The following is a 57671-nucleotide window of genomic DNA, read 5'->3' on the forward strand; positions in this document are numbered from 1 at the left end:
GCGCGAATAGCCCATTATGGTTCTTGCCCGAAAGCGGGCAATGCAGTTAGAGACCGAATATACGTGAGCAGTCGTACCTGAAAGTCAAAGACGGAATGTTTGCAAACGAGGAGGAGTCCATATACGGTCTTTCAACGTGTGAGGATTAAGAGCCACATGAAGAACATCATCCTTGAAAAAACGAGTCAAGTTCGCTGGTACACGAACATGCGCGACGTGTTCGAGGCCGCGAACATTGCGCCGCAAGACTATGACTGGTACGTCAGCGACATCGAAACGAACTGGAGACCACCAGGTTTCTCGCCGGATGATCAATGGTTCACTGGCGACGAGCTTGAAGCCTTCCTGCATGCCTATGAGGTCCAGTTTATCTGGGCAGTATTCAGCGCGGTACCTAAGGGGCTTCGTCCGATACCTGCTCCCGCGCCATACGTCGAGGACAATCCGCAGTATTGGGATGGTACGGAACCGAAACCGCAACTAGAGGGTGCGTTGTTCGAGATCGCGTGTTGGGACAGCAGTGGAACGATTCTGATCAACCTGCCTGAACAAGCCATCCATTCGTTCTTGATACGATACCCAGACGCAAAGCCGTTGGCGACCGCGCGTTCCTGAGGAGTGCTGAGACGTCTGTTTTAGGACATAATCCGCCAACGACGGCAACCGGCCAAGAGCGGACGGCCCTTGGCACGAAATGCATCTGTACTGATGATGGAATCGTTGAAATGCAACATAAAATTCGAATTGCAGCCGCTGGAAACACGCTTGCTCCTGCGTTGGGCGTCTTGCACAAACTTGGCTATGCGGTAACTCGAGACAAGACGGCTGAACAACAATATCAAGCGGAAGATGACACGTGTATTTTTGTCGCTGATGACCCATTGACTCTACTGGGGCTTGTAAAGATTTACGAGGAACGTGGTGCTGACTGGCAGCCGAGCGATGAAGAAGTGCAGCGTTTGCTTTTGCTCGACGAATGTGAGGAATAACGGCCGAGTTCGGCCATCTGCCGCCGTTCGCCAATGTAAGAACTGAAGCATCACCTCCTTTATTTTTGGAGCATCGATTTGGAAAATCTAGTTGTATTGCGAATTTCCGACAATGACGGCGTAGACTTGAATGGTGTCAAACTACGCTCAACAAGTGAGGTCGCGGAAGCTCTTGAGAAAATCGGCGCCGAAAACTCGGACATGACCGTTTCAGTCGAGGCCACCGATTCCAAATGGTATGAGTCTATCGGAAAGGCCATTTACGGTAGCCACCGGGCGGGGTTTTCAGGTGAACGATTTCGCGTACTCATCGACGGCAAGCCTCTGGAAGCCTGACCTACACCGCCTGCTGCCGGCCAGAGGCGGACGTTTAACGAAGAGCAGCTCCCCCCATAGCGGGCCTTCGCACCAGCATGTGACAATGTGTGAGTTTTTCCGATTGGCAACTTGTTATGCTCTTGGGCGCAAAACGGCTAGAAACAGCCCTTCGCAACATCGGTTTTGATATTTCTAGGATACAGAAAAGGAATGATGGAGACTTTGGATAATACTTTAAGCATTCTCGATGAAGAGGACGGCATGGAGCGTTGGCGCCCCGCCTGTTTATAGGGGCGCGCGATCAAGCTTGCGTCAACGCGAGCCATGCCGCGGCTCCCGCTTCCAGGAGCCACCAGTAACCATAACGAACGCGGTATCGTTCGCACCAGGAAAAGAATGAGTATTAACACCAAACTGAAAAAACTCGAAGACAAGGCCATGGCCAAAGGCGAGTATGCGGTCGCCGCAGCCGCAGCCCATCTGTTGCAAGATATTGGCTGCGTGGACAAGCAGATTAACCTGGTCGGTGCGCTGCACGAAGTTGGCTACCTGCAAAATTCGTTTTCTCCATACTGGAAAGAATTCAGAACTGATGAATCGGCATGGATAGAACGCTGTTTGGCCAGGCTTGTCACGGCTGATCATGATTATTGGGCGCTTGCCTCGCTTCTGGGGTGCAATGGCCCAACGACCATCAGCATCGCCATTGGCCAGGGTTTCAAATCCGCTGCAACAAGGCTTTACGAACGTTTTGACAAACCCAAGGTCCATGTCGATACTTTATATTTGACAGCTAATGGAGAAGTGCTGCATCCCGTATTGGAAGTCGGCTATGACATCAAAGACATGAAAACTGTCGACATGGGAAGAGCACGGGCACTTAGTCTGAAGAATAAACAATGGAAGCCAGGCGATCGTATGGGTGACGGCGGACTGTCACTTTCCATGCAGGCCAAACTTCCGCATGGCGCATGGCGCTCGGTATGGACGGCTTTTAAAACATGGGATGCATGACGACATGATGAATTGCAGGACAGTCAATGCATGACTGGAAATGGCGCAAGACGATGAGGTGTTAATTGATGCCGACGACATCAATCGCGAAGCAATGGGAAACATGTGGAGCTTTTCACCCACGGCCGAGGAAACGGCGGAGATTCATGCGGCCGATACCGGCCAGAAGCGGACCTCTGAAGTGTTCAGCTAATCCCAGAAAGCGACGGAAAATGCGTACCGTTTTGAGAAATAACTTCGCTGCAGAGTTTGACGACGATGGTGCTCTTCTGCGCGTTTTCAGTCCTGACGGCGAGCCAGCCTTTTCAGTCTTGCCGCCAGAGTTCAGTGCCTTCTATACCTTCGCAACACACGCGGTACATGGCAACTGTCCAGTCGTATCCTTTGAGCCAGGGCATCAGCGCAATGGATGGCCAGATTGGTATTGCAAGGTCGATGTCGACGCGAAGTCAGTTCAACTATTGAACCCTTGGCGATAGCTCGGGACAACGTCAACGAGCGTCTGCTGTGGGGCGAAAGCGGACGTACACGGCAGTCAGTGACATGATTACGAACGTGCTTTCAGCAAGGTTGGCGCTTTGGCTACGGTAGTGCCAACCGATATGCTCGGGTCCATTGTCGCGGCTCACCTTCTTATACATCTAGCATTGTCAAAGAAGGGCGCCTGTTTATCGGTGATCGAGCCGTGTGTCGATGAATGATCGCAGTGGAGGGCGGGCTTTCACCTGGATGTAAGTCGATCTGCATAGCCATAATGTTCACCTAGCCAAGTGAGTGATCCTTATGGCCGGTGTGAATATCCTCAAGTACCTGGGTTGGCTTGGCCACGATCGCCAATGTGATCGCGGCCGGCAGGCCGCGCCCATCTGTCCGCAACGTTTACTGCCCCAACCCGCTCAAACGCGTGACGGCGGGATGCGTCCCCGTAGTGTCGATGCGATCTTGGACGACAATCGGGATATCCTGGGGCGCATTAAATTGGCTTATGGCGGCGATGCGAATGCCTTTGCCAAGGAAATGCTTCCACTCATCAGGAAGTACATCGCGTACGTGAACGTATTGCCTGCGACGCAGGACAGTTTTTTTGCTCGCCCAGGAGGTTTAGCACGCCTGGGACTGGAGACGGCGTTCTTTGCATTACAAGCGACCGATTCGCAGATTTTTGCTGGCAGAGCGACGATTTCTACTCGGCGACAGTTGGAGCCACGCTGGCGCTTCGGCACCTTCGCCGCAGGCCTATGCGCATACCTCTACCGCGCATTGGACACTGTTGTCGTGAGTGACGCGCACGGAACCGTGTGGCAACCATACCTGACACCCCTCGAAGACTGGATCCACAAACACGAGGTTGGCCGTCTGTTCGTCAGGTGGAGTGAGGCCAGGCAGGCGTGCCGCTCCCTATCGCTGTTTGCGTTGCCGATGATCCTGCCTATCGACGCGTTGGCCTACCTGACACACGACGGCTCGACGATCGTCGCCCACATGCTTGCGGCGATCAGTGGTGAGGTGAGGTATCACGATCATAACGTCATTGACCATCTCGTCAATCGAGCATCGACTTTGGTGATACACCGCGACTTGCGCGACGCAGATGCGCCGGCAGGTAGAGCGCGGGCGAGAGCCTACCTTGCGAGGTTTCTCCTGAACGCGATGCGCGAGTTGGTGCAATCTCATCAGGGATGGGTGCCCAATGCGGATCGGTCCCGCATGTGGCTCGGGCGGGATGGTTTGTTTTTGGTGTGGCCAAACGGTATCAGCGACGTACTCACCTTGCTGCAAGACGAGGGATTGTATGGCTTGCCGGCCTCACCAGCAGACGCGATGGAAATTCTGAGCGATACCGGGATCATCCTGCCAATGAGTTCGGACGAGAGTGTTTGGTCTATCCGGCCACCAGGTGCCCCCGAACCCTTGGAGGCGTTGAAGTTAGTGACGCCAGGTTGTGTCCTTGCTGTCTTACACCCGTCACCAGTGGCGCTGGACATGAACATTGCTCTCAATGGATCGCATGAGGAGGAGCGAACCACGGAGAGTGATACCAAGCTGCGGCAGGCGAGCGCGACACCACCCCAGGCTCAGGAAGAATGCCCTGCGCCAGAGACCCCTCCGGATGCTAGTGATCGTCAGTTGTCGCTGCCAACCATCCCACCCATCCCTGCAGTTGCGGGGAGTGCCGGTATCGAACCACGTACAGATGGCCGCCAAGGAAAGGCAAAGAAGGTCAAACATACTGAACCAATTCAGTCGGCAATCGGGCACTACTCGTTACGCGCACCGATTCGATTGAATCCAGGTGTTGCCAAGATACTGCAAGCGATCGTGCAGACTCTCAATGATACGAGCTTGCCTCCGGCATGCTATCCCATGGCGTCAGGCCTGTTTGTCCCCTTGGATGTCTTCGCGGCGCGACAGGCGGATGGGAAGATGGCGCTACGCGCCCTTGCCGATGCCAACATGCTGGTCACAGGGCCAGCAGGAACCGAGCCTGTTGAGTATCACAAGCTGCATGGCAAGCAACTGGTAGGAATGGTTATCGCTCGCCAATTCATCGAGGGCTTGGATGGAGCAGGGGAGACCTCAATCAATTCGAACGCAGGTTGATCATGTTGCTGCGACAGTATGAAATGCCATGGCGTAGTCCCGTTGAGGGGGCCGCCGCCCTGGCATGGATTCTTGCCGCCGCCATTTTTTACTGTCTAATACCTGAGCATTTACCACCGCGTGCGGGCGTTCCGCTCATTGTTGTTTCAATTCTCATTGCCTTGATTCGCTGCCAGCAAGCCCTGCGTGTTGTGCGTATTCGTGCGGCGTTGTCTGGCCGCGCCATGGAAATGGTTCCAATTTCCCGGCTCGCCAAATGGACAGGCGATCCTGAACAGGTCGTATTTGGCCTGGGCTTTATCTGGCTGCCGCTACACTCTCAGCGCCTCTACGAGCTGATCAAGATCGATTACCGCGCAATGACTATTTCTCCCTGGCTCATACGGGCTCTGGGATATCAGCCCAATCCACAATCCGACGCAGAGATTGGCCTACCCTGGATTCATGGTGTCGAGGCGGAAGAGCGCTTGTTGATGCGGCCCTTGCAGAACTTTGAAGGTGGAACCTTGGTGGTCGGAACCACTCAGTCGGGCAAAGGGGTATGCCTCGGCTGGTTGATTTTTCAAGCCATCCGACGTGGCGACGTCGTCATTATTATTGATCCGAAAAATTCACGCCGTCTCAAGCGACTGGTCATGAAGGCCTGTCAACTGTATCGCGAGCCAGACAGATTTCTTTGGTTTCATCCGGCCTTTCCGGAAACGGGTGTTCGTCTCGACTTCACGTTCAATTGGCAAAAACCTACCGAAGTCGCTTCCCGTATTCAGTCAATCATGCCGCCGGACACAGCCGGAACGTTCAGCGCATTTGGTTGGGATGCGGTGAATGTGGTCGTGCAAGGGATGGTGCAACTGGAGAGGCGCCCGAATTTGGCAAAGCTGAAGCAATATATTGAAGGAGGCGTCGAACCCATCCTGGAACAAGCGCTCGAGCGTTTCTATGAAGAGCTCCTAGGCATGCAGTGGCGTAGCACACCTGAGATGGTGCGCTTGCTGGATAAAGCACGGCGAGGGCAGATCAAATCGCCGACGCCGGCCGCGAGTCATGAACTGTTGGCGTATGTGACGTACTACGATCACCACGTGCATGAGGCTCGGCGTGATCCGGTGGTCAGTTCGCAAGTCCGGGTATTTCAGCATAACCGCGAACATTATCAAAAAATAACCGCCAATCTCTTACCGATCTTGTCCATGCTGACATCCGGCGATCTCGGGAAAAGCTTGTCTCCGGATCCTTTTGATGCGGACGATCAGCGTCCGATCATGAATCTGGAAAAGATCGAGCGCGCCGGACACGTCCTGCTGCTATGTCTGGACTCGTTGCCAGATCCTTCCGTTGCAACGGCCATCGGCGCCATGGCGCTCGCCGACCTGGCGGCCCGCTCAGGAATTCGCTACAACCTGGGAGGAGAGCGGCGCATTTCCCTGTTTGTGGATGAGCTGTCGAACGTGATCAATCAGCCGTTGATCGAGATACTGAACAAGGGGGCAGAGGGAGGGTTGTATACCACGGCCGCGATGCAGACGATTGCTGACCTGGCAAAACGCCTTGGCAGCCAGGAGGCGGCACGCATGGCATTGGGGAACTTGAATAACCTCATCGCCTTCCGAACAAAAGATCAGCCCACTCAGGAGTTCATCAATGAAACACTGGGGCAGACCACTATCCATAACATGAAAGTGGGGCATAACACGGCCAGAGATGGCCATTTCACGGATTATACGGCGGTCGATTCAACGCAGTTGAGCGAGGAAGTCAACGAGTTGGTGCCGCCATCGATCCTGGGTAAACTGCCCAATTTGCAGTTTTTCGCCTCAGTTTCCGGCGGCCACGTCTACAAGGGACGGTTTACGCTGATCGACCCTGGCGTGGACGATGCTAGCCTTGAAGAGAAGGAAAAGGGGGAGACATGCTGATTCGGTTGACGGCCATTGTTTCGCTGAGCGTGCTCCTGATTCTGGTGCTGTACCTGCCGTCAGCCTTTCCGCCGCAGCGATTTGTCGCCCAGATCCGTGCAGAGCATATCGCCAGTGCGGATTACTGGGGTAATCCATATGCAGGAAGCGTGTTGAGTCGATTGTTTGAGTATCAAGCTGCATTGGACGCTCAACCGGCATCGATTCACGTCCACGACGTGCCGGTGGATCCGGTAGCACAACCTGTCGCCAATAGCCTTGGGCGGGTACGCTCACAGCTGTTCCAGAGCAGCTATTTTCGATCACTCGATACGCTGACCATGCTGGCGCTGTACAGACTAGCAGGCATCGTGGAGTGGTGGCCGACGTTTGTGGTACTCATGACGGCCTGCATCGTGGATGCGGCGGTGCGCCGGCGAACTAAACGCCTGGAATTTGCCAGGCCGCACCCAGAGTGGTTTGTTGCAGCAATGGGAGTAGCAATCATGCTGATTTGTCTCTTGGCAGTAGCGTGTGTGCTGCCTGTTCAACTGTCTCCGCTTCTGTTGCCCGCGATGTTAAGTGGGGTGGCGTGGCTGGCAGGGCAAATAGTGATGCACTATGCGTGAGCGGATATGTAACGGCCCCGCAGCTCTCGCTATTCACCGACAGGGGCGCGAGTTAATCCAAATAGTCCTTAAAAAGCGCGACTTTTTGGACAAACATTGGTGTTGCGATGCGCTAGCATGATGTCGTACGCAGTCATTTCTGATTTCGAGTCGCCATGAATACTGAATTTCGTTCGATGCCGTCCTCATCTTCCGCTCACAAGGCCGCTACGCATCGTTCTGCTGCCTCGTCCTCGCGGTGTGACGAAACGATCGGTACGCTGGTCTGGATGGAGGAATTTCATCAGCTCGACCAGCTGTTCAACCATCAGCATAATTGTTCGCCAAAATTGCGGTATCCCGATCTGATTAGTGCTTGTATTGCAAGAGTGTTTGCGCAGCCGGAACCCGCGAAGCATATTTTTTCGTTTTTGCATACAAGGCTGGTGTTGCGCGACCAATGCATGCCGCGTCGACAAGAGGAAATCTGGCGCGCACAGTATGTATTGTTGCTGACGCTGCAGAAGTCCGAAATGAACCGGCATCCCCATCCCCGATTCGACCTGGGACAGTTTACGACCGCGTGCATCGCCCTGGCCCTGCAGGAAGAGGGGGCGCAAGAGAAAATATTTGAACAGGCCCGGCGCAATATCGCCGAGCGGGCAGTATCGCACCTGCCATAAGAGGCAGATCGCAAGGCATATCGCAAACGGATATGCGACCCGAAGTGACCTTGCCAGGCTGATGCCAGGCTTACCCGATGTACACCTTTGATGGTCTGGCGCCTGCGCGCGCCGGGTGGATCAACGCTTTCGGGGTTATGCCTGCTCCTTGCCATGGAACGACACCTTTCATGCTTCATCGCGATCCTCGTTGCTTGTCCGGGTTCGGCCTGGGCTTGCTGGGAACAAGCCGCCGTGCGCCACCATGTGCCGGCACCGCTGCTGTATGCGATTGCGCAAGCGGAATCGTCACTGGATCCGAACGCAGTCAATCGCCGCCATCTGCGCCAGACCGGTACCGTGGATATCGGTTATATGGGCGTCAATTCCAATCCACGGGTCCTACGCAATTTGGGGGTGACCGAGCAAGAACTGCATGAGCCCTGTAAAAACATTCATGCTGGTTCCCGCATTCTCGTGGAAAAGCTGCAAAGGTACGGCAATACCTGGGAGGCGATCGGTGCATACAACGCCTCGTGTACCAAACTGAATGCGGCCCAATGCCAGGCTACGCGCACCCGCTATGCCTGGCGCGTATACGGCTTTCTCACCAATACCAAGCCGCCGGCAATGCGCCGCGCTACGCCACAGGGTAAGTACCGGACGCAGAAAAATGTGCGCGCTGAATCGGTTGTCCCGACGCAGCCTGCGCTGGTGGCAGTGGGGCTGACATGAGACGCGCTATTGCTCAGGCCACACTAGCCGCCACAGGAATGGCTGCAGCCAGCTTGCTGATGGCCTCCTGCGAAAATGTGCATACCCAGCCACAACCCGCAGGCCTGTCTTCCCGCGCAGCCGCGCCTGGGTCGCACATGCAGCACATCACCCAGCTTCACTACGGCAGACATGCACGCTACGGCCTGTGTATCGATCCAGCTTGTCCTACGCGCACACCCAAGACGCAGGCAAGACGGGATGCGCACATTGAAGAGGTGCCGCACACCACGACCGCGGCAGCCAGCACCCAGCAAACACAGGCTGAGACACCCGTGGGAACCGGTGCAGCGAACGAACATGATTTATCCGATGTCACCGAGCTTGCGGTGTACTTTGCGCCGGGCTCTTCCCGTCTCGATAGAACAGCGCAACACGTTCTGCAGCAATTTCTCACGCTGGTGCAGCCAGCGTCCCATATTCGTATCGCTGGCAGAACAGACAACACCGGAACGCCGGCCCTGAACGATGCCATCGCCCACCAGCGCGCAGCCAGGGTCGAGCGCTATCTGCGCCGCCATTTGCACGTGCCTGCAGTGCAGCTGGAGGTGGAAAGCAGCGGCGCCTGCTGTTACGCCGCCGCCAATGCGACCGAAACGGGCCGCCAGAACAACCGGAGGGTAGAGCTCAGCCTCACCGCCGACGCACCTCGGCAGGTGCAGAGATGAGAACCCCAACTCACCTGATCAACCTGACTTCGGCATGGGGAGCGTGCCGACCGGGCACGATCGCGTGGCAATGTCCCGTCCGTGGTCCTCCTAGGCTGCCATGCCGCATCACCTAGCCGCCCGCACAGACAGTTTTAGGCAATTTTCTTCACGATCACGATTGGAATGCACATGAACACCCTGCAATACGTCACAGTTCTCCCTTTCAAACAACACGGCAAGCGGCCGCTTGGCCTGCGCGTCTCCACTACGGCCAAGGTCCTGGCACTTCTGACCCTGATCACCCTGGGCCTGCTCGCTGCGATCCCCGTCACCGCCATCGACCTTGTCGCGTTCACCGGCATCACCGGCCCGTTGACGTCCGCACTGACGCAATTGGCCGCACTGGCACCCGGCGTTAAAGCACTGGTCGGCTTCATCGGCTTCGTGGTGGCCCTGATCTCGCTGTCCGCCCTGCGTAATTTCAGTCCGGTGCTGTTCTTCATCGGCTTGGCGATTTTTGGCTCGGTCGGGTTGGTCATTGGCGGCGCCATCATGGGCGCCACGATCTGAACCAGGCTGGCGCAGACACCGCACATAGAGAAAAGGAGGACGCCATGCAAGCCGACACCTATATTCCGCGGCGGCTAGACGACCAATGGAAGATTGGCCTATGGGACTTTGATGTCGCCTTTCCCGTCCTCCTTTCGATCTTTGTCGGCTATCTGGCCAGCAGCAAACTCGGATTTTTCCTCGCGGTCTGCGCCGGCGTCGCTGTGTCGCGCTGGCTCAGCCGTAAAAAAGCGGACAAGCATCCGGCCTTTGTACTGCACTGGGCGTACTGGTACCTGCCTGTCAGCCCGTTGACGTCCATGCGCTCGACCCCGCCTTCGCATATCCGCAAGATGGTTGGGTAGGACCTAGGAGAGCAGCGTGAAACTGGAAACCTATCAGGATGACCTGGGCGCTCTGCGGCGCCGCGTATTTGACCAGCGCCTGGCCATTGGCATCCTTTCCGTTTGCCTGATGCTGGCGTTGACCATCATTGTCCGCATCGCGGGCACGGAACGCACTGTCATTGTGCCGCCGGCTATCAATAAAACGTTCTGGATCGAGGACGGCAAGGCCAGCAACGACTATCTGGTGCAGATGTCCGGCTATATCGCCTACCTGATGCTGGACGTCACGCCGAAGTCCATCGAATGGAAGAAGGACATGCTGCTCAGCTGGTGCCTGCCGGAGAACGCCGGCAGCATCAAGACGCGCCAGGATCTGGAGGCGGCAAGACTGAAGAAGCTCAATGCGAGCACCTACTTCCAGATGCAGCAGCTGGTGCCGGACGAAGAAACGCAATCGGTGACGATGACCGGCTACCTCAAAACCCAGGTGAACGGGGCCAATACCTCTGACAGCCTCAAGACCTACCGTGCGGACTTCGTCTTCCGTGGCGCGCGCGTGCATTTGAAAGATTTTAAGGAGTTGAAAGATGGAAAACCGGATACTGCCACTGGCGTGGCTGCTGCTGGGGCTCGTTGAGCTGCCCGCCTGGGCCGACCAGATCAGAGAGGTCAGGGACGGCGCCGCCATCGAGGCGGTCATCGCCGCACATGAACCGACGCGCATCCGCATCGAGGGCGGCAAGATCATCGACGTCGTCGGCAACATTTATTCAAGCAGCAACTGTGCGTCCAAACCTGCCGACGCCAGCCTGCCCGTGGCGCCAGGTGCCGGCACGACCGTCAATCCCGGCGGCCAGCTGTCGCTTGCCTGCGACCTGGCCAAAGGCGAAATCTATATTCAGCCGGTGGGCACTGCTGCCAAGCCGATCAACCTGTTTATTTCGTCCACCACGGCCACCTATACCTTGCGCCTGAACCGCGCGGAGGTTCCTGCAGACACCATCGTGATCTCAGACAAGTCGGCCAGACGCCAGGTCAAGGCAGCCAATGCCGGCGGGGCGGCGCCGGGGAGGTCCGCCACATTCATCCGCTCCCTGAAATCGATGCTGTTGTTCATGGCTTCCGAGCAGGTGCCCGACGACGTCCGGATGGAAGAGCGCGACGAAGCGCGCCTGCTGTGGGCGGAAGCGGAAATGAAGCTCATCCGCCAGTTTGAAGGCCGTGGCCTCATCGGCGAGACCTATGCACTGAGCAATATCAGCGGTGCGCCGCTGGTGCTCGCAGAACAGGAATTTGACCGCGACGATGGCGATGTCCTGGCCGTCGCCATCGACAACCTCAACTTGCGTCCGAACGAGAGCACGCGAGTCTATGTCATCAGGGCAGGGGAGTGAGCCGCCATGCGCATCATGCAAACATTGAAATCCTGCACGGCACGGTTGACGCCCAGGCAGCAGCAGTACCTGGCCGCCGCCAGTATCGTGACAGCCTGCATTGGCGTCCTGTGGGCGGTATTGGCCTATTCCGAGTCCGGCAGCCCGGCCAAGCAGCTCCCCAAAGCGACCGACAAGCGCGCCACCGTCAATGTGGATGGCACCAGCATGATGGTGCCGGGCCAGATCTCGCCGGAAGACCAATGGGTCGGCAACGCCGGCAAGAAGCTGGCGCAATATGACAGCGACAAGGAAGCGCAAGACAAAATCAACAACGATCACAAGGTCGTCGAAGCAGCCTTGCTCAAGCGCCTGGCCGATCTGGAAGCAAAAACGGCCGCCACGGCAGAACAAGGGCCGCCACCAGCGCCGCCCGCGCCCATCACGCCGCCCATTCCCCAGCCACCGGCGCCGGCTCCGTTGCAGTACCCTCCAGGCACGCCACTCGGTGGCAACGTGCCGCCAGGATCGCCCGCCACCGACGTAGCCAGTGGAAACACCGGCGTACTGCGGCCAAACGAGCCACCGGAGACGCCCGCCCCCATGATTCGCGTCTCCCTGGGCGCCGCGACAGACTCCAGCGGGAACACCGGGGCCGCCAAGGAGGCCGGGGCCAATGTGGTGAAACCAGTAAATACGCTGGACGACTTTCTCCCAGTCGGCGTCCTGCCGGGAGAACTGCTCGGCGGGATTGATGCCCCTACGGGTGGCCAAGCACAAAGCAATCCGCTGCCAGCACTCATCAAGATTTCAGCCGCTGCCATCCTGCCGAATCAGTTCCGCGCGGACGTCAAGGAGTGCTTTGTGGTTGCCTCCGGCTATGGCGACATCAGTTCCGAGCGCGCGTACCTGCGCACTGACGTGCTCTCCTGCATCCGCTACGACCGCTCGGTGGTCGAGGTCAAGATCGAGGGCAACATCTTTGGGGAGGATGGCAACCTGGGGCTGCGCGGCACGCTCGTCTCCAAACAGGGGCAGCTGCTGGCCAATGGACTGCGCGCCGGGATCGTCAGCGGCATCGGCCAGGGTTTTGCACAAGGCAACAGCTCATTTACGACTTCCCCGTTTGGCACCCTGTCGACGACGACCGGCGGCACCGGCGACCAGTTCCGCCGTGGCATTGGCAGCGGCATGGGGAGCGCGCTCAACAACCTGGCCAACTATTACATCCGGCTGGCCGAACAGACGTTTCCCGTCATCGAGGTACATGCGGGCCGCAAAGTGGACGTGGTGCTGACCCGTGGCGTGCGTATTCCCGCGCGGCCCATGTCACGCAGTGACGCGGACCGGCAGGATCAGCTCGGCCTTGCCAAGCGCACGATGGAGGTTCCCAATGATGATACCGACTAGACTGGCCCTCGCCGCACTCGCCTGCGCCGCTACATTGGTCGCCCACGCCAGTACGGCCGAGGACACACTGCTCGCCGCGCTGAGGCGATCCTATCCCGGCACGGCCTTTGATACTGTCACGGCGACGCCGATCCCCCGCGTCTTCGAGGTGTGGATGGGAGAGAACGTCGGCTTTGTCGCCGATACCCGCCCTGACTACATGATTTTTGGCCGCCTGGTCGATTTGCGTGCCATGCGCGACCTGACCGCACCGAAACTGCAGCAGCGGAGCAACGCCGCCAGCCCGGCAGCGCCGACGGCAGCGGCTATCGAAGTCCGCCAGTTGCCGTTGGCCGATGCGATCGTCTCCACGCAGGGCAAGGGCGAACGCGTCCTTTATCTCTTCACTGACCCCCATTGTCCGTATTGCCGCCAGCTTGAACCCGAACTGGCGATTATCCCCAACCTGCGCGTCTACAACTTCATGGTGCCGTTCCAGGACCAGGTTTTACCTCTGCGCATCTGGTGTGCTGTCGACCGCCTGGCTGCCTGGCGCAGCGCCGTCAGCGGCACGCTGGACGGGCAGGGCGCACCAGCCCAATGCGCCCATCCGCTCGACCGCAACCTGGCCCTGGCCAGCAAATTGGGCGTACAGGGCACGCCGACCCTCTTCTTTGCTGATGGCGCACGGGAAACCGGTTTTATCAGTGCCAGCGAGATCGAGGCCCATCTGGCGCAAGCCGCGTCCAGCCACCAGGCCACCAAGAACCCCAAGGAGTAATCATGAAACTGAATCCATCGATTTCATTCCGTGCCAAAAACCTGTCCGCCACAGCGGTTTGCCTGATGATCCTGGCCGGGTGCGGCGACATGACAGGCCTGGGCGGCAAGTCCGAATATGCTTGCAAGGCGCCGGAAGGCGTGCAGTGCAACTCTGTCTCCGGCAATTACTACAACTCGTTTCCATCGGGCGGCGGTGGGACGGCCACTGGGGCACCCACAAAGGGAACGCCGCGTGCCGCCCCGCGCAGCATGTACACGATGGCCAAAGCGGCCTCCAGCGGCAGCTCCATGCAGGGATCGCCTGCGTTCGAGCCCGCCGCGCTGCGCTCGCCGCCGCGCGTCATGCGGCTCTGGATCAAGCCTTGGGAGGACAGCGACCATGATCTCCACGATCAGTCCTTTGTCTACCTGCAGACAGACCCTGGTAGGTGGCAGATCGCCCATGCGCAGCGGCAGATCCGTGATGCCTATGCGCCCCTGAAACCGCCCGCACCTCAGCGGGCGTCATCTCCGGGTACGGCGTCTCCCTCCGGACAGGCCAACTCCGGCGCCGAAACACGGCCAACCTCGCTGCCAGCGGGAGCGCTTGCCGATCCTCCAGTCGGGGCCGTCACGCCGGTTCCAGAAGGCGCGCCGTCTCCAGCGCCGGCAACAAACCAATAGCGATATTGCATTCAGAGAGGACAAATATGCTCAAGTTCTTCATGCCAGAAAACGATGGCGAAGGGATTCGCGCTGGCCTATGGGATCTATTTGGATTAAGCCGAGGCGAGGCATTTTCCAAGGATCAGTTTGCCAGCTGGCTACCGTACGGTCCCTATGTCGACAGCGAGCAGCTGTTCATCAATCGCCATCACCAGCTTGGTTTCATGCTCGAACTCATGCCCCAGGCCGGCGCCGATGAGCGTATGGTAGAAGTGCTGCAAAGCCTGTACACCAACTGTCCCGTCAACACGGGTGTGCAATTTCACCTGTTTGGCTCGCCGGACATCCGCGCCCCGCTGATCCAATATGCCAACATGCGCATGGAAGACGAGGATCAATATGAAAACTCGCAGCAGTGGGGCCGGCCGGCCCGGAACAGCAACCTGTACCGCCAGCTGGCACGCCAGCGCGTGCAACATCTGCTGGCCGGGAGCCAGAAATCCCTGACCAAGGGATTTCATTTTACGCTGCGCGACTTTCGACTCATGATGAGCGTCACGGTGGATGGGCGCGCCGATGATATCGGCAAGCGCGAAGCGGCGATCAGTTTGCGCGACTCGATGGCAAGCACCCTTGACGCCGCTTCTATACCCAGCAACGTATGCGAAGCGGCCGACTTAATCAACTGGTGCGCACTGTTCACCAATCCCCACCGGCTCACAGATGGTTTCATCCCATGGATTCACTACGATGAGGGAAGAGAACTGCGAGATCAGATTGTCGACTTCGATACCGTCCAGGACCCGACCAACGAAGGCATCCGGTTTTCGAAGCCAGGCAAGCCGCAGCACGTAGAAGCACGCTTTTTCTCCATTAAGTCGTTTCCGGAACGTTTCCCCCTCTGGCAGATGGGCGCGCTCATCGGCCACGTCATGCAACCGGCACTGCAGTACCGTGCGCCGTTCCTGCTCACCATGGGCGTGCACATCCTCGATACGAACACGACGCGGACATTGATTACGGCGAACCATATCCGCGCGACACAGAACGCAGGCAGCAAGATGGCCGCCATCATGCCGGACGTGCAGAAGAAGCAGGAAGACTGGAATGCCGTCGCCAACGCCATGGATGTCGGCGGCAACCTCGTCTCGATGTACCACCAGCTGGCCATTTTCTGCCCGCCTGCCGAGGCGACGGCGGCGGCAGAAGCGGCCAGGGCCATCTGGCGTGCCAGCGGCTTTGAACTCAATGCCGATGTGTACATGCACCGCCAGGCGCTGCTGGCGAGCTTGCCCATGACCCTGACGCCTGCGTTCCACAACGACATGAAGAAGATGAAGCGGGTGACGCGCAAATCCATGGCGAACGCCATCCATCTCGCGCCCCTGCTGGGGGAATGGCGAGGAACCGACACGCCAACCCTCATCTTCGCCGGCCGCCGCGGCCAGCTCGTGACGCTGGACCTGTATGACAACGACCTGGGCAACTACAATTTTGCCGTTGTCGGCGCCCCAGGTTCCGGCAAATCCGTCACCCTCAACGAGATAGCCTGGTCATACCGCTCCGGCGGTGCGCAAGTGCGCCTGCTCGATCTCGGGCGCTCATTCGAGAAGCTGTGCAAGAAAGCCAATGGCACGCATGTCGAGTTCAGCCCACGCTCGAAGATCATTTTGAACCCGTTTACGGCGGTCAATGACATTCATGAAGACATCGATATGCTATTGCCCGCCCTGGCGAAGATGTGTTCCATGAGTCAGCAAATGCAAGAAGTGCAATATAAAGCCATTTCAACGGTCCTCCTGAAGCTATGGAAGTCGTACGGCAATGATCTGACGATCACGGCTTTGCGCGACGCATTCAAGACCGGCAGTATTGCCGAACTCGAAATTAAAGGCGATGACCGCATCCGCGATCTTGCCATCATGCTCAATCCATACTCGAAGGACGGGCAGTACGAACGCTTCTTCGAGGGCAAGAATAACGTCGACTTCTCGAATGACTTCGTCGTGATCGAAAACGAAGAACTCAAACGCAAGCCAGATCTGCATGCCGTCGTCAATATCCTGCTGATGTACCAAATCACCGGCGAGATGTACCTGAACCGTGATCGCAAGAAGCTCCTGATCATCGATGAACTCAAGCAACAGCTTGGAGAGATCGGTGCAGACGACCCGGTCAAGGCCGCCGTGGTGGAAGAAGCAGCCCGGCGTGCGCGCAAATACGGCGGTGCACTGGGCACCGCGACGCAGGGTGCCGATGATTATTACGGTTCGGTGCAAATGACGGCCGCTTTCAACTGCTCCGACTGGGTTTTCCTGCTGCGGCAAAAACCGGAGTCGATTGAAATCCTCGAAAGCAACAAGCGCATCGTCATGGATGCGGCCAAAAAGCGGCTACTTAAATCGCTACGCACCGAGGCCGGCGCCTTTGCGGAAATGTACGTCTCGTCGCCGATCGGTGAAGGCGTCGTACGCCTGGTCATTGATCACGCCACACAGCTTCTGTTCTCGAACAAACTCGCCGATAACAAGCCGATTGATGCCTTGCGTGCCCAGGGCTACTCCATCGACGAGGCCATCGCCCGGGTACTGGCCGACAGGGGACTCCAATGAGAATCATGCTGATCAATATCTTCGTATCGGCCTGCTTCGTGGCGCTCGGCATTGCGGCCTATGACCGGCTGGTGCTGCGGCCGATGCTGGTCATCGGGGTAGTCGACGCGGCGAACGTCTTCCATGCAAAACAGGAACAGTACTTCAAAGCCATGACGACCAGCCGTACCGATATGGAACGGCGGCAGGCGATATCCGATGCTGAACGATTTGTTCCCAGTTTTGCTGCCGCGTTGGCGCAATTGCCGCAAGAGTGCGCATGCCTGGTGGTCGACAAAACGGCGGTGATCGGCAGCCGCGCGACGCTGATCGATCTCACTCCATTGCTCAGAAAAAAGGTGAAACTGTGACCCGCGATTTCTTTCAGCATGTGCGCAGACGCTGGTATCTGTACCTGGTGCTGGTCGTGATCTGGACACTCGCCTATGTGCGACTGTTTATCGATGCCACCCCGCGCCTGCCTATCCTGTTTAACGTGACCCCCAGCTTGCCCTACACGGTCGCAGTGGTCGACTACCGGGCGAACGGCATCCGTCGCGGAGATTATGTGGTCTATGCATTCGAAGGGGCGGCGTACCGCGTCTTCCCCGGCCTGTACCACCAGCCGTTTTTCAAGATCGTGCGCGGCGTGGCCGGCGACAAAGTGACCGTCCGGGATCGCCATGTTTTCGTCAATGGCGAGGAGGTCGGCATTGCCAAGACCCATACCACCGTTAAACACCTCCGGCTCGAACCCATCGCCGAGACCGTGATTCCGCCCTCGTATTTTTATGTACAAGGCACCAGCCCGGACAGCTTCGATTCACGCTACAGCATCAATGGCCTGGTACGCGCCGACGCGGTCCTGGGCGTCGTCATTCCGATCTTTTGAAGGAAAAGCAAATCATGCCATTACTTGAACCCGCACCCAGGACACGGGGTTTTCACTGCCTGCCATGCGGTGAGCTGACCAGGCGGATTTTGTCCGTCCTGTTGCTGGCCAGTGGCCTCATGGGAGCATTGGCCGAGGCCGAGGAACTGGCCGCGATCGGGCCGACGTATCCGATTGCCGAGCAAAACCTGCTCGACATGATTGTCCAGCGCCTGCGCGCGCTGGAAAAGAGCGGCCAGCTTCACGCACTGCAGGAGCAGGCGATCGCCAAAGGCAGGGCGGCCGTGGCCAATCCGGCCCCGGTGGCAGGTTTGACGCCGGCGAAGGCACCGCGAACCCTGTACTTTGACCCCACCTATGTGCTCGACAAGAATATCCTCGATGCACAGGGTCACGTCCTGTTCCCTGCAGGAACCCGTACCAACCCGCTGGCGATCACATCCATGTCGAAAAAGCTGCTGTTCTTTGACGCGCGCGATCCGATACAGGCAAAGATGGCGCGCAGCCTGCTCCAGCGCGATGGCGCGCGGATCAAGCCGGTACTCGTCGGCGGTTCGTATCTGGAGCTAATGAAACAGTGGAAAACGCGCATTTACTTCGATCAGCAGGGCAGATTAGTAGGGCGCTTTGGCATCCGGCATGTCCCGGCCTTGGTCTACCAGGAAGGCATGCGCCTTCGCATCGACGAAATCGTGGTGGCCAAATGAGCCTACTAAAACACACCATCGGTTTGATCCTGCTCCTCATCGGGGCAGGCCATGCCCAGGCGGCACCGGCAGGCACCTGCACTGGCGCCTTCCCGAACCCGATCACGGATATCTGCTGGTCATGCATCCTGCCGATCTCCCTCGGCAGTGTCACCCTGGGCAACCTGGGCAACCTGGGCGGCCAGGAAGACACCGCCAATCCGTCCAGTCCGATTTGTTCGTGCAAAGTCAATCCGGTAATCGGCCTGTCCATCGGCTTTTGGGAACCCGTGCGCCACGTGGAAGTGGTGCGCAAACCATTCTGCCTGGTGTCCCTCGGCGGCATCGATCTCAATCCGGGCATCCCTGCGCCAGAAGCCGCCCGGGCCACGGACGCAGGCGGCGCCCAGGATGCCTTCTACCAGGCGCATTACTACGTTAATCCGGTCATGTACTGGCTCAAGGCGGTCGCCGACTTCCCCTGCCTGGAAGCCGGCTCCTTCGATATCGCGTACATGACCGAGGTCGACCCATTGTGGAACGATGATGAGCTCACCTTAATTATCAATCCGGAAACGGTCCTCTTCGCCAATCCCGGCGCCGTCGCCGCCTGCGCTGCGGACTGCGTTGCTGCCACGGCGGGATTTGGCCGTCCGGAATTGTTCTGGTGCGCCGGCTGCCAGGGAGGTCTTTTCCCGCTCGATGGCCGCGCGGCCTACCACGTGGGCGGGGTGCGCACCGCCGAATTGATGATGCAGCGCCTCACTGCCAAGATGCACCGAGAACTGCTGACATGGGGCATGCATGGCCAGAAAGGGCTGTGCGGACCGTACTTCCTGCCGGAAATGGACAAGACGGCCTACAAATCCCAGCTGACGTATCCCATTCCAGCCACTGACAAGGAACTGGGCAAATGTTGCCAGCCTTTTGGCCGCACCACCATCGCCTGGGGAGCGGGCAAGGAATACCCCGTCAAGGGCGAAGATTTTGCGTTTATGTTATTTCGAAAAAGGAACTGCTGTGTTGGCTACTAATCCGATCCAAGTGCCCTCTGCGGGCGCCAGGCCTGCTGCACTGCGTACCATGGCAGGGCTAAGTTCTCTGTTCCTGGCCCAGGCAGTGGCGGCGCAGGCGATACCAACGATCACCGACGCGGACATCGAACGCGCCAAAAAGCTGCAGCCGGTCATCACCGAGCAGGATATCGCCCGCGCGGTACGGGCCAATCCCATGCCACAAGACCCGCCGCCAGGGCCAACTTCCACTACGCCACGGATGCGGATCGACGCCTTGCCCCAGCCTCGCCCAACGCCACCCGTTGATCTGGGCGCCATTGCCAAAGGCTATGAAGCGGCGTCCAATCCAATCGCGCTGTCCGCGTTGAATGGCGACCGGCTGATGGTCTTTGTGACCTTCGCCATGCCGGAAGCCGCGCTGAATAAACTGGCGATGCAAGCGGCGCAGCTGCAGGCGACCCTGTTACTACGGGGCCTGGACGACGGATCACTGGTCAAAACCGTGGTGCATGTCCAAAAAATCATGGGCGAGCGCAAGGTGGCATGGCAAATCGATCCGCAGGCATTTGACCGCTTTGCCGTACGCCAGGCGCCGACCTTCGTTTTACTAAGTGCCGGCGCACCCGCCCAGGCCTGCGGGGCAGGGAGTTGTTTCGCGCCGGATGCTTATGTTCGCGTCGCCGGCGACGTCTCGCTTGAATACGCGCTCAAAACCATCCAGCAACGCGCACCGCGCTTTGCCGATAGCGCCGACCGCCTCCTGGAGAAGATGAGGAAATAGCCATGCGCCGTTTGATCGCCCTGACGACCGCCTGCTGCCTGAGCAGCATGCAGCCTGCCATTGTCCTGGCGCAAGTCAACCAGGATCTGGCCGGCGCCACGGCTGCCAACCAGGCGGCCCGGGCCAGCGTCACCACCCAGAGCGCCACTGCCCACGTGCCCGGCTATACGCTGTCGCCACCCGAAACCGTCTACCACGGCAAGAGTAACCTCAAAAGCGATGCCAGTACCCACCTGGCGGCCTGCGCCCTGACACCCGGCGACCCGGCCTGCGCGGCGCAAGTGGGCGCCCTGAACTCGTCCAACACGCCGCGCCCGCCCGTGCTGGCCACCGATCCGGCTATCGCCGCCGCGCAAGCCATCGCCCGCGATCCCTTGAGTGCCGAGACGACGCTGGCCGCGTACACCACCGGCTGCCCCGCTGGCGCTACATGTGCGCCAAAAACGTTCTGTCTCGGTACGCAATGCTTCAATACTAGCTATACGAATGACGTCGATTTTGCGCAGGTCATGACCTACATGGAGGCCGTGCGCGAGGCTGGCGTCTATCTCGATCCGAAGACCATGACTTTGTTCAATGGCGAGGGTAATACCTGCCGCAACCGGCTCCTCAAAAACTGCTGCTATACCGATGGCGCCGGGGCCCACTTTACTAACCAGTCCCTGTTTGGCATCGGCTCGCGCCTGGTATTCGACATCCTGATGAACAGTGGTAACCGGGAATTTGTCACGCAAGGCGCCAAGGCATTGCTGACCAGTGGCGGCTTTAGCGGCAGTTATACGACGTTTGGTGTGACCGTGGCCGTCAATGGCACGGCGCTGCCGGCCGGTTCCATCACGCTGGCCACCACGGAACACCTGGCGATCGCGTTCAATCCCTGGAGCCTGGCGATGACTGCGGTGATGTACATCGCGGTCTCGATGATGTCCTGCAATGCCGGCGAGGGCAAGCTGGCGATGAAGGAGGGCGCCCAGCTATGTCACACCATCGGCACCTGGTGCAGCTCCTGCATCCGGGTATTGGGCAAATGCGTGTCGTGCATCGAGCACACGACCTCCAAATGCTGTTTTAACTCGCGCCTGGCCAGGATGATCAACGAACAGGGGAGGGCGCAGCTCGGCATGGGCTGGGGAGCACCAAAAAATCCAGCCTGTTCCGGCTTTAGCGTGGATCAATTGCAAAGCATCGACTTTGCGAAGCTCGATCTGACCGAGTTCTATGCCTCCATCGTGCCGACGCTGCCCAACGTGGCGGCAGTCAAGGATGCTGCCGCCCAGCGTGCGCCAGCCTGTTATCTGGGGAGAGGGAAATGCTGAATCGAACCACGACGCGCAAGGTTTTACTTGCCCTTTGCTCTGCCATGCTCTGCGCCGCAACCTGTGCGGCTCCGGAAACCACACCCCGCGTGGCGGTGAGCGATCCGAAAGTACTGATGTTGGCGGCCATCGATGCACCAGATGGCCGTGCAGCCGGCATGTTGACCGGAGAAGTGGCGGACGCGATCACCCAGCGCTTTTCTGCCTCCTCTCCGATCTTCATGGAGGTCACGACACTGGCCCGCTACGCCCAGGACGGTTGCCGGCGGCTCAACGTCCGCTTTTGGCAGGAAGGCGTCAGGCTCGCACCGGGGCAGGGACCTCAAAAACAAACGATCGATATCGGCATCAATTACTGCCGCAATGGCCTGCCGCCCGCCCATCTGCGCCTGGAGAAAACACCATGAGAAGGTACCAATACTGTCTGACAGTGCTGCTCGCATGCGGAGCCGTACACGCCCAGGTTCCCGCCAGTGTCCCTGCACAAGGCCACGCTGCTGGCGCGCAGGCCGCTGTGCGGCGCGGCTGGCATTTTTATGACGACCCGGCAAGGTACGAACCGCAGAAGGAAATAGTGTCGCCTGCGCCAGTCGCGCTACCAAAACCCACCGGGCCGCAGCCACCGCCTGAAGTCAAGGCGCTGCGCGATTTACAGGCGCAGCTGGAACAGGTGAAGGCCGTCGCCGTCATGAACCCGACTGTCGCCAATGTGCGCCGCTACATGGAGCTCGAATCGAAGATCGTCAGGAATGCCTCGCTGTTCGCCGACCTGTCGCAGAAAGTGGCGTGGGCCAATCCGGACCTGGACCCCACCACGCAGGGCCGCCCCGTCAATGCCCAGGCGCTGGAGGTATTTGAACAGGTACAAATGCAGGAGAGATATTCCGCCCTCGCCAACATCGGGAGCGACCACATCCTGATGTTCTTCTTCCGTGGCGATTGCCCGTACTGCCATGCCTATGGGCCGGTATTGCGGGCGTTTTCCACGAAATACCGTATCCAGGTGCTGCCGGTCAGCCTGGATGGCGGCGCGGTGCCGGGCTTTACCAATGCCCGCACCGATAACGGTACCGCCGCCACGCTCAACGTCAAGCAAGTTCCGGCGCTGTTTTTGGCACAACCCATCACCGGCAGGATTATGCCGGTCGGTTTTGGTGTGCTGTCGGAAGGCCAGCTGGTGGAACGGATCGACGCCTTGCGGCCGCGCGCCGTTGAGACCGCCGAAACACTTTTTGGAAAAACACTTTCATCTCGTTAAGGAGCTCATCATGCCTATGCGCAAACTCATCATCGCACTATCCCTGTCCACCAGTACCCTTTATAGCCATCTGGCCTTCGCCGGTGACCTGAATGCCGAAGTCAACAAGATGTTCAACGACCTCGGCGCCATCGGCAACTACTCGGCGCCGGGCGCCTTCCGTGGCCAGGTCTACAACACTTATAGCGGCGGCAGCCTGATGCTGCGCGCGCCGAACAAGACGTATCAATTAATGGCAATTAACTACCCGACGGCCAAAGCGGGGTGCGGTGGCATCGATCTTTTCGGCGGCTCGTTCTCCTACATTTCGGCGGCCGAATTCAAGAACATGCTGAAAAACGTCACCTCTGCGCTGCCAGGCGTAGCGTTTCAGCTCGCGCTCGAATCGGTGTCCCCGATGCTCGGGGGTATCACCAAGTGGACCAAAAACCTCGAATCGATGATGACGAATGCGCAAATCAATTCCTGCAACACCGCCAAATCCCTGGTCTCGTCGGCCGCCGAGGCCACGGGGTTCAGCTCCAGCAAGGCCTGCGAGGACATCGCCGTCTCGCTGGGCCTCGAATCGGACTATGCCGCCGCAGCCGTCCGCTGCAAATCCGACAAGGGCTCCATTCTCGATACGGCGCGCAAATCCTCCGATCCCCTGGTCAAAAACAAGGCCCCGTTCGTCGGCAACCTCACCTGGGAATCGCTCAAGCTCGCCGGCAACTACCTCGACGACAAAGAGCGGGAAATGATCATGAGCATGGTCGGGACCGTTATTTTCTATTCGGAAGGACGAGACCCGAATCCGATCGCACCGACCTTCACATCGATCTCCCAGCTGCTCTATGGCCAGTCGGATGCCGGGAGCGGCAACGTCCACCAAACGGTCCTGCGCTGCAACAACTACACCAACTGCGACCAGGTCACCATCGACCCCGAGTACGTCCATACCCCGTTTACAGTCAAGGTCGAAAAGCTGATGCGCTCGATTGCCTACAAAATCGAGACGCGCACACCGATTCCTAACATGTCGCCGGAGGTCGGTTTTGTGAACCAGACCAGCGAGCCTGTCTACCGCATGCTGTCGATCGGCGCATCGTTTCCTTCTGCCACAGCCAATGAGCAGCTGATTGCCACCTATCGGGATGTGATTGCCGCAGATTACGCCTACATGTTTCTGGAGAAAAACCTGCGGTTGGGGATGCAAGCTCTGGAGAAAGACTTTACTTTAGACATGAAACAGCAGGGGAGAGCCCAAGAAATCCGGCTGCGCGCCAAGGACATGCTGGCCCAATTGTCCCGCGAAAAGACCCTCGTCTACCAGAAGGTGAACTCCCTCACGGAGGTGTCCAACGACCTGGAACACCTGGAACGGCATATTCGCGCGAATATTCCGCAGCATGTGCTTGATATGTTAGGTCGCCGGGCAGCCTACATGCACTGATGACCGGAAAACGAGGAGAAATATCATGTGGGAAATTTTTGCTTATCAAAACTCGGATAGTTTGTACGGACTCATGAACGCGGTTGCTGCCATGGTCGGCGCCAATACCTACCGCAATGCGCTTGGCATCACCGTCGTGTGTGGCTTCGTGTCTGCCCTTGTCGGCTATGCTTTCGCTCCGGAAAAGATGGTGGGCTGGAAGTGGCTCGCCTCGGTAGTCCTGGTATTTTCAGTACTCGTGGTGCCGAAGGTGACCGTCGGCATTGTCGACAAGACAGGAGGTTCGGCCGAAGTCTTCGTTAACAACGTACCGTTCGGCCTGGCGGTGCTCGCTTCGCTGACCAGTACGGTCGGCAACAGCCTGACAGAACTCGAAGAGGCGGCCATGCAGGTGATCCCGGGGCCGGCCGGCATGCCGGATAAGCTGAGCTATCAGAACAATGGACTCATGTTCGGCAGCCGGCTGGTGCGCGAAACGTCCAAGGTCGTGTTCCAAAGTCCGTACTTCAGGAACGATTTGATTAATTTTCTGCACCAGTGCACGATGTACGATCTGGCCTCGGGCTACCTGTCACCGGAAGCATTTGCGACCTCTGGTGACGTTTGGGCGCTCATGGGTGATCCCAATCCTGCCAGGTTTACCGGCGTCACGAATGCGGCCGGCACGGCGGAGTTGCTTCCCTGTCCGCAAGCATATACCAAGCTATCGGCAAAGATGCCTGCCGAAGTACAGCGTATCCAGGGCACACTGGCATTCCGAATGAATCCGACGCTACCCGGACCGGTCGCAGCGGCGCTGATCGCAGACCAGGTTCAGCAGGCTTATATCAAAGCAAGGATCGCGGACGCCTCGGCCACAGCAGCCGATATCATCCGCCAAAACGCACTCATCAATGCGGTGAACGACACCAGCCTTCTGGCGAGCCAAAAGGTCAACGATCCGGCCACCATGATGCTGGCTATCGGCCGCGCGCAGGCGGTGGCACAGACCAATGCGGCATGGATCAACGCTGGAAAAGTAGCCGAACAGGCACTGCCTGTAATCCGCAACGTGGTCGAAGTGGTGGCATACGCCATGTTCCCGCTGATGATCCTGCTCCTTATGCTGGCTAACGGCAAAGATACCGTGGCCGGCTTCAAGAACTATGCGTCTGTGCTGATTTGGATCCAGCTTTGGCCGCCGTTGTATGCCATCCTTAACTACGCCGCGACCATGTATGCAATGCGCGACCTGGCCGCAGCCGCTAATGTTGGCAACGGCGTCAACGCCCTGTCGCTGACAACGTCATCAGACATTTTTTCCACAGCGATTTCCGGCGAAGCAGTGGTCGGTTACATGACGCTGAGTATTCCTTTCATTGCCTGGGCTGCCCTCAAGCGCATGGAGAACTTTGGCACCGCGCTCGTCGATGGCATGCGCCTGTTGCAAGGCAATGTGGCCACTGCCACCAATTCGGCCGCAACGGGCAATGTATCCATGGGAAATGTTGCCATGGATCAGATGACCTTGGCGCCTGTCCGTTCGTCACCGTTCTTCAGAAATCGGCAAAACGATCTTTCAGGAAATAGCTATATTACTAATGCGTTGTCCGGCCTCACCGCTGCCAAAGCACTGGCCAATGAAGGACCAGTATCCAGAACAGTGGAGGGGAAGGTCACGGAAAATCATGTCGCAGTTGCCACTCAAGAAGTATCCGCAGCCGAGTCGAAAGCTGTCGCAGCAACAAGGGACAAAGCTGCCGCCTTCTCGAATGCCCTGCTGCATGTCGACGGAACTAGCGTTACAACGAATCGGTCTAAAGGTGTCACAAGGAACAGTACTGAAGAATTTGGCGCGCGTGCGCAAGAACTAAAGCAAATTGCCAACGTAATTGGGAAAGCCGTGGGGGCCAGCGAGCAACAGGTTGCACACGTAGCTTTTGGGGTAGCAGCGGATCTCAACATTGGTACACCGCAGGTCGGTGTAATTCCTGGCAGCAGATTTGCAATAACAGGCCGTGGCGGAAAACAGTACTCCGCTTCCATAGACAAAAAAGAAACGGAGATCAAAAATTATCTCAGTAACGACGAAGTTTCCAAGTTTAAGGATTGGGCAGAGACACTTGGAAAGAATACCAGTCTATTGAACTCCGTTACTTCTGATCAACGGACAGCCACCGAAAATGCATCCCGAATCACACAGACGGTTGCGACTTCGGCGCGTGCAGATGCGACGTTGCGTGAACAAATAAACTATGCGACTACTATATCGGCAGCGCATTCACGTGGTGAATCTTTTAATCTTGATCTGGCAAAGGATCCGAAAAATATCCAACTATTTGAGTCACTTTTGTCACACAACCAGAATAGTGCCTCCGCCAAAATCATTATCGATTCGTATCTTGGGAGCATTGCAAACACACCCATATTGCCAACCACGAACAGCAAACTTCCAAACTCATTTGAATCAGTAAGAGAGGCGTATCGGAACATGAAAGAAAATCCATCACTGCATCCAGACATCGACAAGCAGCATCAGGCTAACAAATCACGGAGCCATTCGAAAAATCCAAATAATTCTGCAAACAGTACTGAAAACCACGATGGACCGACTCTACCGGTAGAAGGACAAGATTGGATGGCAGCAGAGCGAGCTAGAATTGAAAAAACGCCTACGCAAGTTCAGTCAGATGTAGAAAAAATAGACGAAAAAGCCGAGGCGGAAAAAAATAAAGCGCAACAAAAATTTAGAAACGACAGTGGAATTGTCGAGACGCCGTCCGGCAACGTGTCATCGAACAAATCGTTGTTCGGCAAGGCGAATAAACAAGTTACCGAGGATCCAGACATCGTTATAGGAGGAATAAAAGAAGTTGGAGCCAAAGGTTTTAAAAAAATGAAAGAAATTTTTAAGAAGCGGTAATTTTATTGCGATTCTCGCATGAGGCATTGGGGGTCTAAGGCAGGATCTCCATTTTCGTCTAATCGATAGGCTGGATTGCTAAAGTATTTAGTTCCACTACATTCATATTCATTCGCATCAATGACTAAATGCGACGAATTAAAGTGAGCCTCTTTGGGGATTTTTTCATGAATAAATGCAATCAAAAAAATTATCCAATATAAAAATAAGAGCGTAACAAATCCCATAACTGCAACCACAGCAATTAACACTAAAGGTTCGCCAAAGCTCAACAAAACTCCGATTATTGCACCGGCAAGTCCACAAAGAAACATTTGTTTCATTTCTTTCACGATGACCTCGAAAATATGTGTTTATATATATTAGCAAAAACAAAGAAATTATCAAGGGAGGGGGATTCCCATTATGAAATTATTGCATATAACTATTACTCTAATTTTCGCATTTACGGTTTCATCGGTGCAAGCGGTTGCACTCGCACAAAAGCCCACAGACGACTCAGTCTGCGATTTGTCGACGATGACGACGTATAGATTGTCCCAACGAACTTTCGTCGAAGCACGCACGCGAGACGAGAACGTTATTTACGCTCGGCTAGCTCTTCGGTTTATAACAAGTCATTGTAAGAATGGCCAGCTCTTGCTGCTCCATTCTGAGGATGGCATCGCTTTCGACGATCAATATTTTCGGGTAGTTACTGCTCAGTTATGTAGTGTTTCCAATGTCACGCGAGAAGCAGCGAGCACGCAAGAATATCCTCAGGCTTTTGTTATGCGCTGCCCAATCTCAAAGCTCAAAGAAGCCACCGCCGCATTAGCCGAAATGGAAAAAACAAAACCGACGGAGGCCATGATCGAGGAAGGCGCGCCTATGCACAGTGCACAGCCCAACCGGAGAGAAGAAGAAAAAAAAACGTGTGGTGACAAGATAACCTGGGAAACTGTCGTACTGGGTTGGGGGGGCAGTTGTCGCTAACTTATCGCGCCTAGCCCCCAAGGAAACGCCATGGAAAATAAAGACGATAAGAGTCAAGCTGAACTGCAGGCCGGCAATCTCGCACTACTTATGTTGGCCGAGATGCGCGAACAACGCGCGGGATTCAGGGAAGAACGCCTGGCGCTTGAACGGGATCGAAAATTTGCTCGCCGCCTCACCTTGACGCTGAAGTCGTTGCTCGTTCTCATGCCACTCTTGTTCGGTCTGTACTTTTTCATGCAAATGTTGCAGTTTAAAATAGGTCCCTTCAGCCCGGTCATAGGCATTGTGCACATCGAAGGCGAGATCGCTGCAACCTCACTTGCGTCCGCAGACAAGATTGTGCCGGCCCTGAAGCGGGCGTTTGAGTCCAGCAACGTTACGCAGATAGTTCTGGCGATAGACAGTCCCGGCGGGGCGCCGGTCGAGGCCGAGCGTATCGGAAACGCGATTCACTCTTTCAGGAAAAAGCACCCGAAACCGGTAGTGGCGGCGATCAGCAACGTCGGCGCATCGGCTGCCTACATGATTGCCTTGCACGCCGACAAGATCATCGCAGGGAAATACAGTCTGGTGGGATCGATCGGCGCCATCATCGCGCCATGGCAACTGTCGCGTGCGCTGGATCGGATGGAAATCTCGCAGCAGGTATATGCATCCGGTCACCTGAAGGCATTCTTGAATCCGTTCACACCACCTAGCCAGGACGCGCAAGCCAAGGCGCAGGATTTGGTGGACAGGGTAGGGCGGACATTTTTGCGCGAACTTGAGGAACGGCGCGGCCGCGCCCTGAGGCACGACGTTAACTACGCCAGCGGGGAAATCTGGAGCGGGTTAGAGGCAAAGGAAATCGGCCTGATCGATGCCATCGGCACGGTGGATGACTTCGTGGATGCTCAAAAGGAGGGGACTGCATTCAACTTTGGACCACACCCTGGCGGATTTGGCCAAATGGGTGCCCTGATCTCAACCTCGCTCATTTCTTCGCTCGACGACATCATCGCGAGGCAGAGGTTTCAGCTCAGGTAGAGGAGGGAGAGCGGAGGTGCAATTCAGTACGGTATGCAATCCATGTCAAGCAAAAATACGGCGCAAATTGGCTAGCTTTCTTGTGGCCGATAGTGCCTTCACACGAGTAAGCTTGAAGAATCATGGAAAGATATCAAGCCTATAGGTTCGAGTTGAGACCAACCGGCGAACAGGAGCGCGCCATGCGCCGCTTCGCCGGTTCTTGCCGGTTCGTCTACAACAAAGCCTTGGCTCTGCAAAAAGAAAATCACGCAGCCGGCAACAAATTCATCAGCTATGTGGCCATGGCGAAATATCTGACAGCATGGCGCAACAGTTCCGAAACCCCTTGGCTGTCGGACACGCCGTGCAGCAGCTCGCAGCAAGCTTTAATAGACCTCGATAGGGCATTTAAAAACTTCTTTGAGAAGCGTGCCGGTTTTCCCAAGTTCAAACGCAAGGGTACGGGTGATGCCTTCCGCTACGCGAGCTCGAAGGAGTTCAAACTCGATAAAGGTAATGACCGTGTCTTTTTACCCAAGCTGGGCTGGATACGCTACCGCAACAGCCGCGAGGTCTTCGGCGAGTTGCGCAAAGTCACCATTAGCAAATCATGCGGCAAGTGGTTCGCGTCGATTCTGACCCGTCGCGAGGTCGAACTTCCCTTGCCTAAAGCAGCGACGGCGATCGGCATTGACGTTGGGATCGCCCGCTTTGCCACCCTGAGCGACGGCAGCTTCATCGCGCCGCTCAACAGCTTCAAGAAACACCAGCAGCGCCTGGCGCGCTACCAGCGCCGTATGGGCCGTAAGGTCAAATTCAGCAGTAATTGGAGGAAGGCGAAAGCGCGCGTCCAGAAAATTCACACCCGCATCGTCAATGCCCGTAAAGACTTCCTCCACAAAACTACCGCAGCAATAACCCAAAACCACGTGCTCGTCTGCATTGAGGATTTGCAGGTAGGGAAAATGTCCAGGTCCGCCAAAGGCACTGTCGAACAGCCGGGCAAGAGGGTCAGTCAAAAGTCGGGGCTGAACCGCGCCATTCTCGATCAGGGATGGGGCGAGTTTAGGCGGCAGCTAGACTACAAGATGGCGTGGAACGGCGGTATGCTCCTGGCAGTGCCGCCGCACCACACTAGCCAGACATGCCCAGCTTGCGGCCACGTGTCGGAAGACAATCGGCAGACGCAGGCAAATTTCCAGTGCGTCAATTGCGGTTACACAAATCACGCCGATACAGTTGGCGCGATAAATGTGCTTGAGCGGGGGCACCGCTTGCTAGCCTGTGGAGAGATGGCGCAGTCAGGCCGCTCGAAGAAGCAGGAACCCGCCGAAGCGTGTCGCAACTCATCGCGCCGCGCTGTAGAAATCTCTGTCCTTTAGGCAGGGAGGATGTCAAATCCTGGAGCGGGGGCACCGCTTGTTAGACTGCGGAGAGATGGCGCAGTCAGGCCGCTCGAAGAAGCAGGAACCCGCCGAAGCGCTTCGCAACTCATCGCGCGGCGCGTAGAAATCTCCGTCCTTTAGGCGGGGAGGATGTCAACAGGGATAGGAGGGGCAGAACGGCGCGTGCGCCACCGCTTCAACAACAAGCTGCTCGCGATCCTACAAAAAGCCGCATTTCAAACGACTTGCGAGCGTCTAGTGAATTCGTGGCGATTCACCCTGGCGGGCAAGGTCAGTCCTGTTTGATAGGCGATGTACCATGCCGGAAAAATTCCGCCGTTTCATCAACAATGCGACAGAACCCCTCTTGATCCGCTACTCTTAGATGGCACACGCTCCTGCAGCGAGCAAGTGCCGGGGCGCCGCCTGCCAGCTGACCATTGCCTCGTCCGTCACCCGCAAAGTCAGGCTGCCGCGCCGCCGAAGACCGGCGTCGTACTACGCCCATTTCGTCACCTTGAATTTCATTTTCGGTATGTGGTGACGGCGTTTGTGGTTGTTTTTGTTGGGCATGGGCCGGTACGGCTTGTCAGAATCCCGCACTCTACCTGATGGGTCTGGCATCCATGCAACAACGCCTCTTAATCCCCTTCAAGTATCGGGGTTGGTCCGGACTACGACACTGAGATCAACATCCACGAATGGCAGTCTTAATCCCCTTCAAGTATCGGGGTTGGTCCGGACCCTCCGCTCGAAATATCCCGTGATAATCATAGTGTTGATAATTTCATTGCAGGGCAGCTTCATTGCTTCAAGCCTTTTTTCTCACGAAGAAGAGATATTATCCACTAATTTCCTTGAGCAGGCTCTGTATCGCGGACGACCAGCCTTGACATCACCAATAGCCGCTGCCTGCAACGCGTGCAACGCCATAGGCAGCAATATGCACGCGCCTTGCAGCGCAGTGTTTATCTGTTCGAGGGTACGAATGTCGCATTGGCACATTGGATTGACGGGCTGAAGCAGTGCATTGATCCAGAGCGCGACGATGTCCGTCTCTATGCCATCATCCAGGCGCAGCGGCTGCTCAATGCTGGCCACGCCCTTACGCCAGAAGGCATCTGGCTTGTGACCGGCCCGGACTGAATGCCCGCCGGCCCATTGCAGTGATGCCACTTCGCCGGCGATGACAAACCTGTTTGCAACGCAATTGCGGAGAAGAAAAAAAGTTGACGCCAGAAGATACCACCCGGCCTTATCTTCAAGCATGAATGGGATTCATCGCCGTCCCGTGGCGCGCCGCCCGACCAAGTCTTTCCCCCATGAGCGCAACAATATTGTCAAATTCCGCCCGGCGGATCCGTGCCCTACCATGGCGTCATCAGTAACGAAAAAGGCAAGATCATGGGCTTAAAGATTCGCTTCCTCCTGACCAGCAAATGCACGGCAACGTGTGGCTACTGCCATAACGAAGGACAAAGCCAGGCCGGAAATCTGTTGTCACTCGACACCATCCGCCAGGTACTGCACACCCTGCATGCAAACGCCTGTCAGCCGGAAGAAATCGTCCTTAGTGGTGGCGAACCTACGCTGCACAAACAACTCGGCGATATTGCCCGCCTGTGTCGGGCCAGCGGCGCCCATGTGTCGATGGACTCCCATGCCGGTCACCCGACTCTGCTCGCCGCCGCACTGCGGTACCTTGACGAGCTGAAAGTGCATGTTGACTCCTTCGACGCGGCAGAGCAGCAAGCCAGCATGGGCATTGAGCTGGCACAGGTATTGACCAGCATCCGACAAGCCCAGAGTTTCCCGCTGCAATTGCGTACCAACCATCCGCTCAAATGCGCGCAAGAAACCGCCACCTTTATCAGCCACGCGCGCCAGGTTGGCATCGACTGCAAAATCATTGAGATGTTTGGCCAGAATGGCCATGTGTCGCTGGACGACATGGACTGGAGCGCGCAAGGTTATCACGCGCAGGTCGATGGCAGCTGGCTGCACGATGACGGCCTGCATCGTCTGTTCACCAAGCGTTGCGGCGCGCACCACAACGATTACGACACGCTGTTTATCGGTGCCGACGGTATCCGCCGTGCACTGAACGGCGTGATTATCGGCTGTCCTGAAGCCTTTTCCATCAAGATGGTTCGCACGGCTTTGTTGCCTAGTTCGTGCACTTTGACGGAGGGGAGTTGACAATTTTGTCAAAAACAGCAGTGTTTGTGCCCATATTAATCTACCTATTTGCTGTTTATCGCTGCAAAAAATGCGGAAAATTCGGATCTGAAATGGGCGGCTTTTCCCTAATAAAGCAGTGCTATAAATAGACTGCAGGCAACATTACTTTTGATATATAATTTTTTTGTTAATAATAGAATAAACATGACCTCTTTCACTACACGAAAAATATTGTTGGCTGTTTCCGGCATGTCACCTCAGATCGTGACTGAAACGCTGTACGCGCTGGTGATGCGCGAGGGCGGTCCTTGGATTCCGGACGAGATCCATCTGTTGAGCACTCGTGAAGGTTGTGAATGGGCGCGTCAAGAGTTGCTGCACGAGTCGCGTGATATGTTCGGCAAATTCTGCCGCGAGTATCTGCCGCAGGGGCATGTGATCAAATTTGATGCAAGTTGCCTGCATGCCTTTACACGCAATGGCGACGCCATCAATGACATCAGGGATTTGGAGGACAGTGCTGTGGTGGCCGATGCCATCGCGGCCAAGGTATGGGAGTTGACGCAAGATAAGAATACGGCAATCCATGCCTCGATTGCCGGTGGTCGCAAGAGCATGGGCTTTTTACTGGGCTATTCCATGTCACTGTATGGCCGGCCGCAAGACCGCTTGTCCCATGTGCTGGTCAATGACGGTTTTGAAAACAACAATGACTTTTATTTCAAGCCGAAAAAATCGACCATTATTCATGATCGTAGCAACAAGCCGCTCGATACCGCCAATGCCGTGATCAGTCTGGCCGAGATTCCCATCCTGCATCTGCGCGGAAAGCTTCCAAAGGCGATGCAGAAAAGTCCGGCTACCTTTGCCAAGCTGATTGACGTCATGAACCGCTCAATGAATGAGCCCTTGATCGAATTTGATACGAAGGCACACACCTTGAAATGTCATGGAATCGAGGTAGAGATGAGCAAGATCAATTTCTCTTTTTATCTGTTCGTGGCAAAAAAAATGCTCAGTACCGGCCCGGTCAATATTTTCAGGATCAGTGAAGCAGAATTTTTGTCGATCAAGGAGTTTGGCCACGATCACATCAAGAATGAAGATGCTGAAGAAGACACCAAGGCCATGTATGGCGACGAAGAAAAAATGAAAGGTTTTCTGCGCGACAGGAAATCCGGCATCAAGAAAGCGCTGAATGAAGCACTGGGATTGCTCGGCTCCGAGCAGTATGCGATCACCAGCATTGACGATAATTGCCGAATCAATATTGAAAATATCGTCATCAACTAAGCTCGGCTTTGTTGCCCGTTATTTACGATCCCTCGGCGCCTTTCACCGACAACGGACCGAACTGGCCGGCCGCATGTCCAAAGTGAAACAGAAATATCAGCCTGTGTCCACACCGTCGAGGGTTGCCAGCAATTCTGCCGCATCCGCTCCTGCCCGACGCCTTACGGCAAGCAAGATCACAACATGCCGGAGGTATTGCACAGGCTTTCAGTTACTACATATCGGGCTACACATGAACAATACCTGTATGGCGACTTTTCGCATTACGACGCCGATGTTTATCGGTGGCGCGGATCAAAAGGCGTTAGATATCCGCCCGGCCAGTGTCAAGGGTGCCTTGCGCTTCTGGTGGCGCGCCCTGAATTGGCCCCGCTTTGCCAAAGCGATGGGGAACGAAGTGGCAGCGCTGCGTACCCTGCATGATGAAGAGGCGAAGCTTTTCGGCTTGGCTGCCAGCGATAATGCCGGTGGACAGGGCGTGTTCCTGTTGAGCTTGTCGCAGCAGAAAATTGAACGCACCGAGCAGCCGTTTAAAGATATGGCCGGGGAACAGTTGTACCTGCTGGGGATGGGATTGGGCAGTTTCAAGGGAGGCAACCACACCCTGCGCAATGCTTTGAGCGGGGGAGAATTCACGGTACGTATGCTGTTCCGTACGCGCTGCGATATCGCCGACCAGAAGAGTGTGCTCGATGCGCTGTACCTGTTCGGCCTATTGGGGGCACTTGGCAGCCGTGCCCGCCACGGCATGGGCTCGGTGTCACTGAGCCAATGGCAGGCTGATGAACGCATCGTGCCACGCACGAGGGACCAATATAAAGCGGCAATTACGTCCATGCTGACGGAGGTGAAAAATACCTTGCCCCCCTTTACGGCGTTCTCGACGCAGACCAGGATCGACATTTCCGCAACGGATAAAGCCCCGTTGAGCTTGCTAACCAGCGTGGGCGCGGAGCAGCAGCTTTATCGCAGTTATGGCAAGGATGGCAAAGTCCAGGGCAGGCAGGCCGAGCGAAATTTCAAACCGGATCACGACCTGATCTACGCCGCCACCAATGGCGAGAGCATCCAGAGCGCCCCAGCCCGCGCGGTATTCGGCCTGCCGCACAATTATTTCTTCTCCAGTAGCAATGGTAAGGCTGATGTCAATTACGCCCCTAATGGTGCGGATAGCCGTCGTGCCAGTCCCCTGCTGCTGCATGTGCATGCACTGGGCAATGATGAATATATCGCCGTCCATTGTCTGATGCCGGCACTGTTTTTGCCGTCAGGCGCACAGATCCGGATCAAGGCACGGAAGACTTCCAATGTCGATGCGATGGTCGATTGGACGGTGCTCAAGAACTACCTGAACCGTTTTACTCAGCGGGAAACCCTCCATGGCTAACGATTATTTTCATTTCACGCTGGGCCCGGTGCAAGGATTTGTAGCGCAGGCGCGGCGCACCCGTGACTTTTGGGCCGGCTCTTTCTTGCTGTCCTGGTTGTCCGGCGTCGCCATGAACGAAGTCAAACGTCAGGGCGGCGAGATTGCCTTCCCCATCCCGGCCGATGATTATCTGGCCTGGATCGACGGCAGCAAAAGGTCGGGCGAGGCACCGCGTCAGGGGGGGATTCCGAACCGTTTCAAGGCATTCAGCGCCAAGGTGCCTAGAGAATTTGATGGCGCAGAGGTGGCCGCTACCATTCGCGCTGCTTGGCTGGCACTGGCCGAGCATGTCTGGAACGAGGACAAGCTGGCAGAGGTGGCCACTGCGGACACGCGCGCAATCTGGCTGCGCCAGCACCTCAGTTTCTGGGAAGTCAGTTGGGCGATTGCCTCGGATCAGCTGGCCAGCACCGTGCTCGATCAGCGCAAAAACTGGCGCTCGCATTATCCGCAAGCGGAAGCCGGCGTGAAGTGCATGGTGATGGATGGCTGGCAGGAGTTGTCGGGCGCAATCCGTCCTGGCCTGGAAATCAACAGGCAGCCGACGGTGTTGAAACAGTTCTGGCAGGCATTGCGCGCCAATGGCGTGCGCGGCATGCGGACCGACTTGGCCGAGCAGGAGCATCTGTGCGCGCTGGCCTATGTGAAACGCCGCTTCGTGCGCCACTTCGGGAGTTTCAATGCCACCTTGGATAGCGGCCTGCGAGTCAGTGGCTGGGAGCTGGTCGCCGGCATCCCGTCGGTCAGCTACATGGCGGCGGTGCACTGGCTGGAAAAGCTGGTCCAGGTTGGCGACAGCGACGAGTTGCAGGCGATACTGGCTGTGGCCAGCGCCGTCAACCCCAACCAGGACGAACGGGAAACCTGTATCCGATGTCTGGTGGAGGCCAGCGCGGGCGTATCCGATGACGACGTCCGTCGCAAGTTGCTGGCACTCGATGCCAATCTGTTCTTTGAACATGCGCAGGATAATGCCAAAGCGAATGGCTATGCGCCCGAACATGTGGCGCAGCTGAAACAGGCGGTCCAGAAATTCAAGCGGGACCATGCCGACTTTGACGAGCCCTTGTCACCGTTCTATGCCGTGCTGCTCATGGATGGCGACTCGCTGGGCGTACACATGAGTGATGTCGCCAATCAGAGTCCCATTTCGACGGCATTGAATGGCTTTACCGCCACGGTGCCGCAGGTGGTGGAACACCATAACGGCTTCCTGATCTATGCCGGCGGCGACGATGTATTGGCGCTGCTGCCGCTGGAAGACGCCATGGCATGCGCCGCAGCGGTGCGCAAGACCTACCTGGACTGCTTCATGCCTTATCCTGCGATCAAGACCAGCATTTCCGCTGCGATCCAGTACGCCCACGTCAAGATGCCGTTGGGTAAGATCCTGGGCGACGCGCATGCTCTGCTCAACGAGGTGGCCAAGGACGGCGCCGGACGCGATGCGCTGGCGGTGCGGGTGTGGAAGCCCGGCGGCATGGCTTTGCAATGGGCGCAACCTTGGGCCATCGCGCTGGAGAATGGGCAACCCGTCATCGAGCAACTGGCACGCAGCTTCCGAGCGCAGAACGCCCTGTATGGCACGGCGTTCAGCAGCCAATTTTTCCACAAGATCGGTGCGCGTTTCGATCTGCTTAATCCGCGCAGGAAACCCGACGGCAGCTACGACATGCCGGTACTCGATGAGGCACAGGCCCGCTGCCTGCTGGCGGTGGATTTTAAGAATAGTGCCGATAACCGCACGCTCACCATCGAGCAGGCCGAACACGCTATCACGCCGCTATTGGTGCAATGCCGTGCCGTGACGCGCGATAAAGAGCAGAGCAACCCGGCGCGATGGAAAAAGAGTGACTTGCTCCAGGCCGATGGAGCGCTGCTGGTGCGCTTTCTGGCGCAAAAAGGAGTCATGCAATGAAACAACAATGGTCTTTTTCGGCGCTCGATACGCTGTTCTTCAAGGAATCGCGTCCGATGGAATCGGTGGGCGGCAGCCAGCTTGCCAGCGTCTTTCCGCCACCGGCCCGCACCCTGATCGGCGCGGTACGCACCAGTATTGGCGAGGCCTTGGGCGTGGACTGGCGTGAATACGCCTCGGGTGATCACCCGCTGCACGCTATCATGGGTCGCTCCGATACGCTGGGGCCGCTTCGCTTTAGCGGACCCTATCTGCTCAGCCATGGCGAACGCCTGTTTCCGGCGCCACTGGCCTGTTTGCAAAGCGCCTGCGGGCAAACCCGTTTGCGTCCCGACGGCAAGGCGACCCACTGCGATCTCGGGCATGTGTACCTGCCGGTCAAAGCCGATCCGGGTTTGCAGGGTGCCAAGCCGTTGGAGCAGGCGCTGATCACCGAGGCCGGCTTGCGCAGCTTCCTGTCCGGGCTGGCCATCGCCCCGAGTGAAATCCGCCTGGCTATCGACTTGTATGTCCAGGAAGAGAGGTTGGGTATCGCCCGTGACAACAACAGGCGCGTCACCGGCGACGGCCTGTTGTACCAGACCCGGCATATTCGTCCGCTTCATACCGCCGGACTGCAGATGGGGGTGGGTGTCGCGGGACTGGACGCCACCAATGTGCCAGAATCCGGCATGGCCAGGCTGGGAGCGGAAGGCCGTCTGGCCGCATGGCAACGCGGTCCGGCATCGGTGCTGCCCGTCGTCGCCAGTCCCGCCAAGGCGCAAGGTCTGTTGCTGATGCTGCTGACGCCCGCCCTGTTCGAGCGGGGCTGGTTGCCAGACGGTTTTGTGCCGCAGGCGCAGGCCGGCGCGCTGGTCTGGCATGGCGATCTCGCTGGCGTCAGGCTGCGTTTGATCAGCAGTGTGGTCGGCAAGCCGGTCCGTGAAGGTGGCTGGGACATGGTGCAGCGCGCACCGCGACCGCTGGCCAGTTATGCCCCGGTCGGCAGTTGCTACTTCTGCCAAGTGATTGATGGAGATCTGCAACAGGCACAAGCGGCGCTGCACGGACTGCAGATCGGACAGGAAACCGAATATGGGCGTGGCGAACTGGCAGTTGGCTACTGGTAAGCCCGGCACACACTCTTTTAGAAAGTAAATCGCGATGAAATTCCAACTTCTGGGTCTGTACGCCGAGACCTCTATTCATGCGGGTGCCGGCACCTCCACCGGCGTGATCGACCTGCCTATCATGCGTGAAGCCCACACTGGCTGGCCGTGCATTTTCGGGTCCGCCGTCAAAGGGGCCTTGCGTGCCAAAGCCGAACAAACCCGGCTGGAAACACTGGAAGACGTGTTCGGCCCGGATACCCAGCATGCCAGCGACCATGCTGGTGCGCTGCCGGTGGGCGATGCGCGTTTGCTGCTGTTGCCGGTACGCAGCCTGACCAGCCATTTCAAATGGGTCACCTGTCCGGCTCTGATCCAGCGTGCAGCCGCCGATGCCAGACGGATGGGGCAGTCCGTGGCCGATTTTTCCTTGCCCACATTCGAGGACAATGAAGCCTTGCAGGCGGGAGTCAGCGCCACCCTGTATCTGGAGGAATTCCAGTTCCAGGCTAAACAAGCGGATTTGTCGGCACTGGTAGATTGGCTGGCCCTTTTCGTTCCATCGGAAGCCGACTTTGCGCAAAAACTGCGACAGCAAGTGGTCGTGGTGCACGACGACCTGTTCGCCCATCTGGCGCAATACGCCACCCCGGTCAATCCGCACATTGCCATCGACAACCGCAACAAGACCGTGAAATCCGGTGCCTTGTGGTATGAGGAAACACTGCCGCCAGAAACCGTGATGTACATCACTCTTGCTGCCAGTGCCTCACGCAAGCGTAGCGGCACAATTTTTGCCGAACAGATTCTGGAGCATACCCTGCAATTGTTTCCGCAACATGCGCCCTACCTGCAACTGGGCGGCAATGAAACCGTCGGCATGGGCTGGTGCCGCGTCAGCCCGGCACGGGAGGCTTGACCATGCAGACGCTACAGCAACAACGCGCCAAGGCTGCGCTGGAAAGCATCACCGGGCTGAAGGGCCATCCGGACGCGGACAAGCTGGTGAGTCGCGCGTCGGAATTGCCGTTCATGATCCACGTCAACGGACTGGGACAGGCTGCGGCCTTCTTCAAGAGCAAGCAAAACAAGGATGGCTACGGCGTCATGTACAAGGTGCTGAGTGACTGGCTGATCCAGCCCGACCGTCCCTTTGCCGGGCATAGCGATCTGATGCGGGCCATCGTCGGCAGCGAATTGCGCACCTACCGCGTGGCGCAGGCTGAGGCCATGCAGTACATGGATTGGGTCAAAAAATTCGCCAAGGCCTACCTTGCCAAGGAGTCGTGATGAGCGTTCCCTTTTACACAGCGGCAGACCAGCCGCACCCGGGAAAACCAACCGAACAAGGTAATACAGGCCTGTGGTTCACCCGGTTTTACAACCAGTTTGAGCCCGACTGGAACGTTGCTGAGAGTGGCAAGCGTAGTTGGATCGGGACGGTGACCGGGCTCAGGGGCGACCTTGGGGTACTGAAAGACGCCGCCAGTCGTTTTGAACGCTTGGGGCTGACGTTGGGCGCAGAAGTCGTCGACTTCAAGACCGAGGGAAACTTTGTCACCGGACTTGGGTTGAGCCATCCGATCGAAAACGGCTTTACCTGGCATCATACGTTGGGTGTGCCCTATCTGCCAGCCTCCGGCGTGAAAGGCTTGCTACGCGGCTGGGTTGAGGCATGGATGGACGATGTGGATGACGATCAGCGCAGGGTGCTGATCCAGCGTTGGTTTGGCACCGCAAAAGGCAGCGATGCGCCGCAAGATCGCGTCGGCGGACTGATTTTCTTTGACGCCTTGCCCATCACCCCGGTCCCACTGGTGGAAGAGGTGATGACACCTCATATGGGTAAGTGGTACGAGCAGGGCGGCCAGATCAAGCTTGAGGCCGATTACGCCGACAAGGCGCCTGCTGACTGGCACAGTCCGGTACCGATTCCCTTTCTGGCTGTCGGCCGTGGCGCCAGCTTCCGTTTTATGGTGGCGCCTCGTTTGACCGGAGACGCCAGTGCCGACCAGCAAGCACGGAAGGATAGCAAGGACGCCATGGCCCAATTGAAATTGGCAATGGAATGGATGGGGGCCGGCGCCAAGACCGCCACCGGATACGGCCGCATGCTGCCTGACGGAGCGAAAATCGCCGCCGCGCTGGCCGAAGCGGGCATTGAAACTGGCTCGGCGCAGTGGATCGGTGCCAAAGTGACCCGCAACAAGAGTACCGGCGAGCTGAGTATCACCTCTGCCGAAGGGCAGCGCGCCGCACCGCTAAAGAGCCCGCAGGCTCAGGACATCTTCAACCGGCTGAGCGAAGCGGCCCAGAATAAGCTCAGGGACGGCAAGAAGCCGCTGGTGATGACGGCTGAAGTAGAAACGATCGGCAATCTGACGCGCGTCGTTTCCTTGCTGCCGAGTGCCGACATATGACCACCTGGTTCGTGAGTAGTCACCCTGGCGCCCTGGCATGGGCCCAGAGCAAGACGCTGTCGTTTGACCATCATTGCGCTCATATCGATCCGCAACAAGTGCAGGACGGGGATGTCGTGATCGGCAGTCTGCCGGTCAACCTGGCGGCAGCGGTGTGCCAGCGCGGGGCGCAGTACGTGAACCTGAGTGTGAATCTGCCTGCGCAACTGCGTGGGCAGGAGCTGAGTCTGGCGCAAATGCAGGATTGTGATGCCAAGCTGGAAGCCTATGATATTCGAGCCAGGCCTTGGACGTGGCCGTTACCTGCACGCACCGGGGACAGCCTGGCGCTGATGGCACGACTGCCCCTGCTGCAATTGCAGGTACAGGCGCGCAATCTCTCCCTGCAGCCGCCACAAAACATGGGCTCGGCCTGGCATGGCGCGCTGGGTAAGGTGTTGCATGACACCCAGCCTCAGGCCTATTGCGCGCTCTATGGCAGCGCAAACGCCGCCGGTGCCCGCCCCTATGTGCTGCGCCCGCCATGCTACGATGAATCGCTGGCGGTCGATGCACCCTTTGCATTCTCGCTGCTGCTGATGGGGGATGGCGTACACCATGCCCAGGCCGTTTGCGACGCCCTGGGCGTGCTGTCGGTACAGGGCGTCGGTCCCGGGCGCGGGCGTTTCGTCCTCGATACTGTTATCCGGCATCCGATATCGCTGCCGCTCTCGCCGCTGCCGATAGCAACGCAGGACATCACCTTGCAGCTATGCACGCCCACCCTGCTCAAGCAGGACAACCAGCACCTGAAACAGGCGCCATCCATGTTACTGCTGCTCAAACGTATCCTTGGGCGTGTACAAGGTTTATTGCCGGCACACGCCGCCGAAGGCGTGCCCGCTGATTTACAGCGGCATCTGTTGCAGCTCGCGGCGCCGGTTGTCTGCGAGGCAAGTACCTTGTCGTGGCATAACACGCCACGCTACTCGGCCCGACAAAAATCCTGGATGCCGTTTGGCGGCTTGTGCGGCGGTGTCCGTTATCTGCAGGTTCCTCCCGAGTTGCAGCTATGGTTGCAGTGGGCGCAGTGGCTGCATATCGGCAACAAAACCACCTTCGGGCATGGTGAAATCCGCGTCTGTCCCGATCCGGATCTCCCGTTATGAGCACTTTTTTTGTCTCGCGCCACTCCGGCGCCCTACAGTGGGCCGCGCAACAAGGCATTCGCACCGAAGGCACCCAGGTGACAGCCAATTTCGATCCCGCCACAGTGCAAGCCGGTGATGTGGTGATCGGCACACTGCCGGTGCATCTGGTGGCGGAAGTCTGCCGCAAAGGGGCAAGCTACCAGCATCTGGTGCTGGACATCCCGCCGCAGTGGCGCGGCATGGATCTTAGCATCGAACAGATGCACCAATGCCAGGCCCGGCTGGAGGAATATCAGGTGGTGGTGTCCGGAGCCAGACAACTTGGCAGCACGACGGCGCTACCTAAGCGCCATATCCAGTTCTGCATCGCATCCGATCAGCTCGAAGCAAACTACATGGCGGCGGCCCAGTTGCGGCCGCAACGGGTCTACATCCTGACCTCCGCTTCCCCGCATATCAAGGATGCGGCGGCCAGGCTGGCCGATGCGCTCGCCACCATCGATATCCCCAGCGAAATCATCGAAGATCTGCCTGACAGCGACCCGTTCACCCTGCGCGAATTCGCCTTTACCCTGACGGCCACCGTGCGTGGGATGATGCCGGATATGCATCTGCTGCTCAATGCCAGCGGTGGCAAGAAAGTCATGTCGTTCGCGCTGAGCCAGGCCTTCATGGCCACTGCCGACAGTAGCGTGATCTATGTCGACAGCGGTGCGGACGAGCTGCAGGTTTTGTCACCCTGGGGCGTGCCCAGCAAGCCGCTGCTGCCCGATCTGATCGAGATCGATTCGGCGCTGGCCTTGCGCGGTTACCGTATTACCCAACGGGAAACCGATGATTACGACTGGCGAACACGCGCCATCAATCGCGGCGCCCTGAGCAACTGGTTGGTACAAAAGGTCAGCCAACTCGGTGGCTTCATCTCCGCTCTGAACTACACCGCGGCCCATGCCCGTGGCGTCGACACCGCAGTGCCATTTTGTATTGCTAAGGAGCAGCCATTCAACCTGAACGAGCAAGCACGGCAGGCAATGGCGCGCATCGTCGAAGCCGGTCTGCTGCAATGGGACCAGCGTGCCAAGACTCTGCGCTTTACCGATGAGAACGCACGTCAGTACCTGAACGGGCGCTGGCTTGAAGAGTTTACCTGGCTGGTGCTGCGCAAGATCGAAGGCGGGGATTGCGCTGGCGGCATCAAGATCGAAAGCCGGTCCAGCCGTGCCGTCGACAACGAGATCGATTTTGTCGTGGCCTGGCACAACCGCCTGTTCATGGTCGAATGCAAGACCAAAAATATGAAGCAGCAGGATGTCGGCAATCAGGAGCTCTACCGCATCGATTCGCTGCAAAAGCAGCTGGGTGGCTATTTTGCCACCTCCTTGCTGATCTCGACCAGGGAGCTTGACCCGCCAGCCGAGCAGCGTGCGCGACAAAACCGCGTCATCATTCTGAGCGGGGCCAACATCGTCCACCTGAGGGAAGTGGCGCTGATGTGGCAGCAAGGCGAGTCCGTTGCCGTCATCCAGGCGTGGATAGATCAGCGCAGTACCGAAAGGCCGTGAACGGCAGGCTGGTCGTCCGCAATACAGACCCTGCTCAAGGAAATTAGTGGATAATATCTCTTCTTCGTGAGAAAAAAGGCTTAAAGCATTGAAGCTGCCCTGCAATGAAATTATCAACACCATGATTATCAAGGGAAATTTCGAGCGGAGGGTCCGGACCAACCCCGATACTTGAAGGGGATTAAGACTTCTGGCGGTGTTGTACGTGGATCGTGTTGTAATCCGGACCAACCCCGATACTTGAAGGAGGGGATTAAGACATCCGGCACGGCCACGGGCTGCACCGGGGCGCGGTCCGGACCGACCCCGATACTTGAAGGGGATTAAGACCTCATGGTGCCGCCTTGGCAGCGATAGCGGCGGTCCGGACTGAGTTACTGTCAATAGCAGACACTCTTGTTTCAAGCCGCCTGTGGCTGTTTGCTGAATTTTTCAGCGAACAACGCTTGCGGAAGGTTCTGTCGCATTAGCAAACCGTCGATGGCCGATCAGGTAAACTACGGCGCCCGAACCCTGGAAGTATCGATATACTCAACTTCAAAGAGATGCGCTTTCCGATCGACGTGATCTTGGTTTGCATCCGGTGGTATGTAGCTTACCCGCTGAGCTACCGTCACCTGGAAGAGATGATGGAAGAGCACGGCGTGTCGGTCGACCATTCGTCGATCAATCGGTGGACGATTCGTTTCCTGCCGCTCGTCGAGAAGATGGCCCGGAAACACAAGCGCCCAGCCGGCCGCAGCTGGCGCATGGATGAGACCTACATCAAGGTCAAGGGCGTATGGAAATACCTGTACCGCGCCGTCGACAAGCAGGGAAAAGAGCAACATCATGGATGAAGTCATCAGTTGACGGCAGCCATTCAGTTTTGAAGCTGCGGAACAGCCGTTCCATCGGGGAGTTATCCCAGCAATTTCCCCGCCGGCTCATGCTCTGTCGTATCCGATAGCGCCATACGCGCTGACGGAATTTTCGACTGGCGTACTGGCTACCTTGATCCGAATGAAACAGCAGCCCCTGTGGTCGACCTCGCTGCTCGTAAGCCATTTCCAGCGCTTGCACAACAAGGTCAGCGTCGGGTCGTAGCGAGAATGCCCAGCCCACCGCTCGGCGAGCGAACAAATCCAACACCACGGCCAAGTAATACCATCGGCCTTGCGCCCAGACATACCCGCGCGAAGGAGCGTTGTATTGTCTTCGTTCAAGCCAAGGCGCAACTGCAACAAGCCCCATTCGCTTGAATTTTGCAAGAAAATCTGCGCCGTCGAGGCAAGTAAGCCAGGCGTCCTGACCAGTGCCAAAGTTTATGACGCTTGCCTCCAACGCCTGACAGTAAGCATAGTTTGCAACCGCGTCCGGGTAACCATACTAAAATCATGTTTCCACATGGAAAATTTAAGAGGTTTTAGCATGGCATGGATTCCAATTCGAATTGATTTTGTTGAACCAGAGACACAGTGCACTCGCCTTGCCAGCAACGGTAGGCGCCATGGTTTCCCGACAGGTACCGCAACTTTTTTATTGGACGAGACTGACGGTCAAGACTATCCGTTTGGCCCGACTTGTGCTGCCATAAAGGTCGGCGATAAGGCCGAGCTTCGAGGGATACCCGACTTCACAACTCGTGACTTCACTCCAACTCAAGAGATAGAGGGTGACCGTGGTGGTGGCCAGGCCGGCGGCTCGGGTGGAGATGAGGCTTCAGACGCCGAGAAAACCAAAGCCTTCGCGAAGCGATATCTGATGCTGCGGATGGATCGAGTTGCAAACCTACCAGGTGTTAAACCGGGCGTCAGCTACGCGCCACTGGCGGAGATCTACCGCGGATTCGAAAAGACCCGGAAACTGACGGAAGATGAGATGCGACATATCATCGCGTTGGAAAGATCAGAGAAGACTCCTACCGTCTATCGCTCAAACAATCTCCTAGACGTTTACACGGCCTACATACAAATTAACCGGCGAATTAATACGGTAACGCCAGGTGACTATCACGACGTACTCGTTAGCATTCGCGACAATTCGCTTCTGCGGCGCCTCACACTATCCGAAGGGCAAATTAGAGCAGCTAAGCTCACACTCCACCCAGATGCCTTCCGGTGCTAGGGCCTATGCCGCGATGATCCGCCTTCCGGCGATATTGCGCCGCCAGCAGTGAGGTTCGCCTACCAGCATGACCGGAAAGGTATCCATTCGCAAACCCACCTGGCCAAATTCGGAGGCGTACTACGGGCCGATGTGTACGAGGTTCAATGCCTTGTTCGACGACGGCATGGTCCGCGAAGCGGCGTGCTCGGCGCACCCACGGCGCAAGTTCCACGACCTGCACGCTGCGCGGCCGACAACACTCACCACCGAGGCGCTGTATCGGATTGCAGAACTGTAAGTAATCGAGGCCGAGATCCGGGGCAAGCCACCGGATAAGCGAAAGCAGGTTCGACAGATGCGTTCGCGCCCCTTGTTCGACGACCTGGAGCGCTGGCTGCGCACAGCACTAGACACGCTGTCGCGTAAGTCCGACACGGCGGCGAACCTGTACGCGCTCAAACTCTGGCCAGCACTGCTGCGCTACTGTGACGACGGCGCCATCCAGATCGACAACTCGGCGGCCGAGCGCGCCTTGCGAGGGATGGCCATTGGCCGCTGCAATTACCTGTTCGCCGGTGCCGACCGCGGCGGCGAGCGCGCCGCCGCGATCTACTCGTTGATCGGGACTGCCAGGCTCAATGGCGTCGGTCCCGAGGCCGGGCTACGCCACGTACTCACGCACATCGCTGATTACCCGGTCAGCCCGGTCGACGACTTCCTGCCCTGGCACTTTGCCGCGCAGATTCCAACAGCCTAAAAGGCGCCGCTTCCAGCGGCGTGATGCCATCATCTTGCATTGCCACGCTCAACTCGAGACGCCTCAGGCAAGACGCTTACGGTCAGGGAGGCCCGTTTCGAACTGCTTCGGCGAGTTTTCCCTTAAGCTCGTCCACAATGGGGGAGATCGTTGCAATCACTTCCTCAGGAGAGTGGAACATCCGGTCTCTCCCAAACTCTATTAGAGTCAGAAGATTGTCAGGTTGGAAAGGGTACGTGCCACGAAAGGCGCGAGTGATTAGTTCGCTGCAGATCTCCATTGCGCGCACCCCAGAATAGCCCCAATCTCCTACATCAGCACGGATACCTCGGGCTATACGCTCATGCTTTGGGATATCCCAATACTGTGCACGGCAAGATTCAACTTGATCGAAAAGTTCCCGAAGTCGCATGGCAGAAATGTCGCGTCCGGATGTTGATCGCACGTTCTCAAGCGTTGTTACTTGGACATTGGTCAAATTTGCAGCTTCGATAGCCCCACTTTGGAATCCAGCCTCGCAAAGCAAGATTCCTCGATCAGCTCCTGTGTCAGTAACGATCTCGCGAAGTGCCAGGACATGAAGCTTGGAAACAGCAGATTTCCATTGTTTGCATTCGACCAGCCAAGTTATATCAAAACCGCCATGATGAGATTTGACCACGACATCGACGTCGTGACTTGTTCGGACTCCCTTTATCGAAACATTAGTAGACGCTTCAAGTCCCATGGATCGAAAGAGGGCCGCTGCCTCCTCTTGATAGTCGAACCAGGCAGTATTCATATGTTCCTTTATAGGTTGCTGGATCGGATCTGGTATTTCTAGTTGTTTAGTTTCGTGTGATCATATTCCTCGTCGCAGCATGGCCCTGTTCCGTGCCAAAGCCATGCTTGACGAGTTGACCGGCGCGGTTTGCCACCGAGATCGTCCCATCGGTTGTAGCACATCGCATAAACTTCAGTCCATGAGTTCAGTCCATGAACTCACGCATTCGTCCCCAAGCCCGAACCACCCCGAAAATTCGCCAGGAAATCAAGGACTTCGGCCTGTCCGACCACTAGGTCGCCAAGGATGCCGACAAGGCCTATGCTTCGCGTGCCCATCGGGCCTGGTTGCGTAGCCGTGGCATCGCTCCACGCATAGCCCGCTACGGTATCGAGTCGCGCGAACGGCTGGGAAAATGGCGCTGGGTGGTCGAACGCACACTGGGCTGGCTTCACCGCTTCCGCCGCCTGCGTATCCGCTACGAGCGCCGAGCTGATATCCATCAGGCATTCCTGTCACTTGCCTGCATACTCATCTGCTGGAGATATATTCAGCGGTTTTGTTAGGCGCTCTTAGTCCTCAACTTTCAAGATCTTTGCGCACCAGCGCCTGCTTCCTTACGGCATGGGTTCTTGAACAAGGGCGCTCACCAGCCCGCGCTAGGTGTGATGTTTCAATAGGTTGTTGTGGTTCATTCGGATTGGATTTGAGACACTGGAAATCGCCAAACCCCCAGTTCTCAAGGAAACCAACCGAATGAACATCCATAAGAATGCCCGATTAACGCTGATTCGTCGAGTCGAGATGGTCGAAGACGTCCTGCATCACCGCCTGCCGGTCTGCCAGGCCGCTGTCCGCTATGCCGTGAGCGAGGCGAGCGTGCGCAAATGGCTGGGGCGCTTCCTTGCCGAGGGCCGCGAAGGCTTGATGGATCGCTCGTCGCGTCCCGCACACAGCCCTTTGGCACTGGACGCGGGCAAGGCGCTGACCGTTGTCGAGCTACGCAAGAAGCGCATGACGCAGGCCAGGATTGCCCAGTACCTGCAGATATCGAAGGCCACGGTCAGCCGTGTGCTGGCGCGTGCCGGCCTCTCCAAACTGAGCGATCTCGATCCCGTCGAGGCGGTGCAGCGCTATGAGCATGCGCAACCGGGCGACCTGATTCATATTGATACCAAGAAGCTCGGATGCATTGAAGCCACCGGTCATCGTGCGACAGGAAACCGGCGCGACCGTACGCGCGGCGCCGGATGGGAAGTCTTGTTTATCGCCATTGACGACCATGCCCGCATCGCCTTCACGGAACTCTACCCTGACGAAACCCAAGAAAATGCCAACCGTTTCCTCGCCAATACCCACGCCTATTTCTGCTCGCTCGGGGTGCGCCCCAAAGCCTTGTTGACTGACAACGGTTCAGCCTTTCGCTCCAGGTCATTCAAGGCCACTTGCAGTCAGATCGAAGTCAAGCACCGCTTTACGCGGCCATATCGACCGCAGACCAATGGCAAGGCAGAACGCTTCATCCAGTCAGCCTTGCGTGAATGGGCTTACGGCTTCGTTTATAACAACTCACTGGAACGTGCCCACATGCTCAAGGAATGGAATCATCACTACAACTGGCACCGGCCGCATCAGGGTATTGCTGGCAAGGCACCGATGTCACGGCTTGGATCTAGTCCGAATAACCTCTTGCAACTTCACAGCTAGGCGGATTGTCGGACGCCACCAGGATGCAAATATCCCTGGCTACATTGGACCTGGCATTGGACGACTCACAGTGGCGGTTGCAATAGCACCTTCAATCTTGCGAGACTGTGAAATAGAGCGTTCAGCTTCAAAGTAACGCTCCCATTCATCCTCTGGCACATGCACCTCATCACCAATTGAAACTGCCATTGAGAGTGTAGTGACAATTGCCAACTTGATGGCATCGCAGTACTGACTCGCCGGATGAAATGACGGCAACGGAAGGTTGTCTGTGTGATCACTTGGGTAAATTTGATACTCCCACGCTCCTCGCGATCCCCGTCTACGTCTGATTGTTATCATAATGCCTTCTTCCTTTTGGATTCCGGTTGATACGCAACATTCACAGGCCGGGTTAGCTCACGCTCAGCTCGACGACTGTGAATGAGATGGCGGCTTAAAGTCCGGCCCCAGTAGCACACAGCAGCCGTGAACGATGGATAAGAAGAGCCAACACTACTGGCGACGATTCAAACCTTCGGTCTACACCGTCCGCGTCTGCATCGTTGGCACCTCTTGAATATCCAAGCAATTCGAGACGCTCAAGCCGATTCGCACAGATAGGAAGTCTGGAACCTGATAGTCCGTCGCGCCTATCCATCGATGAGCCAGGACATCAGCATCAATTCCATGAGCAGAGGATGTTGGCCGCTCACTTAGACTGAATAGCTACTTTTGGCCGTCTCGAAGAACCTCTCGCCATATTCGCGCGGTTTCTGAACCTCTCGGCTTGCAAAAACGTTGATGATAAATTCCCCTCGCATAGCCATGAACTGGGCCAGACCTGCTGTCGTAAGCACGACATAACACCCCTCGCCAAAGATAGAATCGTCATCGAGATCCACCGGCCCTGCATCGCGCCACCAAACAATTCTTGCTACGATGATTCCATTCGCGTCAAGGTACACGCCAGAGGCATTGGTGTGCGCCCGCCACTGGAGTTTTCGCAACCAATTGGGGCAGAGTACGATGGGATAGGTCGCAGAATCTAGCCCACGGTCAATTGAACATACCAGCTTCCTGATGAGTGTCGGCGCCGCATCGTTATCTAATGGCAGCACCCGGCCTATCCAAACAGCGGCTGGTAACTGCATATAACAGTCATCAAACTTCTCATTTTCGATAGGAATTTCTGGGACGCGAATACGGTAAAGCAGAAGTTCCGTTTGCCGGGGCTTGTAGATCTTGAACCGCGAAATCTCCGCTATGACATGCTCGTCGCGTTGGCCTGACCAAGGAGCAACATCACCGACGACGTTTTCTGTCCACACTCTTTCACCCTCCGTCCAACTAGCGTCACGGGCGACGAGTGGCCGGTGCAGGCCGATCGGACGTACCTGTGGGAGCGACAGAGGTTGCGGTGGAATTGGCGCATTCAGGCGCTCCAGGAGCACTGGGATGTCATCGGGTTTCAGCAAGCCTGCCTGGCGAAGCTCTCCTGCCACATGACGAAGCGCTATTGCAGCAATCAAGGCATGGGGCTTCAAATACGTCATCTTCATCTCAAGAGCGCGCAACTGACTCTCTAGGCGCGTGATTGCCTGCGCCCCGAATGCCTCAAGCCCGCCCCACTGATGGATGAACATGGCAGCCCGCCGCCGGATTATCAGCTCGTCAACGTCTGCAGCTTTTGCTAGAGCCTGCGCTGCGGAGCGCAACATCTGCGTCCATCCAAGCTCTGACTCGACTCGCATGGCACCGGTTCTCTCGTCCGTCAACGCGCGCCCGACCTCCGGTAGGCCAACGAGTTCGAGCTGGTAGAAAAGCGGCAGCGGTTGCGGATCCATCCCGACGGGAATACCCCAGCGATTAGCAAGCAACGTAGCAGCCTCCGCAACCGCGAAATCCCTGTGGTTGACTAGTTCAGCCACGGTGGCGCCTAGCTGGGGAGGGAAATGATCGACCTCGCCTACAAGCAGGCTCTGCAGCGCTTGCAATGGCGCATCCAGGTCGCCACCCAGGAGGCGTCGAATTATTTGTTCAAATACAGCTTGGCCTTGGCCCGGCTGTACAGCCAGCTTCAAGACGTAGTTTCGTGCGTGCCGTTGAATCTCGGTGACTGGCAGCCGCAGCGCAAAGTGCAGCAGTTCCTCTAGGATCTCGTCATCCCTGAGGGGCTGCGTGATTGACTCGAGGGGCTTGCCAATCTGAAACTCGCGCGTGCAAGCCATCTGCTCGGCTAATAGCGACCAGATGGCCGGCCAGTCCGGCGCCGCAGTGATCACCGGCAAAATTGAATCAATCTCGGTAAGCAACGATTGCGTGCTCTCCTGACCGGCGACTACCGAATCTACAAGATTCTCAAAGGCAGCAGGGTGCATGCTCTCGCCTTCAAGCAGTCGTCGTGCCTCAAAATAGCGGAACTTGCCGCCGCCCATCCAGTGGCTCCAAGAACTCCATGGATCTTTGCTTTGCTCGTAGTCGCGCACGAGCTTTCTCGCATATTCAAAGTCGCCGGCCTCAGCAAGCCGCTTTACCAACAAGAAACGGCAGCGCACATCAGACTGCAGACTTTCCCAGCGCTCATACATTCGCTGAACGAGATTGAGTGGGCCGGACTCAGCCAACTCCGCAAAGCGGTAAGGGGCGTTGTAATTCAGCTGGTCCGTTTCCGCCTCGAATGCGCGCTCAAGCGCGTCAAGAGTCGCCTCAGAGTCGTACTTGCTCGGCGTATTGGAACTCCGGGCTTCCGGGGCTTCCGAAGCCCAGCGTTCCAATGCTGCATCCAGCTTGGCTGACTTCAAACCATGTTTGGCTGCGGCGGTGCGAAGACGCTGAAGAAGCGGAAGTCGCTCATGCGCTCCGCTGCTAACTTCGATCGCGTCCAACAGCATCTGTGCCAGCTGGGCAATTTTCCCTAAACTTGCTGCGTCAGCGGCGACGTCAATGAACTCTCCGATGCAATGTGGATCACGATAGTACGGCTCCCTGTAGAACGGCAAGCAGAGTCCACACCAGACCGTAGCACATATCATGAAAAGCTCGGGACGGCGGCGGACCATCCCAATCATCAACAAGTCGACGCGGTTAGGCCATGAAATCAAGTGCAAGTCTGCAAGGGACTTTGATACCTCGAATCCAAATCGCGGGCCAACCTGCATCGCCTCGTTGATGAGCGACATAGTCAGTCGATGGGCTGCAGATGATCCCTCCGTCTCCGTCATACCTGATACCTGACGCATGAGCAGCGAAACCCGCTGAGTCCGTTGCCCTGGATCAACGCTATTCGCAAGAACCATGATGTCCCGCCAGATGGCGTATTGAGGATCCTTCTTCGGAGGCAAAGCGTATCCGAGGCATTGCTCAGGTACTGCGGCCAGCACAAGCTTTGCGCGTTCAACATCTCCGACTGCAGCGAAGGAGATGGCCAGATCCGCTAATCCGTCAAGCTGTTCACTGGGTGTATCCTCACGAAGCTCCCCGGCGAGGGCGCCGAGGCGGGCCGCTGCGGTTTCGCGGTCTCCGTCAATCCGATACGCCGTGACAGCCAACGTCCGCCGAAGATACCAGGTACCACTCAGCGTCGAGGTAGCAATTGCCTCCTCTACCGCATGAAGGGCCGCACGGTACTCCAACTCGCCGCATTTGGCAGCGACCTCAAGAAGGGCGCGAGCAAGCACCGGCACCACCCTCACGGCTTGTCCGATGCGATACGAGTCGGTGCCACCATTTGGGTTGAGTCGCAACACGTACCTCAGTGTGTTGCGGGCCAGCATCTGGACACCGCCAGCGGGCACAGAAGAGTGATCTTTCGAAATGCGACCAAGAAGCTCGCCAATTTTGGAGGTGTATGTTTGGAGATATTGCCAAGGTAGATGTTTGGAGAGCGTCGCATCCGGGATTGGTTTATCCAACAAGGTACATAGCCTCGCGTGATGCATCACCGCGCTGATCAATTCAACCAGTCCAGAGAGATCAGTATCATCGTCGGCCATTGAAACCATTGGGGCGACAAGATTTTCGAACACGGTTAATGCAAATTCGTGGCGCCCTGAGTCCACTGCAGCAAGTGCCACGGAACGACGCAGACCATTGGGAACCTCGTCAAATTCCGGCAACTGAAAGGCAGTATCGAACAAAGTGAGTGCTTGCGCGGAATTGCCACGGCCATGTGCCACGAGCCCGGCGTGAACCATCAAAGACGCCCTATCTTCGGCGGAGACTCCGATCTTGTCGCAGAGCTCTTCTGCGTCCATCCCTGCAGACTGAACAAGCATCGCCTGTGCAACCTCTCGCCGAAGGTGCCGCTTTAAAGCGGCGATCGTCTCTTCAGAGAGCACCTCCGATTTTTGCTTTAAGCCCCAGGCGGCCAAGTGATCAATTGCCTGCTGGATTTGCTCGTGATCCCGGAAATGAAAGGCACGCCGCGCCCACTTTTCAAACTCTTTAACGTTATGCTGGTTACCGTCCTGGAACTTCGACGTGTGGATTTGTGACAGCGGCTCCAGGGTCTCAAACAAGTCCTTCGCACGGTCAAAATCTCCGCGCTCGAGCAGGGCATCTACAACTTTGTAGCCTCTATTCGGAAAATCCTGAACGAATGAGACGGCAGCATCGATGTCGCCGACAGCCAGCATTGCTAGCGGCAACCGATCAGCATACTCCAGTGCCGCTTCGCGCCTGCCCACTTCATCACTGCAGAGCAGAAGCCGCGTGAGAGCAGTTGCATCAAACGTCAAGCGGACAGCAAACAATGCCAAGCGAATATCGGCGTGGATGTCAGATATCGGGCGACCTGCTGCCAGTTGTTGCCGGAAACAATCAGGCGTCGCCAACGACAACACATCGTCTTGGTCACCCGCGCGAGCCCGATATCGCAGTTCAAGCCACCGCTGCAATGATTCCTGTGGCGCCCCCTTGGCCAACTGTGCAAGATTTCGGTAAACGCGGGTGGAATATTCAGTATCGATGCTGCCGAGACGTGTCCGCGGCTGAGCGATCACAAACAGCCGGAAGCTATTGTGAAACACACTCCATCCTTGCGAGGTTTCACGTAGTAGGTGGCGCGCAACCACGAGCGCACGCTCTATCGCATGCTCTGCCACCACCGTGGCCAACAACTGCAGTGGCATAGGCGCTTCGGCTCTAACCATAAAACCCAGCACATCCATGGCGTCGCTATCGCCGGAAATTTCCCGCCAGGCGGACCTGTATAGTGACTCGATATCACCGTCGAACGCCATCTCGCCGGAGAGCAAGTGCTTGCGGCCCGCATCGTCAGCCCGCAACAGAGCCTGGATTAGGTACCGAGTAGCCAACGGATGTCCATGGTTGATGTTGCACACATCCAAGCGGGAAATTTCTGGGTCTAGACCAAGTGCGTCGGCCAGTCGAGCAACCGCTTCGCGACTGAGGGGCCGCATACGCACAAGTCGCTCGGTCTTCTCCGCCTGCTCTTTGACTGCAGGTTTCAGATATGCGAGATCCAAGCGTTGGGTACCAAGCACGAACGTGACGCCGGTGGGGATGGCAGCAGGAAGCGGCAGCTCGCCCAGCAATGAATGTGTCGGCCGCTCTTCCCGTGGTACGTGGTCGAGCCCATCAACAATGATGATGGTACGTATCCCGTCGCGCTCGTAACGAGCGCCAGCTTGGTTCAGCAGGGCGCCAAACTGTTCGCGGCGTTCGTGCAGCGAGTTGTCGCGTAGACGCAGCCCAACCAATCCACCGTTACGCAATTGCGTGTCGACATCTTCTAAGAAACTGTCGGCTTCGCCCCGTCCCACGCCTTGAGCGCTGCCAGGCACATAGGCTAAATATCGCACCAAACGGATGTTCGGTTCTGTGGCCAGCGCTACCTGAAGCAGGGTCGACTTGCCTGAACCGGGCGGACCGATGAGCGACAGGTAGCCTTGGTCGACGGAACGCAACGCCTCCAGCAAGAACATCTCAGTGTCCCTGTTGCGCTGCACGTAGGTCCCCACCGGAAACCTATGGATGTGCAGTGTCTTGGTCGGGTCCCGCCATCCGAGCTCCTGCAGGAGCTCGTCTCGGGACCACCTATCCTTGTCTCTGGCGTCAGCGACCAGCTTCGGCAGCGTTCTGGCAATCTCCGAAGCCAGTCGAGACTGTTCGGCGCTGAGCTTGTGAGACTGAATGAACTCCGCCGCGGCGCCATGCACAACACGCAGGCTGTGCAGGAACCGTTCAAATTCGGCTTCGATCAAGTTCGACGCGTCTAGCAGTAGATCTACCAAGCGGCTCCAGCTGGAGAGCCGCCAATCGTGCAATGATCTATAGGGGCAACGTTCAAACTCATCTAGGAATGCCGCGCTGTGTGGCGGTGTTTCGTCGCCAAGCTTGTCGTTGACTGACGGAATGTCATCCACGACCAGACGGATCTCGATGCGGGAATCAGGATTAGCCTTGCTCAAACACTGCCAAGCATGGATCAATGGTTTCAGTAGGCCGTTCGCCCCAATAAATATCGTCCCCACCGTGAAAGTACTTGGGAACTGGGATGTCTTGAACTGATGGCCGACCACCAACCCATCAAATCCGAGCACTAAATCGTCAGCTATACCTGCACTGCGATCGGCCACACCAACCCACCGGAGTTGATCATGCTCAAGCGCGGCATAAATGGCTGCGCCAGCTTTCTCATACTGGCCAATATACCCTCGGAGTGCCCGTCGCTCTCCTTCGGCAGGAGGGGTCACATGAACCGGTGAAGGAGACTTATTATTCATTTAAACCGAAGAGATTTGTATGATGATGCCAAAGTGCTATTGGGTGCCTGGGTTTGCCTTCAGCTATGGACTGCAAGACGGGGGCACAAATCATCCGTTGCGCTCAGCGAATGACCGCTTCCCACTGCGGATTCAATCGACATGCTTCAACACTTTAACCTAAATTGATAGTTGCAGAAGGGAAATGATGTGAAAAAGATCTTGAATCGATTACGGTCAACCAGAGGGTGATCCCCCCATTTTTAGAGCGCTCTAAAAGTAGAGGTTAATCGGCCATGGCAAGCTTCTGTTGTGGCGTGATACCGTCAGGTGCCGTGTTGCGTCAGCCGTAATCGCAACTCCACCGCCGGCGCGCAAAGTCCCCGCTCTGGCATTGGCAAATCATAGCCGACGACGGCGTCCCAGCCACCAGGGGTTTGACGCGACGTTTTGCAGCGGCGTTTCCGGAAACCATTACCCTCGGCCGGATCGCAGTTGGTGTTGTGCTCGATGTAGAATTTACCGTCATCCAGCAGAATGCCTTTGTCGGGGGAGGTAGCTGCTTTCAGCAGTTCTACGATGTGTGCATGGTTCATGTGTTTTGCTCGGGTCCGGGAACGCCAGCTTCAAGTGGATTTTCACGTCGCACGGAACATCCATTGCCGTATTTCATAGGTGGCCGAACGCTTTTAATATGAAACGGCTTGTAAGACTGAAAGATTCGAGAAAATGATCGACGCTAGTGTCCCGTAACTCAAGGTATTCTGCTCTTGCAATCGGCGTGACACCACCAGTTCCGTTGGCATCAGCAACAGTTAATCCGACCGAGAACACCTCGCCGGGATTTAGCAGATCAATGGTAAGTGAAACATAATCCGACGCGGAGGTGGCGCCAAATTCTGTTCCAGCGGGTGCGGACAGTTCGTAATCCAGAACGGAACCCCCATTTATACACACTATCCTAACGGGCAAATCTTTGAGAGGGCGGTTGCCGATATTGCGAAATGACACCGTGTGGGAATCCATACGCTTAATCGCCGCACCGGCGTAAGTCAAGGTTAATTTTTGAGGCCCTGCCTGAATGATGTTACGGCTAACGACCGAGAAGCCAAGCCATCGTTTCTCTCGCCGAACATGTGACACAACAAGACCCAACAGATAGGATGCCAGACTCCCTGTCGCAGCCCCCACAAGAAACTGATATTCCTTAATTAATGCCCACATGATTTTCCGCGATCACGTGGCTGCCAGCGTCGCGCGATCAATTGCGATGGACTCTGCGCACGCCTCTGCAAGAAAATCGAGACACGACCAGTTGTCAACGATCAAAGATTCGGAGTGCGTGAAGTTGGATAAACCCAGTGCTTTGAGCGCAGCATCCACTCGATTTCTATATTCGTCACTTGCGCGACGATGGGTTTGATGATTCATATTATTTCCCGTCCGTTACAGTGGTTTTCAAAATTCAGCTGACTTTTTCGCTCAGGTCTGCCGCGTCTGGGGGGAGGCCCGCCGCCGCCGATATCCACACACGCACCGCTCCGCCACAATAATCCAATGCTTCATAAAGTTAGTATCCTCACTGGCTAGCACCGCGCTGGCCTTCTCATTGCGCCAGGCCGCGTCGTGCGGCCGTGAGTGCTGCTTGGGGATTTCCTCGATCTTCACATATTGCCTTCAAGTAGGTGATGGAAAAAGAAACTTCTCCAGTTGCCCTGTTTCGGAAGCGCATTCGATGTAACCCTTTCTTTTATACCAGGTGGTTAGTTCTAGGTCTGACATCGCC

General features: G+C 57.0%; 52 protein-coding genes and 5 pseudogenes (1 of these 57 running past the window's edge). 48 read left to right on the forward strand and 9 right to left on the reverse strand.

The window, feature by feature from the left end; translation table 11 throughout:
* Positions 1-156: 156 nt before the first annotated feature.
* From CSQ95_RS27175 to CSQ95_RS27305, 29 genes are all read left to right on the forward strand, one after another.
* Positions 157-615: a hypothetical protein gene (locus CSQ95_RS27175; RefSeq protein ID WP_099411749.1), complete on the forward strand. Its 459-nt coding sequence runs from the start codon at positions 157-159 to the stop codon at positions 613-615.
* 110 nt (positions 616-725) lie between these two features.
* Positions 726-989 carry a hypothetical protein gene (locus CSQ95_RS27180; protein WP_099411750.1) on the forward strand — a complete coding sequence of 88 codons (264 nt, stop codon included), beginning with the start codon at positions 726-728 and terminating at the stop codon, positions 987-989.
* Positions 990-1067: 78 nt separating this feature from the next.
* Positions 1068-1325, forward strand: coding sequence for a hypothetical protein (locus CSQ95_RS27185; protein WP_143450099.1), 258 nt, complete (start codon positions 1068-1070; stop codon positions 1323-1325).
* Positions 1326-1703: 378 nt separating this feature from the next.
* Entirely contained in the window at positions 1704-2321 is a 618-nt protein-coding gene (locus CSQ95_RS27190; protein WP_086144832.1) for a hypothetical protein, read from the forward strand.
* Between the two features lie 40 nt (positions 2322-2361).
* Positions 2362-2514 carry a hypothetical protein gene (locus CSQ95_RS29800; protein ID WP_180279182.1) on the forward strand — a complete coding sequence of 51 codons (153 nt, stop codon included), beginning with the start codon at positions 2362-2364 and terminating at the stop codon, positions 2512-2514.
* Between the two features lie 590 nt (positions 2515-3104).
* Positions 3105-4922, forward strand: coding sequence for a MobH family relaxase (gene mobH, locus CSQ95_RS27195; RefSeq protein WP_099411752.1), 1818 nt, complete (start codon positions 3105-3107; stop codon positions 4920-4922).
* A 2-nt stretch (positions 4923-4924) separates the two neighbouring features.
* Positions 4925-6838 (forward strand): conjugative transfer system coupling protein TraD, encoded by a 1914-nt coding sequence (gene traD / locus CSQ95_RS27200; protein WP_099411793.1) that lies wholly within the window; start codon positions 4925-4927, stop codon positions 6836-6838.
* The gene (locus tag CSQ95_RS27205) at positions 6832-7446 is read left to right on the forward strand and encodes a DUF4400 domain-containing protein (protein WP_099411753.1); all 615 of its coding nucleotides are present in this window, start codon (positions 6832-6834) and stop codon (positions 7444-7446) included. Before traD ends, CSQ95_RS27205 begins: the two co-directional genes overlap by 7 nt.
* 155 nt (positions 7447-7601) lie before the next feature.
* Complete coding sequence (locus CSQ95_RS29445; RefSeq protein ID WP_143450100.1) at positions 7602-8108, forward strand: hypothetical protein; 507 nt, start codon at positions 7602-7604, stop codon at positions 8106-8108.
* Between the two features lie 153 nt (positions 8109-8261).
* Positions 8262-8822, forward strand: coding sequence for a lytic transglycosylase domain-containing protein (locus CSQ95_RS27215; RefSeq protein WP_180279183.1), 561 nt, complete (start codon positions 8262-8264; stop codon positions 8820-8822).
* A 137-nt stretch (positions 8823-8959) separates the two neighbouring features.
* Positions 8960-9529: an OmpA family protein gene (locus tag CSQ95_RS27220; RefSeq protein WP_180279184.1), complete on the forward strand. Its 570-nt coding sequence runs from the start codon at positions 8960-8962 to the stop codon at positions 9527-9529.
* A gap of 171 nt (positions 9530-9700) precedes the next feature.
* Positions 9701-10081: a hypothetical protein gene (locus CSQ95_RS30225; protein WP_254786452.1), complete on the forward strand. Its 381-nt coding sequence runs from the start codon at positions 9701-9703 to the stop codon at positions 10079-10081.
* Positions 10082-10125: 44 nt separating this feature from the next.
* Positions 10126-10425 (forward strand): type IV conjugative transfer system protein TraL, encoded by a 300-nt coding sequence (gene traL / locus CSQ95_RS27230; protein ID WP_092715502.1) that lies wholly within the window; start codon positions 10126-10128, stop codon positions 10423-10425.
* 16 nt (positions 10426-10441) lie between these two features.
* Positions 10442-11044 carry a type IV conjugative transfer system protein TraE gene (gene traE, locus CSQ95_RS27235; protein ID WP_099411757.1) on the forward strand — a complete coding sequence of 201 codons (603 nt, stop codon included), beginning with the start codon at positions 10442-10444 and terminating at the stop codon, positions 11042-11044.
* Positions 10995-11801 carry a type-F conjugative transfer system secretin TraK gene (locus CSQ95_RS27240; protein WP_099411758.1) on the forward strand — a complete coding sequence of 269 codons (807 nt, stop codon included), beginning with the start codon at positions 10995-10997 and terminating at the stop codon, positions 11799-11801. Before traE ends, CSQ95_RS27240 begins: the two co-directional genes overlap by 50 nt.
* Before the next feature lie 6 nt (positions 11802-11807).
* Complete coding sequence (locus CSQ95_RS27245; RefSeq protein ID WP_143450102.1) at positions 11808-13190, forward strand: TrbI/VirB10 family protein; 1383 nt, start codon at positions 11808-11810, stop codon at positions 13188-13190.
* Positions 13174-13950 carry a DsbC family protein gene (locus CSQ95_RS27250; RefSeq protein ID WP_099411760.1) on the forward strand — a complete coding sequence of 259 codons (777 nt, stop codon included), beginning with the start codon at positions 13174-13176 and terminating at the stop codon, positions 13948-13950. The genes CSQ95_RS27245 and CSQ95_RS27250 overlap by 17 nt, the downstream gene beginning before the upstream one ends.
* A gap of 2 nt (positions 13951-13952) precedes the next feature.
* Positions 13953-14615: a TraV family lipoprotein gene (locus CSQ95_RS27255; protein WP_099411761.1), complete on the forward strand. Its 663-nt coding sequence runs from the start codon at positions 13953-13955 to the stop codon at positions 14613-14615.
* A gap of 26 nt (positions 14616-14641) precedes the next feature.
* Positions 14642-17209, forward strand: a complete 2568-nt coding sequence (traC, locus tag CSQ95_RS27260; protein ID WP_257218246.1) for a type IV secretion system protein TraC — start codon at positions 14642-14644, stop codon at positions 17207-17209.
* Between the two features lie 5 nt (positions 17210-17214).
* Complete coding sequence (locus CSQ95_RS29450) at positions 17215-17559, forward strand: hypothetical protein (RefSeq protein WP_143450103.1); 345 nt, start codon at positions 17215-17217, stop codon at positions 17557-17559.
* On the forward strand, positions 17556-18080 hold the full coding sequence (traF, locus tag CSQ95_RS27265) for a conjugative transfer signal peptidase TraF (RefSeq protein WP_257218247.1): 525 nt from the start codon (positions 17556-17558) through the stop codon (positions 18078-18080). The genes CSQ95_RS29450 and traF (CSQ95_RS27265) overlap by 4 nt, the downstream gene beginning before the upstream one ends.
* Before the next feature lie 14 nt (positions 18081-18094).
* The gene (traW, locus tag CSQ95_RS27270) at positions 18095-18787 is read left to right on the forward strand and encodes a type-F conjugative transfer system protein TraW (RefSeq protein ID WP_099411763.1); all 693 of its coding nucleotides are present in this window, start codon (positions 18095-18097) and stop codon (positions 18785-18787) included.
* The gene (locus tag CSQ95_RS27275; RefSeq protein ID WP_099411764.1) at positions 18784-19800 is read left to right on the forward strand and encodes a TraU family protein; all 1017 of its coding nucleotides are present in this window, start codon (positions 18784-18786) and stop codon (positions 19798-19800) included. The genes traW and CSQ95_RS27275 overlap by 4 nt, the downstream gene beginning before the upstream one ends.
* Complete coding sequence (gene trbC, locus CSQ95_RS27280; protein WP_257218248.1) at positions 19790-20563, forward strand: type-F conjugative transfer system pilin assembly protein TrbC; 774 nt, start codon at positions 19790-19792, stop codon at positions 20561-20563. Before CSQ95_RS27275 ends, trbC begins: the two co-directional genes overlap by 11 nt.
* Before the next feature lie 2 nt (positions 20564-20565).
* Positions 20566-21879 carry a conjugal transfer protein TraN gene (traN, locus tag CSQ95_RS27285; protein ID WP_099411766.1) on the forward strand — a complete coding sequence of 438 codons (1314 nt, stop codon included), beginning with the start codon at positions 20566-20568 and terminating at the stop codon, positions 21877-21879.
* Entirely contained in the window at positions 21873-22286 is a 414-nt protein-coding gene (locus tag CSQ95_RS27290; protein ID WP_099411767.1) for a hypothetical protein, read from the forward strand. The genes traN and CSQ95_RS27290 overlap by 7 nt, the downstream gene beginning before the upstream one ends.
* Positions 22283-23137, forward strand: a complete 855-nt coding sequence (traF, locus tag CSQ95_RS27295; protein WP_099411768.1) for a conjugal transfer protein TraF — start codon at positions 22283-22285, stop codon at positions 23135-23137. Before CSQ95_RS27290 ends, traF (CSQ95_RS27295) begins: the two co-directional genes overlap by 4 nt.
* Before the next feature lie 10 nt (positions 23138-23147).
* Positions 23148-24569, forward strand: a complete 1422-nt coding sequence (locus tag CSQ95_RS27300) for a conjugal transfer protein TraH (protein WP_099411769.1) — start codon at positions 23148-23150, stop codon at positions 24567-24569.
* Between the two features lie 25 nt (positions 24570-24594).
* Positions 24595-27471, forward strand: a complete 2877-nt coding sequence (locus tag CSQ95_RS27305; RefSeq protein WP_099411770.1) for a conjugal transfer protein TraG N-terminal domain-containing protein — start codon at positions 24595-24597, stop codon at positions 27469-27471.
* 2 nt (positions 27472-27473) lie between these two features.
* On the opposite strand, the gene CSQ95_RS29455 is transcribed toward CSQ95_RS27305, so the two are convergent.
* Positions 27474-27803, reverse strand: a complete 330-nt coding sequence (locus CSQ95_RS29455) for a hypothetical protein (protein WP_143450104.1) — start codon at positions 27801-27803, stop codon at positions 27474-27476.
* Between the two features lie 73 nt (positions 27804-27876).
* Between CSQ95_RS29455 and CSQ95_RS29460 the strand changes: the two genes are divergently transcribed.
* The 3 genes from CSQ95_RS29460 to CSQ95_RS27315 all read left to right on the forward strand — a co-directional run bounded on the left by CSQ95_RS29460 (position 27877) and on the right by CSQ95_RS27315 (position 30839).
* The gene (locus tag CSQ95_RS29460) at positions 27877-28446 is read left to right on the forward strand and encodes a hypothetical protein (protein WP_143450105.1); all 570 of its coding nucleotides are present in this window, start codon (positions 27877-27879) and stop codon (positions 28444-28446) included.
* A 30-nt stretch (positions 28447-28476) separates the two neighbouring features.
* Entirely contained in the window at positions 28477-29475 is a 999-nt protein-coding gene (locus CSQ95_RS27310; protein ID WP_099411771.1) for a S49 family peptidase, read from the forward strand.
* 122 nt (positions 29476-29597) lie between these two features.
* Positions 29598-30839, forward strand: a complete 1242-nt coding sequence (locus tag CSQ95_RS27315) for an RNA-guided endonuclease TnpB family protein (protein ID WP_099411772.1) — start codon at positions 29598-29600, stop codon at positions 30837-30839.
* Positions 30840-31238: 399 nt separating this feature from the next.
* On the opposite strand, the pseudogene CSQ95_RS27320 reads toward CSQ95_RS27315, so the two are convergent.
* Positions 31239-31415, reverse strand: a pseudogene (locus CSQ95_RS27320) (IS5/IS1182 family transposase); the annotation flags it as partial.
* A 348-nt stretch (positions 31416-31763) separates the two neighbouring features.
* On the opposite strand from CSQ95_RS27320, the gene CSQ95_RS30370 reads away from it, so the two are divergent.
* The 12 genes and pseudogenes from CSQ95_RS30370 to CSQ95_RS27380 all read left to right on the forward strand — a co-directional run.
* The gene (locus CSQ95_RS30370; RefSeq protein ID WP_180279185.1) at positions 31764-31988 is read left to right on the forward strand and encodes a CRISPR-associated endonuclease Cas2; all 225 of its coding nucleotides are present in this window, start codon (positions 31764-31766) and stop codon (positions 31986-31988) included.
* Between the two features lie 216 nt (positions 31989-32204).
* Complete coding sequence (locus tag CSQ95_RS27330) at positions 32205-33041, forward strand: radical SAM protein (RefSeq protein WP_099411774.1); 837 nt, start codon at positions 32205-32207, stop codon at positions 33039-33041.
* A 186-nt stretch (positions 33042-33227) separates the two neighbouring features.
* Positions 33228-34316, forward strand: coding sequence for a CRISPR-associated ring nuclease Csm6 (gene csm6, locus CSQ95_RS27335; RefSeq protein WP_099411775.1), 1089 nt, complete (start codon positions 33228-33230; stop codon positions 34314-34316).
* A 232-nt stretch (positions 34317-34548) separates the two neighbouring features.
* Positions 34549-35703, forward strand: coding sequence for a type III-B CRISPR module RAMP protein Cmr1 (gene cmr1 / locus CSQ95_RS27340; RefSeq protein ID WP_180279186.1), 1155 nt, complete (start codon positions 34549-34551; stop codon positions 35701-35703).
* Positions 35696-37663, forward strand: coding sequence for a type III-B CRISPR-associated protein Cas10/Cmr2 (gene cas10, locus CSQ95_RS27345; RefSeq protein WP_099411777.1), 1968 nt, complete (start codon positions 35696-35698; stop codon positions 37661-37663). The genes cmr1 and cas10 overlap by 8 nt, the downstream gene beginning before the upstream one ends.
* Positions 37660-38772 carry a type III-B CRISPR module-associated Cmr3 family protein gene (locus CSQ95_RS27350; protein ID WP_099411778.1) on the forward strand — a complete coding sequence of 371 codons (1113 nt, stop codon included), beginning with the start codon at positions 37660-37662 and terminating at the stop codon, positions 38770-38772. The genes cas10 and CSQ95_RS27350 overlap by 4 nt, the downstream gene beginning before the upstream one ends.
* A gap of 34 nt (positions 38773-38806) precedes the next feature.
* Positions 38807-39670, forward strand: a complete 864-nt coding sequence (gene cmr4 / locus CSQ95_RS27355) for a type III-B CRISPR module RAMP protein Cmr4 (protein WP_099411779.1) — start codon at positions 38807-38809, stop codon at positions 39668-39670.
* 2 nt (positions 39671-39672) lie between these two features.
* Positions 39673-40041: a type III-B CRISPR module-associated protein Cmr5 gene (gene cmr5, locus CSQ95_RS27360; RefSeq protein ID WP_099411780.1), complete on the forward strand. Its 369-nt coding sequence runs from the start codon at positions 39673-39675 to the stop codon at positions 40039-40041.
* Positions 40041-41171, forward strand: a complete 1131-nt coding sequence (cmr6, locus tag CSQ95_RS27365; RefSeq protein WP_099411781.1) for a type III-B CRISPR module RAMP protein Cmr6 — start codon at positions 40041-40043, stop codon at positions 41169-41171. Before cmr5 ends, cmr6 begins: the two co-directional genes overlap by 1 nt.
* Positions 41168-42319 carry a CRISPR-associated protein Csx16 gene (gene csx16 / locus CSQ95_RS29805; protein WP_180279187.1) on the forward strand — a complete coding sequence of 384 codons (1152 nt, stop codon included), beginning with the start codon at positions 41168-41170 and terminating at the stop codon, positions 42317-42319. The genes cmr6 and csx16 (CSQ95_RS29805) overlap by 4 nt, the downstream gene beginning before the upstream one ends.
* Positions 42316-43863, forward strand: coding sequence for a CRISPR-associated protein Csx16 (gene csx16, locus CSQ95_RS29810; RefSeq protein WP_180279188.1), 1548 nt, complete (start codon positions 42316-42318; stop codon positions 43861-43863). Before csx16 (CSQ95_RS29805) ends, csx16 (CSQ95_RS29810) begins: the two co-directional genes overlap by 4 nt.
* Before the next feature lie 545 nt (positions 43864-44408).
* Positions 44409-44681, forward strand: a pseudogene (locus CSQ95_RS27380) (IS6 family transposase); the annotation flags it as partial.
* A 31-nt stretch (positions 44682-44712) separates the two neighbouring features.
* On the opposite strand, the pseudogene CSQ95_RS27385 reads toward CSQ95_RS27380, so the two are convergent.
* Positions 44713-45033, reverse strand: a pseudogene (locus tag CSQ95_RS27385) (DDE-type integrase/transposase/recombinase); the annotation flags it as partial.
* A 240-nt stretch (positions 45034-45273) separates the two neighbouring features.
* Here CSQ95_RS27385 and CSQ95_RS27390 point away from each other — a divergent pair.
* On the forward strand, positions 45274-45969 hold the full coding sequence (locus tag CSQ95_RS27390) for a hypothetical protein (RefSeq protein ID WP_143450106.1): 696 nt from the start codon (positions 45274-45276) through the stop codon (positions 45967-45969).
* A gap of 9 nt (positions 45970-45978) precedes the next feature.
* Positions 45979-46708, forward strand: a pseudogene (locus CSQ95_RS27395) (IS66 family transposase); the annotation flags it as partial.
* An 82-nt stretch (positions 46709-46790) separates the two neighbouring features.
* Here CSQ95_RS27395 and CSQ95_RS27400 read toward each other — a convergent pair.
* Entirely contained in the window at positions 46791-47489 is a 699-nt protein-coding gene (locus tag CSQ95_RS27400) for a restriction endonuclease (protein WP_099411783.1), read from the reverse strand.
* A gap of 290 nt (positions 47490-47779) precedes the next feature.
* Here CSQ95_RS27400 and CSQ95_RS27405 point away from each other — a divergent pair.
* Positions 47780-48037 (forward strand): annotated as a pseudogene (locus CSQ95_RS27405) (transposase); the annotation flags it as partial.
* Between the two features lie 190 nt (positions 48038-48227).
* A complete protein-coding gene (locus CSQ95_RS27410) occupies positions 48228-49178 on the forward strand; it encodes an IS481 family transposase (protein ID WP_099411784.1) in 951 nt (316 codons plus the stop codon).
* Between the two features lie 695 nt (positions 49179-49873).
* On the opposite strand, the gene CSQ95_RS27415 is transcribed toward CSQ95_RS27410, so the two are convergent.
* The 5 genes from CSQ95_RS27415 to CSQ95_RS29475 all read right to left on the reverse strand — a co-directional run.
* Entirely contained in the window at positions 49874-55906 is a 6033-nt protein-coding gene (locus CSQ95_RS27415) for an ATP-binding protein (RefSeq protein WP_099411785.1), read from the reverse strand.
* A gap of 305 nt (positions 55907-56211) precedes the next feature.
* Positions 56212-56481 (reverse strand): hypothetical protein, encoded by a 270-nt coding sequence (locus tag CSQ95_RS27420; protein ID WP_099411786.1) that lies wholly within the window; start codon positions 56479-56481, stop codon positions 56212-56214.
* 73 nt (positions 56482-56554) lie between these two features.
* On the reverse strand, positions 56555-57109 hold the full coding sequence (locus CSQ95_RS29465; RefSeq protein ID WP_143450107.1) for a hypothetical protein: 555 nt from the start codon (positions 57107-57109) through the stop codon (positions 56555-56557).
* 12 nt (positions 57110-57121) lie between these two features.
* On the reverse strand, positions 57122-57316 hold the full coding sequence (locus CSQ95_RS29470) for a hypothetical protein (RefSeq protein WP_143450108.1): 195 nt from the start codon (positions 57314-57316) through the stop codon (positions 57122-57124).
* A gap of 246 nt (positions 57317-57562) precedes the next feature.
* Positions 57563-57671, reverse strand: the final stretch of a protein-coding gene (locus CSQ95_RS29475; RefSeq protein ID WP_143450109.1) for a GNAT family N-acetyltransferase. It continues 302 nt past the right edge of the window; only the last 109 of its 411 coding nucleotides appear in the window; the start codon falls outside the window, past its right edge; it ends in the stop codon at positions 57563-57565.

The organism is Janthinobacterium sp. BJB304, from assembly GCF_002735765.1.
GTDB lineage: Bacteria > Pseudomonadota > Gammaproteobacteria > Burkholderiales > Burkholderiaceae_D > Janthinobacterium.

What these genes read in the sequence shown, in the direction of transcription:
- CSQ95_RS27175 (WP_099411749.1), top strand. Translation starts at nt 157, where the DNA reads ATGAAGAACATCATCCTTGAAAAAACGAGTCAAGTTCGCTGGTACACG.
- CSQ95_RS27180 (WP_099411750.1), top strand. Translation starts at nt 726, where the DNA reads ATGCAACATAAAATTCGAATTGCAGCCGCTGGAAACACGCTTGCTCCT.
- CSQ95_RS27190 (WP_086144832.1), top strand. Translation starts at nt 1,704, where the DNA reads ATGAGTATTAACACCAAACTGAAAAAACTCGAAGACAAGGCCATGGCC.
- CSQ95_RS29800 (WP_180279182.1), top strand. Translation starts at nt 2,362, where the DNA reads ATGGCGCAAGACGATGAGGTGTTAATTGATGCCGACGACATCAATCGC.
- mobH (WP_099411752.1), top strand. Translation starts at nt 3,105, where the DNA reads ATGGCCGGTGTGAATATCCTCAAGTACCTGGGTTGGCTTGGCCACGAT.
- traD (WP_099411793.1), top strand. Translation starts at nt 4,925, where the DNA reads ATGTTGCTGCGACAGTATGAAATGCCATGGCGTAGTCCCGTTGAGGGG.
- CSQ95_RS27205 (WP_099411753.1), top strand. Translation starts at nt 6,832, where the DNA reads ATGCTGATTCGGTTGACGGCCATTGTTTCGCTGAGCGTGCTCCTGATT.
- CSQ95_RS29445 (WP_143450100.1), top strand. Translation starts at nt 7,602, where the DNA reads ATGAATACTGAATTTCGTTCGATGCCGTCCTCATCTTCCGCTCACAAG.
- CSQ95_RS27215 (WP_180279183.1), top strand. Translation starts at nt 8,262, where the DNA reads ATGGAACGACACCTTTCATGCTTCATCGCGATCCTCGTTGCTTGTCCG.
- CSQ95_RS27220 (WP_180279184.1), top strand. Translation starts at nt 8,960, where the DNA reads ATGCAGCACATCACCCAGCTTCACTACGGCAGACATGCACGCTACGGC.
- CSQ95_RS30225 (WP_254786452.1), top strand. Translation starts at nt 9,701, where the DNA reads ATGAACACCCTGCAATACGTCACAGTTCTCCCTTTCAAACAACACGGC.
- traL (WP_092715502.1), top strand. Translation starts at nt 10,126, where the DNA reads ATGCAAGCCGACACCTATATTCCGCGGCGGCTAGACGACCAATGGAAG.
- CSQ95_RS27240 (WP_099411758.1), top strand. Translation starts at nt 10,995, where the DNA reads ATGGAAAACCGGATACTGCCACTGGCGTGGCTGCTGCTGGGGCTCGTT.
- CSQ95_RS27245 (WP_143450102.1), top strand. Translation starts at nt 11,808, where the DNA reads ATGCGCATCATGCAAACATTGAAATCCTGCACGGCACGGTTGACGCCC.
- CSQ95_RS27250 (WP_099411760.1), top strand. Translation starts at nt 13,174, where the DNA reads ATGATGATACCGACTAGACTGGCCCTCGCCGCACTCGCCTGCGCCGCT.
- CSQ95_RS27255 (WP_099411761.1), top strand. Translation starts at nt 13,953, where the DNA reads ATGAAACTGAATCCATCGATTTCATTCCGTGCCAAAAACCTGTCCGCC.
- traC (WP_257218246.1), top strand. Translation starts at nt 14,642, where the DNA reads ATGCTCAAGTTCTTCATGCCAGAAAACGATGGCGAAGGGATTCGCGCT.
- CSQ95_RS29450 (WP_143450103.1), top strand. Translation starts at nt 17,215, where the DNA reads ATGCTGATCAATATCTTCGTATCGGCCTGCTTCGTGGCGCTCGGCATT.
- traW (WP_099411763.1), top strand. Translation starts at nt 18,095, where the DNA reads ATGCCATTACTTGAACCCGCACCCAGGACACGGGGTTTTCACTGCCTG.
- CSQ95_RS27275 (WP_099411764.1), top strand. Translation starts at nt 18,784, where the DNA reads ATGAGCCTACTAAAACACACCATCGGTTTGATCCTGCTCCTCATCGGG.
- traN (WP_099411766.1), top strand. Translation starts at nt 20,566, where the DNA reads ATGCGCCGTTTGATCGCCCTGACGACCGCCTGCTGCCTGAGCAGCATG.
- CSQ95_RS27290 (WP_099411767.1), top strand. Translation starts at nt 21,873, where the DNA reads ATGCTGAATCGAACCACGACGCGCAAGGTTTTACTTGCCCTTTGCTCT.
- traF (WP_099411768.1), top strand. Translation starts at nt 22,283, where the DNA reads ATGAGAAGGTACCAATACTGTCTGACAGTGCTGCTCGCATGCGGAGCC.
- CSQ95_RS27300 (WP_099411769.1), top strand. Translation starts at nt 23,148, where the DNA reads ATGCCTATGCGCAAACTCATCATCGCACTATCCCTGTCCACCAGTACC.
- CSQ95_RS27305 (WP_099411770.1), top strand. Translation starts at nt 24,595, where the DNA reads ATGTGGGAAATTTTTGCTTATCAAAACTCGGATAGTTTGTACGGACTC.
- CSQ95_RS29460 (WP_143450105.1), top strand. Translation starts at nt 27,877, where the DNA reads ATGAAATTATTGCATATAACTATTACTCTAATTTTCGCATTTACGGTT.
- CSQ95_RS27310 (WP_099411771.1), top strand. Translation starts at nt 28,477, where the DNA reads ATGGAAAATAAAGACGATAAGAGTCAAGCTGAACTGCAGGCCGGCAAT.
- CSQ95_RS27315 (WP_099411772.1), top strand. Translation starts at nt 29,598, where the DNA reads ATGGAAAGATATCAAGCCTATAGGTTCGAGTTGAGACCAACCGGCGAA.
- csm6 (WP_099411775.1), top strand. Translation starts at nt 33,228, where the DNA reads ATGACCTCTTTCACTACACGAAAAATATTGTTGGCTGTTTCCGGCATG.
- cmr1 (WP_180279186.1), top strand. Translation starts at nt 34,549, where the DNA reads ATGAACAATACCTGTATGGCGACTTTTCGCATTACGACGCCGATGTTT.
- cas10 (WP_099411777.1), top strand. Translation starts at nt 35,696, where the DNA reads ATGGCTAACGATTATTTTCATTTCACGCTGGGCCCGGTGCAAGGATTT.
- CSQ95_RS27350 (WP_099411778.1), top strand. Translation starts at nt 37,660, where the DNA reads ATGAAACAACAATGGTCTTTTTCGGCGCTCGATACGCTGTTCTTCAAG.
- cmr4 (WP_099411779.1), top strand. Translation starts at nt 38,807, where the DNA reads ATGAAATTCCAACTTCTGGGTCTGTACGCCGAGACCTCTATTCATGCG.
- cmr5 (WP_099411780.1), top strand. Translation starts at nt 39,673, where the DNA reads ATGCAGACGCTACAGCAACAACGCGCCAAGGCTGCGCTGGAAAGCATC.
- cmr6 (WP_099411781.1), top strand. Translation starts at nt 40,041, where the DNA reads ATGAGCGTTCCCTTTTACACAGCGGCAGACCAGCCGCACCCGGGAAAA.
- csx16 (WP_180279187.1), top strand. Translation starts at nt 41,168, where the DNA reads ATGACCACCTGGTTCGTGAGTAGTCACCCTGGCGCCCTGGCATGGGCC.
- csx16 (WP_180279188.1), top strand. Translation starts at nt 42,316, where the DNA reads ATGAGCACTTTTTTTGTCTCGCGCCACTCCGGCGCCCTACAGTGGGCC.
- CSQ95_RS27390 (WP_143450106.1), top strand. Translation starts at nt 45,274, where the DNA reads ATGGCATGGATTCCAATTCGAATTGATTTTGTTGAACCAGAGACACAG.
- CSQ95_RS27400 (WP_099411783.1), bottom strand. Translation starts at nt 47,489, where the DNA reads ATGAATACTGCCTGGTTCGACTATCAAGAGGAGGCAGCGGCCCTCTTT.
- CSQ95_RS27410 (WP_099411784.1), top strand. Translation starts at nt 48,228, where the DNA reads ATGAACATCCATAAGAATGCCCGATTAACGCTGATTCGTCGAGTCGAG.
- CSQ95_RS27415 (WP_099411785.1), bottom strand. Translation starts at nt 55,906, where the DNA reads ATGAATAATAAGTCTCCTTCACCGGTTCATGTGACCCCTCCTGCCGAA.
- CSQ95_RS27420 (WP_099411786.1), bottom strand. Translation starts at nt 56,481, where the DNA reads ATGAACCATGCACACATCGTAGAACTGCTGAAAGCAGCTACCTCCCCC.
- CSQ95_RS29465 (WP_143450107.1), bottom strand. Translation starts at nt 57,109, where the DNA reads ATGTGGGCATTAATTAAGGAATATCAGTTTCTTGTGGGGGCTGCGACA.
- CSQ95_RS29470 (WP_143450108.1), bottom strand. Translation starts at nt 57,316, where the DNA reads ATGAATCATCAAACCCATCGTCGCGCAAGTGACGAATATAGAAATCGA.